This window comes from Nocardioides marmorisolisilvae (genome assembly GCF_003725775.1).
Lineage (GTDB): Bacteria > Actinomycetota > Actinomycetes > Propionibacteriales > Nocardioidaceae > Marmoricola > Marmoricola marmorisolisilvae.
This window is the reverse complement of sequence record NZ_RJSG01000002.1, coordinates 2,072,400-2,126,514: the sequence shown is the minus strand read 5'-3', so window position 1 is coordinate 2,126,514 and position 54,115 is coordinate 2,072,400. Positions and strand designations below refer to the sequence as shown.

Genomic DNA, 54,115 nt, shown 5'->3' with positions numbered 1-54,115 from the left:
TCCGCCTGCTCGGGATGACCAACCCGGCCTACTTCGCGCTCTACGCCCGCCGCCGGATGGACCTGTACGGCGCCACCAGCGAGGACTTCGCCCAGGTGAAGGTGAAGAACGCCAAGCACGGTCTGAGCAACCCGAACGCGCGCTACCGCAAGGAGGTCGCGGCCCACGAGGTGCTCGAGTCGGCGATCGTCGCCGACCCGCTGCACCTGCTCGACATCTGCGCCACCTCCGACGGCGCTGCCGCCGTGGTGCTGTGCTCGGTGGAGTACGCCCAGAAGCTGGCTCAGAAGCACGGTTCCGGAGACTTGGTGCGGATCAAGGCGATCTCGACGGTCACGCCGACCTTCCCGAACACGATCATCGACATGCCGCTGATGTCGACGGACTCCTCGGCAGTGGCCGGGGTTCCCGAGCGCACCTTCAAGGAGTCGATCGGCGACGCGGCGTACGAGGAGGCCGGGATCAGCCCCGAGGACGTCGACGTGGCCGAGGTCTACGACCTGTCCACGGCGCTCGAGCTCGACTGGATCGAGGACCTCTCGCTGTGCAAGCGCGGCGAGGCCGAGCAGCTGCTGCGGAGCGGCGACACCACGATCGGCGGCCGGATCCCGGTCAACCCGTCCGGCGGCCTGGCCTGCTTCGGCGAGGCCGTCCCGGCCCAGGCGCTGGCGCAGGTGTGCGAGCTGACCTGGCAGCTGCGCGGTCAGGCCGAGGGCCGTCAGGTCGAGGGGGCACGGGTCGGCATCACCGCCAACCAGGGCCTGTTCGGGCACGGCTCCTCGGTGATCGTCGCCCGCTGAGGCTGGTGCTCCGGCCCGGTTATCGTGGAACGGTGATCCGGCGCGCTGTGCTCGCAGCCGTGCTCGCGCTGCTCGTCCTGGGCGCGAGCACGACGTTCGCGACCGCTGACGACGCACCGCCGACGCCGCCCGCGTTCACGCCACCGCCGATCCCGACCCCGTCCGACGGAGCCTCCAGCGGGCCGACGTACGTGATCACCCCGGGGGTCGGGGGCTCGGAGCTGCCGACGCCGAGCGACCCCAAGGACGTCGCGAAGGCGAAGCAGGCCGACCAGGCCCAGCACCACGCCGGGACCGGCAAGCACGGCAGCGCCGATCCGGGGACCGAGGAGCCCGGGCGGGCGAGCGGCGAGACCGCCGGTCCGCAGACGCCGCTCGCGCACCCCACGTCGGCCGACAAGGTCACCCCGGTCCTGCGGGGATTCGCGGCATTGGTCGCGATGGTCGTGCTCTACGAGATCACCGCGGTGCGCCGCTCCGTCTTCCGGCGCCGCCGCGCGAGCGTGACCGCCGGCTGACCGGTTCGTTGACCCGGCATGCGCCGTACCGCTGCCGTGTCCCTGTTCGCCCTCTTCGCCGCGCTGCTCTTCAGCGATGTCGACCTGCACCGGAACAAGGCGGTCGCCGCGACGCCGCCGGACCTGCGCGACGTCATGCTGGTCGGCAACAACTGGGCCGGCACCGCGACGATCGTCGACTCGCACTCGCTGAAGCTGCTCAAGACCGGGATCAACTTCATCCCGGACAAGGCCCAGGAGATCGCCGACATCCGCAAGAACCCGGACCAGCTGGCGTACTACTACCTGATCCAGCAGGGGCCGGGCGAGGGTCACGACCAGTACGTCGACGACATGTTCACCACCAACGACGGCAAGTACGTCGCGGTGTCCCGGCCGAGCTTCGCCGACGTCGTCTGGATCGACCTGGCCAAGGCCGCCGCCGGTGACCCGAACAGCATCGTGCGCGAGCAGCAGATGGACGGCTACCGCACCGACCACATGGGCCTCTCGCCGGACGGCCGACGGCTGCTGGTCTCGGACTCCACCAAGAACCAGGTGATCGAGTACTCGATGGTCGACGAGACCGTCGGCCTGAAGCAGATCAAGATGGGCGACCGGCTGCGGACCTTCCCGTCGGGCGAGACCCCGCACGAGAACAACTACTCGCCGGACGGCTCGCTGATCTACCACGCCTCGATCGGCAAGGTGTACACGCCGGGCGACGAGACCAGCGTCGGGCCGGTCAAGATCGGCCCGCTGCACGACGCCCTCAAGGGCAACCGCTGGTACCAGATCGTCAACAACAGCGACTTCTCCATCAAGTACCGCTGGGACATGGGCAAGGAGCTCGCCGAGGCCGGCCACGACGGCATGAGCTCGGCGGTCCGGCCGATGGCGGTCGCGCCGGGCGGACGGTTCCTCTACTTCCAGGTGTCCTACTTCCACGGCATCGTCGAGTTCGACACCCAGGCGCCGGACCTCGACGGGAAGGTCACCTACACCGCAGGCGGGATCGCCGAGCCGCGCGTGGGCGCCGTGACCCGGTTGATCAACCTGCCGAACCGGGTCCCGGACATGCCGCTGGAGGACTACGTCAACGACTCGGCGCACCACGGGCTGTCGATCAACTCGGCCGGCACCACGCTCTGCGCCGCCGGCACGATGGACGACTACGCCGCACTGGTCGACCGGGCCACCGGGACCTACACGATCCTCGACAAGGCCACCACCGGGCACGACTACCTGAAGCCGTACTGGACGACCGAGGGTCTCGACGACACCTGCTGGATCTCGCTGAGCGACTCCGACGCGGTCGCGGTCATCGATTTCGCCACCGGCGCCGAACGAGCGTTCCTGCCGGTCGGTGACCACCCGCAGCGGGTGCGCCACGGGTACGTGCCGAACGCCGTGGTGAACAGCTGGGACCCGGTGGTCCCCGGACCGATCGGCGGCCCCAACGGCGGCAGCCACGGTCTGGTGAACACGGTGGCCTCGCTGGTCGGCGTGGTGCTCACGCTGCTCAGCCCCCTCGTTCCGATACGGTGATCCGGACGCGGATCCGCCCTGGTCCGCGTGAACGAGGAGACCGATGAGGCCAGCAGCGACCCGTGCAGCGACGGCGCTGCTGGCGACCACCCTCGCCCTCGGGCTGGGCGGGTGCCGGGACATCCCGAAGTCGGCCACGGTGAAGGACTTCTGCTCCGCGGGGGAGAAGTTCTCCGCGTCGACGACCTTCAAGCAGGGCGTCTCCGCGGCCAAGAAGCTGGCCGACACCGGGACGCCGAAGGGGATCCCGCAGGCCGCTCGCGACGGGTTCGTCCAGCTGATCGACCGGGTGCTCGACGCCAAGAACGGGCAGGACTTCATCAAGAAGTCCAAGAAGCTCAACACCAGCGAGCAGAAGAACCTGAAGGCGCTGGACGCCTACATCAAGAAGACCTGCACCGCCTGACGCAGGCTGCGCCTAGCCGAGGCGTGGCGAGGTGCCGTCGACGTACAGCCAGCGCCCGCCGCGCTGCTCGAACGTGCTGCGCTCGTGCAGCAGGCCGTGCTTGCCCTGCCACCGCCAGTGCGCCCGGAACTCCACCACGCCGGTGCCGTCGCCGGGCTCCTCGACGTCGAGGACCTCGAGGCCGGTCCACTCCAGGCCCGGCTCCGGCGCGACCTGCTCGGGCCGGGTGCGCGGGTGCCAGGTGCGGAACAGGTGGTCCTCGTCGCCCACCACGAAGGCGGAGTAGCGCGAGCGCATCAGCTGCTCGACCCCGGTCGCCTGGCTCTCGTTGCGGACCAGCGGTCCGCAGCAGGCGTCGTACGCCGAACCGGACCCGCACGGGCAGGCCTGGTTCGCCGACATGGTGGACATGCGGGTCACGCTATCCGGTTCGCTCCCGGGAACGACCGCGCCGTCACGGGCCACTGAGTAGCCTGCAGAGGTGACCCCTTCGCACCTCGTGCCCTCCGCCCCTGCCCCCTCGATCGCTACCGTCGGCGCCCTGCGTGCCTCCGGCCACGTCCAGCGCTCGCTGCGCGCCGAGCTGCGGGAGAACCTGCTGGCCGCCCTCGCCGAGGGTCGGGACCCGTGGCCGGGGCTGCACGGCTTCGAGTCCACCGTGATCCCGCAGGTCGAGCGGGCGCTGCTGGCCGGCCACGACATCGTGCTGCTCGGCGAGCGCGGCCAGGGCAAGACCCGGTTGCTGCGCAGCCTGGTCGGGCTGCTCGACGAGTGGACCCCGGTGATCTCCGGCTCCGAGCTGGGCGAGCACCCCTACGAGCCGGTCACCCACGCATCGCAGCGCGCGGTCGCCGAGTACGGCGACGACCTGCGGATCTCCTGGAAGCACCGCGACGAGCGCTACTCCGAGAAGCTGGCCACCCCGGACACGAGCGTGGCCGACCTGATCGGCGACGTCGACCCGATGAAGGTGGCCGAGGGCCGTTCCCTCGGAGACCCGGAGACGATCCACTTCGGCCTGATCCCGCGCAGCCACCGCGGCATCGTCGCCATCAACGAGCTGCCCGACCTCGCCGAGCGGATCCAGGTCGCGATGCTCAACGTGATGGAGGAGCGCGACATCCAGATCCGCGGCTACGTGCTGCGGCTGCCGCTGGACGTGCTCGTGGTCGCCAGCGCGAACCCGGAGGACTACACCAACCGCGGACGCATCATCACCCCGCTCAAGGACCGGTTCGGCGCCGAGATCCGGACGCACTACCCGCTGCGGATCGAGGACGAGATCGCGGTCATCCGGCAGGAGGCGCACCTGGTCGCCGACGTCCCGGACCACCTGGTCGAGATCCTGGCCCGGTTCACCCGCAACCTGCGCGGCAGCCAGTCGGTCGACCAGCGTTCCGGGGTCAGCGCCCGCTTCGCGATCGCCGGTGCCGAGACGATCGCCGCGGCGGCGCTGCACCGCGCGACCGCCCAGGGCGAGGACGAGGCCGTCGCCCGCGTCGTGGACCTGCAGACCGCAGTCGACGTGCTCGGGGGCAAGATCGAGTTCGAGACCGGTGAGGAGGGGCGCGAGGAGGAGATCCTCACGCACCTGCTGCGGACCGCGACCGCCGAGGTGGTGCGCGACCGCCTGGCCGGCATCGACCTCGGCCTGCTCGTCGAGGCGCTCGACATCGAGGGCCGCTCGGTGGTCACCGGGGAGCAGGTGACCGCACGGGACTTCCTGGCCGGGCTGCCGCCGCTCGGGGAGTCCGAGCTGTACGACGACGTCTGCGCCCGCCTGGACGCGACCACCGACGGCACCCGCGCCGGTGCCATCGAGCTCGCGCTGGAGGGCCTCTACCTGGCCCGCAAGGTCGGCAAGGACTCCGAGGACGGGGAGACCACCTATGGCGGGTGACCGGCACCGGTCGTCGTACCGCCGCTACGCGGGCGGTGACCCGCTCGCGCCCCCGGTCGACCTGTCCGAGGCGCTGGCGCACATCGGCGAGGACGTGATGGCCGGTTACTCGCCCGAGCGCGCGATGCAGGAGTTCCTGCGCCGCGGCGGCCAGGACCAGCGCGGGCTCGACGAGCTGGCCCGGGAGGTCGCCCGCAAGCGCCAGGAGCTGCTCCAGCGGCACAGCCTCGACGGCACCATGAACGAGGTCCGCCAGCTGCTCGACCAGGCCGTTCTGGAGGAGCGCAAGCAGCTCGCCCGGGACGCCATGATGGACGACTCCGACCGCGCCTTCCGCGAGCTCCAGCTCGAGAACCTTCCGTCGTCGACCGCTGCCGCGGTCTCCGAGCTCAACGACTACGACTGGCAGAGCCCCGAGGCGCGCGCGGACTTCGAGAAGATCAAGGACCTGCTCGGCCGGGAGATGCTCGACCAACGCTTCAAGGGCATGAAGCAGGCGCTGGAGGGTGCCACCGAGGAGGACCGCGCCGCGGTCAACGAGATGCTCGGCGACCTCAACGAGCTGCTCGAGAAGCGCCGCCAGGGCGTTGACGCGGAGCAGGACTTCGCCGACTTCATGGACAAGCATGGCGACTTCTTCCCGGAGAACCCGCAGAACCTCGACGAGCTGATGGACGCGCTGGCCCAGCGCGCCGCCGCTGCCCAGCGGATGCTCAACTCGATGACGCCCGAGCAACGCCAGGAGCTGATGGAGCTCTCCGCGCAGGCCTTCGGATCACCGGAGCTGATGGAGGGCCTGAACCGCCTCGACTCCAACCTCCAGGCGCTGCGCCCCGGGGAGGACTGGTCCGGCTCCGAGCAGTTCGGGGGCGAGGAGGGCCTCGGCCTCGGCGACGGCACGGGCGCCTTCCAGGACCTCGCTGAGCTCGACGCGCTCTCCGAGCAGCTCTCCCAGTCCTACGGCGGCGCCCGGATGGACGACGTCGACCTGGACATGCTGGCCCGCCAGCTCGGCGAGCAGGCGGCGGTCGACGCGAAGACGCTGGCCGAGCTGGAGAAGGCGCTGCGTGAGTCCGGCTACCTCAAGCGCACCTCGGACGGGACGCTGCGGCTCTCGCCGAAGGCGATGCGCCAGCTGGGCAAGGCGCTGCTGCGCGACGTGGCCACCCGGATGTCGAACCGCCAGGGGCAGCGCGAGCACCGCAACGCCGGTGCGGCGGGGGACCGGACCGGCGCCAGCCGGGAGTGGGCCTTCGGCGACACCGAGCCCTGGGACATCCCGCGCACGGTGCTGAACGCGGTGCAGCGGACCGCGGGTGACGGTGGCGAGCTGCGCCTGACGGTGCAGGACATCGAGGTGATCGAGACCGAGGCGCGCACCCAGGCGGCCGTGGCGCTGCTGGTCGACACCTCGTACTCGATGATCCTGGACGGTCGCTGGGTGCCGATGAAGCGCACCGCGCTGGCACTGCACCAGCTGATCAGCAGTCGGTTCCGCGGCGATGCGCTGGAGCTGATCGGCTTCGGCCGGCACGCCGAGGTGATGGAGATCGAGCAGTTGACCGCGCTGGACCGGATGCCCGCCAAGGGCACCAACCTGCACCACGCCCTGCTGCTCGCGAACCGGCACTTCCGAAAGCACCCGAACGCGCAGCCGGTGCTGCTGATCGTCACCGACGGCGAGCCGACCTCGCACCTCGAGCCGGACGGGCAGCTCTACTTCTCCTACCCGCCGCACCCGCTGACGATCGCCAACAGCGTCCGCGAGCTCGACAACTCCGGCCGGCTCGGCGCGCAGGTGACCTTCTTCCGGCTCGGTGACGACCCGGGCCTGGCCCGGTTCATCGACCAGATGGCCAAGCGCGTCGACGGCAAGGTCGTCGCCCCGGAGCTCGACGACCTCGGCGCGGCCGTCGTCGGCAGCTACCTGGGCTCGCGCGGACCCGGGCGGTCCACCGGCTACGAGGACCCCTGGGGCGGCTGGTACGGCGGCAGCCGCGGGTTCTGGGTGGGCTAGCCGCCGAAGAGCTGCTGAGCCATCGCCTCGATCACGGCCTCCAGGCCGCGGATCGGGCGCACCATCACCGTGAACGAGACGATCGTGCCGTCGTCGTCCCAGGTGATCATGTCGATCCCCTCGATCTCCTTGCCGCCGACGACGGCGGTGAAGCGCAGCACCGCGTCGTTCTCGCGGGTCCAGGTGTCGTGGTAGGTCAGCGTCGGACCGAGCACGACCAGCGCCGCGCTGAGGTACGCCACGACCGTGTCGCGACCCTCCTGCGGCGCGTGCACGGCCGGGGAGCTGAAGACCGCGTCCTCGGCGATCATCCCGGCCAGCACACCGGCGTCACGGCTCGCGACGACCTCGTGCCAGCGGGCCAGGCCGAGCTCGGCGCCGGTGCTCACGGAAGCGCGACCTTGGCCCGGAAGCTGAACTTCTGGTTGTCCGAGGTGACGGTCACGTTCGCCAGGGTCACCCGCACCGAGCTGATGGTCTTGCCGGAGAAGTAGAGCGTCCGGGACCCGGCACCGCCCGAGTTCAGCGAGAGCGTCTCGTAGATCGTGGTGCCGTTCGTCTTCCGCACCTGGATCCGGACCTGGCCCACGTAGCTGCTCGGCGCACTGGCGGTGATCGTCAGGCGCGCCTTGGACGGCAGCGCGGAGCTCGGGATCAGCGTCACGTTCGCGCTCGAGAGGTGGTCCAGGCTGATGCTCTGGCTGCCCGTGTCGCGCTTGGAGTTGCCGAGGCCGGCGCTGCCCCAGGCGACGGGCTTCGGGAACAGCCTGCGGTCGGCGTACGAGCCGGACGGCAGGGTGTTCCAGACCGAGAAGCGGGCGAACGCCTGGGCGAAGCTGATGTGCTCGAGCCGGAGCACCGCGATGGTCGCCTGGATGGCGTTCTTGGTGCCGCGGGAGACCGAGGCCGCGTCCCAGATCCGGCGGATGATGTCGACGGAGTGGTAGCCCTCGCTGAGGTACTTCCAGAAGATCACCGCGCCGTAGCGCTCGAAGTCACCGGTGGTGTCGATCGGCACCTCGGACTGGGTGATCTGGCTGTAGTTGAGGTACTGGAGGTAGTCGTTGATGTCCGGGTAGACCTGGTCCTCCATCCAGACCGCGGTGCCCTCCAGGAACCAGGTGCTGTCGTCCGCGTCGTAGGCGAACTGGATCGCGTGGAAGAACTCGTGGGCAGCCGTCACGCTGAGCGAGTTCGTCGGCCAGGCGTTGAACTGCGACTTGGCGAAGTCGTTGTCCAGCTCGCACCAGGCCGTGGAGGTCGCCGACGGGTCGTCGGTGGTGCAGAAGCCGTAGTAGCCGTTCTGGCCGATGTCGTCGAGGAAGACGTCGTACTTGCCGTCCTGGTCCTTCAACGGCTGGCGGTAGTTCAGGTGGCTGGTCTCGTAGTAGTAGACGTGCTCCAGGACGTTGATGGTCTTGGAGGCCCAGGCCGCGGTCGTGGCCGCGTCGCCGGTGGTCTGGTAGTGCAGGCAGAAGTGGGTGCTGGTCTTGACCTCCCACTCGATCGGGGTGCCGAGCAGGACCGGCTGCGAGGCCGCCTCGCAGGTCGGCGAGTCCGGGATCGGTCGGCTCGTCGCGATGTCGGCGCTCTGCTGGTCGGCCTTGGCCAGCGCGGGCCGGGCCTTCTGCAGCTGGTGGATCAGCAGGCCCAGGTCGCGGCGGGGCTGGGCGCCGGAGGCTCGGCGTGCGTTCGCCTTCCCCGGCGAGAGCGCCTGCTTGACCTGCGCGAGCAACTTCTCGGCCTGGGTGCGGGTGTACGGCGACTTCGGCTCCGCCGGGGAGGCCTGCGCCCCCGAGGTGGTGACCAGGATGCCGAGCAGGAGAAGGGCCGAGGCCAGGACCGCGATCAGGCGCGTCCGAGAGTTGATCTGCACCCCGGAAGCCTAGGTCACCGCTCCTGGGAACGCACACAATCCGGACGTTCCCCCGCGCGGCGCTTCCGGTAGCGTCCGGAGCGCGATGACCATCCCGATGATCCTCCCCGCCGGAGCCGCCGACGCCGAGCGTCGCCGGCGTCTGCGCCAGATGAAGTCCCTGGCGGTCGGGCTGCTCGTCTTCGCCGCCGCGGTCTACCTGCTGACCCTCAACCAGGACGGGTTCCTCGGCTACGTCAACGCCGGCGCCGAGGCCAGCATGGTCGGCGCGATGGCGGACTGGTTCGCGGTCACCGCGCTGTTCAAGCACCCGCTCGGACTGCCGATCCCGCACACCGCGCTGATCCCGCGGCGCAAGGACGACTTCGGCAAGAGCCTGGAGGACTTCGTCCAGGAGAACTTCCTCCAGGAGGAGATCATCCGCGACCGGCTCGGCGCCGCGCGGGTCTCAGCCCGGGTCGGGGAGTGGCTGAGCGATCCCGCCAACGCGGCCAAGGTCGTGGCCGAGGGTGCCTCGCTGGCCGCGGTCGGGCTGCGTCGGCTGCGCGACGAGGACGTCGAGGGCCTGGTCGCGGACGTGATCCTGCCGCGGCTGGTGACCGAGCCGATCTCGCCGATCGCCGGAAACCTGCTCGCCGAGGTGCTGCGCGACGACGCCCACCACGGCCTGGTCGACCTCGCGCTGGAGGAGGGCTACCACTGGCTGGTGCACAACCAGGAGACCTTCACCTCGGTCATCGGCGAGCGTGCGCCGCGCTGGGTGCCCGAACGGCTCAACGAGCTGGTCACCGACCGGGTGCACCTGGAGGCGGTCCACTGGGTCGCGGACATCCGCGCCGACCCGAACCACCGCGCCCGGGCCGCGCTGGACAGCCTGCTCGCCCAGCTGGCCCAGGACCTGCTGACCAACCCGCCGACCCAGGAGCGCGCCGAGCGTCTCAAGACCCGGCTGCTGGAGCACCCGCAGTTCCTGGCCGCCGGCATGTCGGTCTTCGACGCGCTCAAGCGAGCGCTGCTGGACGCCCTCGACGATTCCGCGGGCCCGCTGCGGGAGCGCGCGACGGCCGAGCTGGTGCGCTTCGGCGAGCGGATCGGGACCGACGAGGAGCTGCGCGACCGGCTGGACACGGTGGTCGCCGACGCGGCCGCCTTCGGCGTGCGCCGGTACGGCGGGGAGCTGACCGCCGTCATCACCCACACGGTCGCCCGGTGGGACGGCCGCGAGGCAGCAGCCCGGATCGAGCTCCAGGTCGGGCGCGACCTCCAGTTCATCCGGATCAACGGCACCATCGTCGGCGGTCTCGTCGGCGTCCTCATCCACGCGATCTCCCTGGCGGTGAACTGAATGGCTGAACCCGACCGGATCGTGGAGATCCGCGACGACGTGATCCGGCTCGGGCAGCTGCTCAAGCTGGCGGACTTCATCGACAACGGGAGCGAGGCGCGCGACGTGCTCGCCGAGGGCGTCGTGCTGGTCAACGGGGAGGTCGAGACCCGCCGCGGCCGCCAGCTGGTGCCGGGTGACTCGGTGACGGTCCGTGGCGAGACCGTTGGCATCTCCAGGCGCGGACACTAGCCTCGACGGCATGAGGATCAGCGAAGTTGTAGCCGGCAAGGCCAGCCAGGACATCGTCACGATCAAGCCGGAGGCGAGCGTCCGCGAGCTCGTCGCCCTGCTCGCGGAGCACAACATCGGCGCTGCGGTGGTCAGCGGCGACGGCTCCAGCGTGAGCGGGATCGTCTCCGAGCGCGACGTGGTCCGGCAGCTCAACGGCAACGATCAGGCACTGTCCGCAACCGTGGCCGACATCATGACCACCAACGTGCGCACCTGCGAGCCGAGCAGCTCGCTGGACGAGGTGCGCCGGGTCATGACCGAGGGCCGGTTCCGCCACCTCCCGGTGGTCGAGGACGGCCGCCTGGTCGGCGTGGTGAGCATCGGCGACATCGTCAAGAACCACATCGCCGAGGTCGAGTTCGAGCGCGATCAACTCGACAGCTACGTCCACCAGACGTAGGCGGTTCGGCCACGGCTAGGCTCGACCCATGAGTGAAAAGCCTGAGGTCGACTTCTACGACGGCCCGCCGCCCGCTGACCTGGAGATCACCGACCTGATCGTCGGGGACGGTGCCGAGGCGGTCGCCGGCCGGAACGTGTCCGTGCACTACGTCGGGGTCGCGCACTCCACCGGCGAGGAGTTCGACGCCTCCTACAACCGGGGCTCGGTGTTCCAGTTCCCGCTCGGCGGTGGCCGGGTCATCGCGGGCTGGGACCAGGGTGTGCAGGGCATGCGCGTCGGCGGTCGTCGCCAGCTCGTCATCCCGCCGCACCTGGGCTACGGGGACCGCGGCGCCGGCGGTGCGATCAAGCCGGGCGAGACCCTGATCTTCGTCGTCGACCTGCTCGGAGTGGGGTAACTCCTACTCGTCCGGGGAGGCCTCGGCCTGCCGGCGTCGCTCGGCCAGGTCGTGGACCGACCCGCCGCCGCGCTGGGCGTGCCGGGACTCGTCGTCGACGGTGCCCAGGAACGCCAGCGCCTGGTCGTGCAGCTTGCCGTTGCTGGCCAGCGCGTTGCCGCCGATCGGCCCGGGCTCGCCGTCGAGCGAGGTGAAGATCCCGCCGGCCTCGCGGACGATCACGTCCAGGGCGGCCATGTCGTAGAGCTCGAGCTCGGGCTCTGCGGCCAGGTCGACCGCACCTTCGGCGACGAGCATGTAGGACCAGAAGTCGCCGTAGGCGCGCGTGCGCCAGCAGCGCCGCGACAGGGCCAGGAAGTCGTCCAGCCGGTCGCGGTCCTCCCAGCCGCCGAGCGAGGCGTAGGACAGCGAGGCGTCCTCGATCCGGGAGACGTCGGAGACCTGGATCGCGGTGGCTCGCAGCAGCGAGGTCCCGGTCCAGGCGCCGCCGTCCTTCATCGCCCACCAGCGCCGGTTCAGGGCCGGGGCGGAGACGACGCCGACGACGACCTCGTCGTCGACCATCAGGGCGATCAGCGTCGCCCAGACCGGTACGCCGCGGACGAAGTTCTTGGTGCCGTCGATCGGGTCGATCACCCAGCGGCGCTGGCTGTGGCCGGCGCTGCCCTGCTCCTCACCGAGCACCGCGTCGCGCGAGCGGGCGCGCGACAGTGTCCTGCGGATGCCCTCCTCGACGGCCTGGTCGGCGTCGGTGACCGGGGTCAGGTCCGGCTTGGTCATCACGTGCAGGTCCAGCGCCTTGAACCGAGCCATGGTGAGCGCGTCCGCGTCGTCGGCGAGGACGTGGGCCAGCCGGAGGTCGTCGGTGTAGTCGAGGGCCATAGGTCGAACCCTAGTTGAGCGGTGTCCGGCCACCGGTCACCGATCAGTAGTCGGTGCTGTCCCGGCTCGCCAGCAGGCGGCGGAACGACTCCACCCGCTCGGCCTCATCGCCGGTCGCCTCGTTCAGCCCGCACTCCGGCTCGCCGTACCCGTGGGTGCATCCGCGCGGGCAGTCGGCGGTCAGCTCCTCGAGATCGCCGAACGCGTGGATCAGCCGGTCGGGGTCCACGTGGGCCAGGCCGAAGGACCGGATGCCCGGGGTGTCCACGATCCAGCCTGCGTTGCCGTCCGGTCCACCGGGCAGCGGCAGCATCAACGCGTTGGTCGAGGTGTGCCGACCGCGGCCGGTGACCGCGTTGACGTCGCCGGTCGAGCGCATGGCGTCCGGGACCAGCGCGTTGACGAGCGTCGACTTGCCGACGCCGCTGTGCCCGACCAGGACGCTGGTGCGCCCGGCCAGCCGCTCGCGGACCTCGCCCACGTCGGCCCCGCGGCGGGTGACGACGTACGGGACCCCGAGCGGGCGGTAGACCGCCAGCAGGTCGGCCGGGTCAGCCAGGTCGGACTTGGTCAGGCAGAGCAGCGGGTCCATGCCCGCGTCGTACGCCGCGACCAGGGCCCGGTCGATCAGGCGCGGGCGCGGTTCGGGGTCGGCCAGGGCGGCCACGATGACCAGCTGGTCGGCGTTCGCGACGATGACCCGCTCGACCGGGTCGGTGTCGTCCGCCGTACGGCGCAGCGTGGTGACGCGCTCGTCGACGACGACGATCCGCGCCAGCGTGCCGTCGTCGCCGGAGACGTCCCCGACCAGGCGCACGCGGTCCCCGACGACCACACCCTTGCGGCCCAGTGGCCGGGCTTTCATGGCGAGCACCTTGCTGCCGGCATCCGGTCCCTCGGAGAGCAGGCACGTCAACCGACCGCGGTCGACGGTGACCACGACGGCAGGTACGGCGTCGTCGTAGGTGGGGCGGTCCTTGGTGCGTGGGCGGGTACGACGGCGCGGCCGCTCGTAGGACTCGGGGTCGTGCTCGTCGTACCGGCCGGTCATCTGGGGAACAGCCCCGCCCAGACGTGCTCGAACCCGGGGAAGGTCTTCGAGGTCGTGGTGATGTCCTCGACCTGGACGTCGTCCACCGCGGAACCGACGATGACGCCGGCGTGCGCCATCCGGTGGTCGGCGTAGGTGCGGAAGACCCCGCCGTGCAGCGGTGCGGGCGCCAGCGACAGACCGTCGTCGTGCTCGGTGACCGCGGCGCCGAGTCCGGTCAGCTCGGTCGCGAGCGCGGCCAGCCGGTCGGTCTCGTGCCCGCGGATGTGCGCGATGCCGCGCAGGTGCGAGGGGGAGTCGGCCAGCGCGGCCAGGGCAGCGATCGCCGGGGCGAGCTCACCGACGTCGTGCAGGTCGGCGTCGATGCCGCTGATCGTTCCTGTCCCGGTGACGGTCAGGCCGTCCTCGTCCAGGATCACCTCGGCGCCCATCCGGGCCAGGATGTCGCGCAGCGCGTCACCGGCCTGGGTGGTGCTGCTCGGCCAGCCCGGCACGGTGACGCTGCCGCCGCTGGTCAGAGCCAGCATCAGGAACGGTGCGGCGTTCGAGAGGTCCGGCTCGATGGCGACGTCGCGGGCCGCGATCGGTCCCGGCGCGACCTGCCAGCGGTTCGCGTCGGAGTCGTCGACCTCGACGCCCCGGGCTCGCAGGCAGGCCACGGTCATCTCGATGTGGGGGAGCGAGGGCACCGGTTTGCCGTCGTGGCGCACGTCGATGCCCTCCTCGTACGCCGGGGCGGCGAGCAGCAGCGCGGAGACGAACTGGCTGGAGGCGGAGGCGTCGATCACCACGGTCCCGCCGCGGACCGCGCCGGTGCCGTGGACGGTGAAGGGGAGCCGGTCGCCGTCAGGACCGCCGACGTCCACGCCGAGGGAGCGCAGCGCGGTGAGCACCTCGCCCATCGGTCGGGTGCGGGCGTGCGGGTCGCCGTCGAAGGCGACGTCCGCCGCGCACAGGGCGGCGACCGGCGGGACGAACCGCATCACGGTGCCGGCCAACCCGCAGTCGACGGCGGCGGGGACCGCCTGGCCACCGATGATCCCGGGGCGCACCGCCCAGTCGGCCCCGGAGGTGTCGACCGGCGATCCCAGGGTGGTCAACGCCGCAGCCATCAGCTCGGTGTCGCGCGAGCGCAGCGCCCGGCGCACCTCGCCGGGGCCGTTGGCCAGGGCGGCGAGCACCAGCTCACGGTTGGTCAGCGACTTCGAGCCGGGGAGCTCGACGCGGGCTCGGACCGGTTCGAGGGCGCGCGGAGCCGACCAGAGCTCGGTCTCGGCAGCGCGGTCCACCCGCGAAGGCTATCCAGATTTCGCGGTGTGGTTGAACGCGAGCAGGCCGAGCAGGACGCTGGCGGTGTTGTTGCGCGGCGACGGGTCGGTGACGTTGGTCGGGCCGGAGACGGTGGCCGAGGTGGAGACCGGGACGCCCATCATCTTGAAGACGAGCGGCGGCATGTTCTTCCAGATCGGGCAGGTGGTGGTTGCCCCGTCGACGGTGCACCCGGTGCCGAGCTGCTCGAGCGTCGCGCCGAGCGTCTGGATGGTGAGCGTGCCCTTCATCCCGTCCGGAACACCGTCGGTGACCGCAGTCAGGTTGCCGATGGTGCCCGCGTCCTTGGCGCCGAGCAGCCCGAGCTTCGCCTGGAAGGAGAGGTCGACGCTGACGTCCGCGCTGGTCGGCGGCGGGGTGACCGGGGGCTGCGTCGGCGGCGGGGTGAACGGCGGCTGCGTCGGCGACTTCGTCGGCTCGCTGGTCGGCGTCGGCGTCGGCGGGTGGAACACGACCGGCGTGGTGCCGCCGCCGGTGTTGTTCTGCTGCGGCGTCGGCGTCGGGGTCCGGGTGGGCTTCGGCGGCTGGGTGACCGGCGGCGGGGTGATCGAGGTCGAGATGCCCGGGGACGGCTCCACCTGCGGCGGGCGCTGGGTTCCGGAGTTGTTCGCGACCAGCACGGCGACGGTGGCGATGCCGGCGACACCGGCTGCGGCGCCGATGCCGACGGCGACCTTCGCGTTCGCAGCGACGGCCTCCTTGGCGGTGCCGAAGGCGGCGATCAGGCCGCCCCAGACGCCGCCCCACAGGCCGGCCGGAGCAGCAGCGCCGAGGTAGCCCATCGTCGCGGTGCCGAGGACCACCGGGCCGATGACGCCGGCCATCGAGGAGTTGACCTCAGAGAGCTCGAGGAACAGGGCGGTGCACTTGCGGCAGGAGCGCAGGTGCTCCTCGACCTTGGCGGAGTCACGACGCGACAGGCCCTTGCGCACGTAGGCGCCGAGGCGGTCGTGCACCCACTGGCACTCGGAGTCGGCGATGTCTGCGGAGTGCATCTGCAGGTAGGCCTGGCGCAGGCCCTCGCGCGCCCGGTAGGCCAGCGCGGAGACGGAGTTGGGGGTCATGCCCAGCAGCGGCGCGACCTCGGCTGGCTTCTGGCCCTCGACCTCGAGGTGCCACAGCACCAGCTGCCAGCGCTCGGGCAGGCTCGCGTAGGCGCGCGCCGCGGCGCCGCCCTCGAAGCCGGAGAGCACCGTGTCGTTGAACGGCTCGCCCTGGTCGTACGGGGAGAGGTCGTCGGTCGGCATCGCGCGGTTGGTGGCGCGGATCTTGTCGACGTGGAGTCTGCGGACCGCGGTGAGCAGGTACGCGCGGAACGCGACGTCCGGGCCGCCGCCGGCGAGCAGGACGTTGAGCACCTTCGCGAACGCCTCGGAGACGAGGTCGTCGGCATCCGAGTTCGAGACCAGCTGGCGGGCCAGCCGGGTGGCCGCCTCGCGGTGCCGGGCGAAGAGATCGCCGTACGCGGACACGTCACCGCCGCGAACCGCCGAGATGAGTTCGGCGTCGCTCAGCTCGCCTTGCGGCGCGTGCTCAAGAACGGTCATTTGTCTCTAAAACGGACGAAGGGGCAATTGGTTACAGCCATCATCCTGTCACGACGCGCTCGATACGTCCTGTTTCGCATTAATCAGGGTCCCGACGAAATATTCTCGTTTCGCGTCATAGAACCCCCACCCGAGCGTTTCGCAGGTGTGCTCGGTCGTCGGGGAGGATCGAGGACATCTGTAGGGAACAACGTGAGCCCGGAGGAATGGTGATGGGACTCTTCGCGACGATCGCGAACAGGAGCTCCGGCACCACCGGCGGCAAGAGCCAGGAGATGTCCGACAGCCTGCGGCAGAAGTTGCCCGCACGCTTCGAGGCAGTGGGGGAGGCTCTGGCTGCCGGCTCCGAGGCACACGCGGCCTGTGCAGTGGTGGGCCGGGACCTGGCGAGGGACGGCGTCGACCTGAGTGAGGCGTTGCACAGTCTCCGGTCCACCTTTGCACTGGTCGTCGGGCGCGAGCCCGACTTCGAGTCCACGCGGTCTCTGGGGATCGCGTGGAGCGACGAGACGCTCGGCTACCTGCACGAGGTCTCCTGCGAGAACCCGCTGACCGGCATGGCGACGCTGGCGCACCTGCGCGGGCGGCTGGCCGAGATCCAGCGGGGAGCAGAGGCACGGGGTACGGCGGCCGAGCCGGCGCACGCGCTGGTCGTCGTCGACGTCCCGCTACTCGCCGGAGCCACCGACCAGCTGGCCAGCTCGCTGGTGATGGCCCAGGTGGCCAGCCAGGTGCGGCTGGTGTTCGAGGGCGAGGAGACGATCGGTGAGGCCAGCCCTACGCGGCTGCTGGTCATCGCCGAGCGTGCCGACCTGGGCAACCGCGTCGGCACCCTGCGCGACCTGCTCGACGAGGTGACCCCGCCCGACAGCGTGGTGCGCCTGTGGATCGAGGGGCTGCCCGCCACCGCCGCGGCCACCTCGACCCTGCTCGACGAGCTCGCCCGCACCTGACAGTCGGTGCTCGGCCCTAGGGTTGAGCCATGTGCGGTCGCTACTCCTCGAGCCTGGATCCCGAGGACATCGTCGAGGAGTTCGAGATCCGCACCGCCGACCTCCCGCGGCTCCAGGCCGACTACAACGTCGCGCCCACCAAGGAGATCTACGCCGTCGTCGAGCGACCGCCCAAGGGTGAGGAGGTCGCCGAGCGCCAGCTGCGCGCGATGACCTGGGGACTGGTCCCGTCGTGGGCCAAGGACCCGAAGATCGGCAGCCGGATGATCAACGCCCGGATGGAGACGGTGGCCGAGAAGCCGGCGTACCGGCGGGCGTTCGAGAAGCGGCGCGCGATCCTGCCGGCCGACGGCTACTACGAGTGGTACGTCACCGAAGAGCTGACCAAGGCCGGCAAGCCGAAGAAGCAGCCGTTCTTCATCCGGCCCAAGGACGGCGGGATGCTGGCGATGGCCGGCCTCTACGAGCTCTGGCGCGACCAGTCCAAGGCTGACGACGACCCGACCCGCTGGCTGTGGACCGCGACCGTGATCACCACGACCGCCGAGGACGAGCTCGGCCGGATCCACGACCGGATGCCGCTGATGCTGCCGCGCTCGGCGTACGACGCGTGGCTGGACCCCGGCCCGCGGCCGACCGACGAGCTGCTCGGCCTGCTCGTGCCGGCGGCCCCGGGGCAGCTGGAGGCCTACCCGGTCTCGACGCTGGTCTCGAACGTCGCCAACAACGGACCGGAGCTGGTGGAACCGCTGCCGCTCGAGGGCGCCTGATGGAGAAGCTCGTCGCCACCCCGCAGGGCGATGCTCGCCTGATCCGTCGGACCGCCCGCGGCGCGATCGCCGAGCTGGTCGTGACCCACGGGGCCGGCGGCGGCATCGACGCTCCCGACCTGGTGCGCCTGGCCGAGGACCTGCCCCGCAACGGGATCACCGTCTCCCGGGTGGAGATGCCCTGGCGGGTGCAGGGCAAGAAGCTCGCCCCGCGACCGGCGCTCATCGACGAGGCGTACCGGGCCGTGCTCCAGGGCGTCCGCCCGAAGGCGCCGTTCGTGCTCGGCGGGCGCAGTGCCGGTGCCCGCTCCGCGTGCCGGATCGGGGCGGAGATGGGCGCTCAAGGAGTGCTCGCGCTCTCGTTCCCGCTGCACCCGCCCGGACGACCCGAGAAGTCGCGGCTCGACGAGCTGCTCGGTGCTGCCGTGCCGGTGCTCGTGGTCCAGGGCGGGAACGACCCGTTCGGGCGTCCCGAGGAGTTCCCCGAGGGCACCGAGCTCGCTGTCGTCCCTGACGCCGACCACGGCATGAAGGTGCCGAAACGGGCAGCGCTGGACCAGGCCGGCTCCCTCGGGCTGATCGTCGAGGCCACGCTGGAGTGGATCGTCCGCGACGTCGCCGGGAATCGCTGACCGCTGCGGGGTGTTCCCCTTGCATGCTCGCCGTACTGGACCGACCGGCCCCTGACCCCACGAAGGTAGGCTGGAACGCGATGAGTGAATCAATTGACCTCGCGAACGAGACCGAGGCGGAGCGCCAGCTCCGCTTCGAGACCGACGCACTGCCCTACCTCGACCAGCTGTACTCGGCGGCGATGCGGATGACCCGCAACCCGCAGGATGCCGAGGACCTGGTCCAGGAGACGTTCGCCAAGGCCTTCGCGGCCTTCCACCAGTTCAAGCCCGGCACCAACCTCAAGGCCTGGCTGTACCGGATCCTGACGAACACCTTCATCAACACCTACCGGAAGAAGCAGCGCGAGCCGCAGCAGTCGATGGCCGAGGACGTCGAGGACTGGCAGCTGGCCCGCGCGGAGTCGCACACCTCCACCGGCCTGAAGTCGGCCGAGATGGAGGCTCTGGAACACCTGCCCGACTCCGACGTGAAGGACGCGCTTCAGCGTCTGCCCGAGGATTTCCGCCTCGCGGTCTATCTCGCGGACGTCGAAGGATTCCCGTACAAGGAGATCGCCGAGATCATGGAAACCCCCATTGGCACCGTGATGTCGCGGTTGCACCGCGGCCGGCGCCAGCTGCGCGAGATGCTCTCGGACTACGTGCGTGAGAACGACCTGAGCACGCGGGGTGCCGCGTCGTGAGCGGGATGCAGGGGCACGACCCCGACTGCTCCGAGGTCATCCACCAGATCTTCACGTTCATCGACAACGAGATGGACTCGGCCGACTGCGCGGTGATCCAGAAACACCTCGACGAGTGCGGGCCGTGCCTGGCCAAGTACGACCTCGAGCGCACCGTGAAGTCGCTGGTCGCCCGGTCGTGCTCGGAGACCGCGCCGCAGGAGCTGCGCGACAAGGTGCTGGTCCGGATCCGCGAGGTCCAGATCACGATCACCGAGACCGAGGGCTGACCGCCGCGTTCGTCGAGCCTGTCGAGACGCCCGATTGGTGCTCGGCGACTCTCGATGAGAAGATCCTCGCTGCAAGCTTTTCTAGGAGGCACTCATGGGTAAGACCGGACGGAAGCGTCGGGCGCGCAAGAAGAAGGGCGCGAACCACGGAAAGCGGCCGAACGCCTGAGGCGTTCACGCTTTACTGAAGACATGACAGAGCTCCTGGGTCGTACGTCGACCCGGGAGTTCGTCGTTTCCGAGGCCGACACCGCCCTGCGGGTCGGGTCGGGCTCGCTGCCCGTCCTCGGCACCCCGGTCCTGCTCGCCTGGTGCGAGGCAGTCACCTGCGAGGTACTGGGCCTGGACGATCCGCAGACCTCGGTCGGCACCCGGGTCTCCCTCGAGCACGTCGCCGCTTCGCCGCTGGGCGCCGCGGTCCAGGTGACGGCGACCGTGACCTACGTCGACGGCCGGCTGGTCCGCTTCGACGTCAGCGCGCGCGACGCCTCGTCGCAGAAGCTGCTCGGCTCCGGCGAGGTCACCCGGGTAGTCGTCGACGGCGAACGGTTCCTCGCGCGGCTCTGACCCGACGGCGGGGACGGGCCCCACTCATCGCGGCAGATCCGTGCACATGTCAGCGGACCGCGAGGATCGCGAAGGCCAAGCCAACGATCACGGCCAGTACGATCCACTCCGGGTGCTCGCCCCAAGCGCGATCGAAGCCCGAGACATACCTGCCCTTGCTGCGGCGGCGGGTGACCCTGGTCGCGAGGACCGACATCAGCAAGAAGCCGGGCAAGTAAATCAAGATGATGAACGCCCAGAACTTCACGTGACCAGTATGAGTGCCGCCAGCGACGATGCTGATCTCGGCAGATCCGGACGATCCCAACCGGTTCTGCTATTCGGAGATTGACGGGAGCACGACGCGGCCCCGGAGTTCTGCGCCTGATCCATCGAAGAGTTCAGAGCCAAGGTTTGCGTCGACTTCCAGATCTAGTGCGACTGGGTTACACGTTGCTCGTCGGACGCGGAGGGTTCCCGTCGATTCCTCCTCGTCAGTAGATGCCTCGACTCCTTCTCCGGTGGACGGGTCGCTCTTTCGAGCGCCGAAGAAGATGAGGGCATTCTTCGGTCCGGATTCGCTGTCGCCGGAGTTGATGGGCAGCTTGAAGGTCTTGCCTCCGACAACGTCACCGGGGATGACTTCGATCTGCAAGCGGTAGTCCTTGGTCGAATACCTGACCCGGACGACGTCCACCCCGTGTTCGTATTCGCCCGGGCCGCAGGTCACCTCGGTGGGAGTCACGTCGAAGGTCTTGCCTCCGGGGACGGTCACCTTGAGCGAGCTTCGAACAGGTCCCGAATTCGAATCACCTCGGGTACCCGAAACGCTGTTCCCGCAGCCGCTGATCGCCACGGCGACAGTTGCAGCCGCTAGGAGTCGGTTGGCGTTCATCTTTGGACCGTATCTGGCGACTTTCGTAGATCATTGGATCCCGGCAGATCCGTAACGCGCGGTGTCGGTACGAAGCAGATGAGGACGCGTTCACGTCGGTGATGCGGAGAGCTAACGAGCGATCCAGGGGCTGAGAGCGGGCTTGTAGTAGGTGAACGCTCCGGTGCGGAGCACGTCGTCGTGGCCACGGTGCTCCACTGCGTCGTCGCTGTAGACGGTGTGCGCCTGGACCCCGACCCTGACCTTCCACGGGTTGCCGAGGCATCGCGTCGGCACGTCGGCGATGACACCCTTGGAGGTTGCAGTCGGCGTCGTACGGCTCACGTGGAGCCCGTCGCACGTGGAGTGGTACCCGTTGTGGACCAGCGACACGTGGACGAGAGCCTGGGGCCCGGCTTCACTGCGGCCGTAGGTCACCTGGAAGCGCTCGCCCTGGGACGTCACGATCGTCGCGGTCCAGGTGCTGCCGTAGCCGTCGACCGAGCGCAGGACCGTGGCCACCCTGACGTTCCAGCGGCTGTGCTGCACCGTGAGCTTCTGGAAATCGGGTAGCGCCAGGTCGGGGTCGACGTGGGTGTCGCCCGGCGAGCCGGTCGTGGTGACGACCACGTCGCCGGTGGCGTCCTGGTGGCGGAAGGAGTCCGCCTGGGACATCGCGGCGGTGCCCACGGTGAAGGAGATGGCAGCGGCGAGCGCGACGGCTGCGCGCGAGATGGTCCGAGAGGTCATGGTGCGACTCTGCCACGACCCGCGGGAGGGCACTGGCGTTCGACGAACTCGTGCAGAGCGTTCAGATCCCGAGGGTGTTGCGCGGGTAGGCCGCGTTCACGTCGGTGATCACGTTGACCATGTACGGCACGCCCGAGGCGAACGCACGGTCCAGCGCGGCGCCGATCTGGTTCGGGTCGGTGACGGTCTCACCGGCGCCGCCGAGTGCCTTCACGACCTCGTCGTACCGGGTCTGAGGCGCCAGGTCCGCGGCCACGTCGTATCCGTAGAGGAACTGCATCGGGCCCTTCTCCAGGCCCCAGGCCGAGTTGTTGCCGCAGACCATGACGACCGGCAGGTTGTGTCGCACGAGAGTGTCGACGTCGATGAGGCTCATGCCCGCTGCGCCGTCGCCGTACAGGAGCACGACCTGGGCCGACGGCCGGTGCAGCCGGGCTGCGATCGCGCCGCCCATGCCGGCGCCGAGGCAGCCGTAGGGGCCGGGGTCGAGCCAGCCGCCGGGGCGCTTGGGCTCGACGAACTTGCCGGCGAAGGAGACGAAGTCGCCGCCGTCGCCGACCACGATCGCGTCGTCGGCCAGGCGGGGCAGCAGCTCGCCGTAGATGCGCGCGGGGTGGATCTGCTCCGCGGTGGCGCCGAGCAGCTCGTTGTCGCGTTCAGTCGCGGCGGCGACGGTCTGCTGGAGGCCGGAGACCCAGTCCGACCAGTCGGGCCGCGACTGGCGGCCGAAGGTCTCGGCGAGGCCGTCGAGCACCAGCGTCAGATCCCCGTACGCCGATCCGGCGAGCTCCGCGTGACCCGAGACCTGGCCCTTGGAGTCGGCCAGGTGCACGGTCTTCGCGACGGGCGAGCCGTCCTTGCCGCCGAAGATGCCGTAGGCGAGCCGGAAGTCCAGCGGCGTGCCGGCCACGATCGCCAGGTCGCAGGTGCCGAGCGCCTGGCCCCGGGCCTTGGTGACCAGCAGCGGGTGCCCGCCCGGGATCACGCCCCGGCCCATGCCGTTGGTGATGCACGGGATGCCGAGGTCCTCGGCCAGGCGGAGCGCGGCGACCTCGGCACCGTCGGCCCAGACGTCGGTGCCGAGCACCAGCACCGGGCGGCGGGACTCGGCCAGCAGGCCGGCGATCGCGGTGAGCGCGTCGCTGTCGGGCGCCTCGCGCACGACCGGGGGCACCTGCGGTCGGACGATCTCGGCGGTGTTGAAGAACTCGTCCATCGGGACGTCCACGAACACCGGCCCGCGGTGCGAGGAGCCGGCCAGGGTGAAGGCGTCGTTGAGACCGGGGGCGACGTCGGCGGCGGTGTGCAGGGTGCTCGCGGACTTCGAGACGGGGCTGAGGATCGGCGGCTGGTCGAGCTCCTGGAGCGAGCCTGAGCCCCAGCGGTTGGCCGGGGCGCGGCCACCGACCACGACCATCGGGGACCCGGCGAACTGGGCCTGGGCCACGGCGCTGACGCCGTTGGTCACGCCCGGTCCCGCGGTGAGTACCGCGAGGCCCGGCGTCCGGGTGAGCTTGCCGGTGGCCTCGGCCGCGAACGCCGCGGTCTGCTCGTGCCGGACGTCGATGATCCGCATCGGCGGGTCAGCGGTGACGGCGCCGTCGTACATCGGGAACACGTGCGCCCCCGAGAGCGTGTACATCGTCTCGACCCCGTGCGCCCGGGCCACGGCCACCGCGTGCTGACCGGCGTGGGCGTTCACGGGCTCGTTCGTCTGCGTCATGGCGCTGACGCTACAAGCACCTCAGTGCTGTCGGGGAGGAACGAAGTAGGCCGGATTCGTGGCGCGCAGGTGTGCCATCAGCACCAGCATCAGATCGGTGCGGACCGTCGGGTGGTCGCTGCCCAGCGCGAGCTGGAGGTGCAGGCTGCGCAGGTAGCCCTGGACGTTGCCGGTGACGTGGAACGGGTTGCGGCTGAACCCGCCACGGCTGTTCGCCCCGGCGGCCAGGCGCGCCACCCACGGCTCGAGCACGTCGAGCTCGAGGATGTTGCGGCGCAGCAGGTGCATGGTGGCGAACGCCAGCCGGTCGTCCTCGCCGCAGACCAGGAACGTCTCGGTGGGGCTCAGCAGGCGGTCGGCGATCACGTCGAGGATGACGGTGAGCTCGAGGCGGCCCAGGTAGGGGGAGCGGGCCAGCGCGCCCAGGGCGTCGGCACCGTGCGCCACCGCGTGCGCCCAGCCCTTGCCCGGCACGTAGCCGCGCAGGTCGCGCTCGCGGGAGATCCAGCTCATCAGTCGGTCGCCCCAGCGCATCACGGCGTCCGGGCCGACCAGGCCGGCGGCGGTGCTGCGGTCGATGCACTCGGTGAGGATCAGGGCGGAGAAGCTGCGCCGGAAGACGGTGTCGTCCTCGGACAGGCCGAGGCCGATGTCCAGGCCGTGGCACATACCGTCGCCGAGGCCGACCAGCAGGTCGTCGTAGACGCCCTCGTCGATCCAGGTCGCCATCGTCGGGAACGCGATGCCGTCGCGGACGTCGGGATCCGGGTCGCCGAGCATGCGGGTGAGGTCCTCGGTCATCTCCACCAAGGACCGCTCGGTCGGGACCTTGAGCCCGTCCGCCACCACCTGTTCCCAGAATCCCGAGGCCATGCGGGCATTCTTGCATCCGGTACCGACCGGTCCGAAGGTCGTCCCGGCGACCATCAGGTGACGGATCGGCACGCCCGTGAGCCAGCCCCTAGAGTTGCCGCGTGCCGTCGCTTCCCGAGCTCGCCCGAGCGCACACCGACCTCGTCGACGATGACGTCGCCTGGTTGGCGCTGCTCCAGGCGGACTGGCAGATCGTGGCCGACCTGTCCTTCGCCGATCTGGTGCTCTGGCTGCCCGACCGCGACGGCAGCGGCTACTGGGCCGCGGGTCAGATGCGCCCGACGACCGGCCCCACGGCGCTGGTCGACGACGTCGTGGGCACGTTCGTGCAACGGGGCCGCCGGCCGCTGCTGGACGCGGCGCTGGACGACGGCCGGGTGGCGCGCGAGGGCGACCCGGAGTGGCGTGACGACGTCCCGGTCCGGGTCGAGGCGATCCCGGTGCGCCGCGAGGACCGGGTCATCGCGGTGGTCGCCCGCAACACCAACCTGCACGGCGTCCGGACCCCGAGCCGGCTCGAGCTCGCCTACCTGGCGACCGCGAGCGAGCTGACCCAGATGATCGCGCGCGGGGGCTTCCCGTTCCCGGGCCAGCGCTCGGACCACGCGGACTCACCGCGGGTGGGGGACGGTTTCGTTCGGGTCGACGCCGCCGGCCGCGTCACCTACGCCAGCCCGAACGCGCTCTCGGTCTACCGCAAGCTCGGGCTGACCGGGGACCTCGCCGACCAGGTGCTGGCCGACGTCACCCGCGAGGTGGTGCCGCCGGACCTGCGGCCCGACGAGGAGACGATCAGCGCCGTCCTGGGCGCCAAGGTCCCGCGCGACGCCGAGATCGGGAACCGGGAGGCGACCGTCATCGTGCGGGCGATCCCGCTGCGCCCCGCCGGGGAGCTGACCGGGGGACTGATCCTGCTGCGCGACGTCACCGACCTGCGCAGCCGAGACCGCGAGCTGGTCACCAAGGACGCCACCATCCGGGAGATCCACCACCGGGTGAAGAACAACCTGCAGACCGTGGCAGCGCTGCTCCGCCTCCAGGCGCGTCGGATCGAGTCGGTCCGCGGCCGGGAGGCGCTGGAGGAAGCCGTACGCCGGGTCGGCGCGATCGCCGTGGTGCACGAGACGCTCAGCCAGAGCTACGAGGAGGAGGTCGCCTTCGACGCCGTCGCCGACCAGCTCACCGGCCTGGTCAGCGAGGTCGGCGGGCACGCCGGAGAGGTGCGGCTGCGCCGTACCGGGTCGTTCGGGACGCTGTCCTCGAACGCGGCCACGCCGCTGGCGATGGTCCTCACCGAGGTGCTCCAGAACGCGATGGAGCACGGCTACCCCGAGGGCAGCTCGGGAACGGTCGAGATCCAGGTGTCCTCGGCCGGGTCGCTGGTCACCGTGCGGGTCCTCGACGACGGTGTCGGCCTGCCGGACGACTTCGACGTCGCGTCCACGTCCAGCCTGGGTCTCTCGATCGTGCAGACGCTGGTCGGCGAGCTCGGCGGGACCCTGGCGATGGGTCGCCGCAAGGACGGTCCGGGGACCGTCGTGGAGTTCAGCTTCCCGCGCTGAGCCGGACCCGAGGGGTCAGGCCGTGCGGACCCGCGCCCGGGCGTTGCGGCGCTTCAGCGCGCGACGCTCGTCCTCGCTCAGGCCGCCCCAGACGCCGTGGTCCTGTCCCGCCTCCAGCGCCCACGCGAGGCACTGCTCGCGAACGTCGCACCGGCGGCACACCTGCTTGGCCTCCTCGATCTGGAGGATGGCCGGCCCGGTGTTGCCGATGGGGAAGAACAGCTCCGGGTCTTCGTCGAGACACGCAGAGCGGTGGCGCCAATCCATGGCGAGGAACTCCTGTTCGAGAGGGTGTGTGAACGCGTTCACTAGGTCGGTCCTGACTCCAGGCCGATCGGGCGAGGGGGCAGGGGGCGAACGACGCCCGAATCTGTGCTCGGGACGCAGTTACCCATAGATGCTTGCAACATCCGCCCGCCGACACAAGACCCGACGCGGGTCAGGTTGGTCACAGTAGTTCGGTTTTCCACCACCCCGGGAAGGGGCCGGAACCGCCCCTGATCGGCCCCCCACTAGGCTCCTGGCTCGTGGAAACCCCCTCGACGCGCCCCTGGCCGGACGCTCCCCGCCCGCTCCTGGTGGCGGCCGTCCTGGTCACCCTGGAGGGCCTCTTCGGGGTGGGTTTCGGGATCGCCGAGGCGTTCCACACCACCCCCGCCCGGGCGACCATGGGCGTGACCACCTCGCTGTTCTTCGCCGTCTTCGGGGCGGCCCTGGTCGGGTGCGCCTGGGGACTGAGCCGGTCCGCCGCCTGGGCGCGCGGCCCGGTGCTGATCGCCCAGCTGCTGGCGCTCGGCCTGGCCTGGAACTTCAAGGACGGCGACACCTGGCCGGCCTCGATCGCGCTGGCCGTCCCGGCCGTCGCAGTACTGATCGCCATGCTGCGACCGGAGTCCCTGGCCGCGCTCGACGGACCGGGCCACCCCGACGAGGACGCCGACGAGGACCGCTGAGCGCTACTCGATCGAGCCGCGGAGCCGTTCCAGGGTCCGGGTGAGCAACCGGGAGACGTGCATCTGGGAGATGCCGATCTGCTCGGCGATCTGCGACTGGGTCTGCTGCCGGAAGAACCGGAGCACCAGGATCTGCTGCTCCCGCGGGGGCAGGCCGGCGAGGAGCGGACGCAACGACTCCCGGATCTCCACGTGCTCGAGGCCCTCGTCCTCCTCGCCCAGGCTGTCCAGCCAGGACGGCCCGTCGTCGTCGGAGTTGCTCACGTCCAGGGACATCGTGGCGTAGGCGTTGGCGGACTCGATCCCCTCCAGGACGTCCTCGACGCTGACGTCGAGGTGCTCGGCGATCTCCCGGGGCGTGGGGGAGCGGCCCAGGGTCTGGGACAGGTCGCCGGTTGCGTTCGAGATCGACATCCGCAGCTCCTGGAGCCGGCGCGGGACCCGGATCGCCCAGCCCTTGTCGCGGAAGTAGCGCTTGATCTCGCCGATGATCGTGGGTGTCGCGTAGGTCGAGAACTCGACGCCGCGCTCGGTGTCGAAGCGGTCCACCGCCTTGATCAGCCCGATGGTGCCGACCTGGACCAGGTCGTCGAACGGCTCGCCGCGGTGCAGGAACCGGCGGGCGCAGTGCTCGACGAGCGGCAGGTGCAGCTCGATGAGGTCGTTGCGCGTCTCCTGCGAGCCGTCATCGGCCAGCTGCGCGAACAGCTGGTGGCTGCGTTCGCGCAGGGTTGTGGGCAGCTCTGGATCGTCCTGGGACATGGTCAGGCGTGAGCGTTCGTGGAGCTGGTGATGGTGAGGCTCACGGTGACGCGGTCGTGCGTCGCCTCCGCGGACACCTGGGCCGCCGTGGTGGCGAGCACCTGCCAGGCGAAGCTGCCCGGGTCCGGCGGGTCGGCGTTCACCGCGTCGGCCGAGACCCGGACCTCGATCCGGCCCTCGCCCAGGAAGAAGTTGGCGTACATGCTGCCGCCCGGGCTCGCGCCGGCCAGCACCATCGAGCAGGCCTCGCTGACCGCCATCTTCAGGTCGTCGACGTCGTCGAGGGTGAAGTCCAGGCGCGCTGCGATGCCGGAGGCGGCCATCCGGAGGACGGCGACGTACGCGGTTTCAGCCGGGAGGCGGACTTCGGCGTCGGGATGCATGCTCACGACACTAGGCGAGATTTCGCCCGAACACGCAGAACGGGGCCGGACCCGAAGGTCCGACCCCGCTCGCAGGTGCTCAAGCCTTCTTGGTCTCCCAGAAGATCTCGGCGATCTCGTCGATCTTGGCGAGGAGCTGGTCCGCGACCTCGGCGTCCAGGCTGCCCTTGGTACCGCCGGCGCCGGCCAGCTTGGTGGCCTCGTTCACCAGCGTGTGCAGCTGCGGGTACTTCTCGAAGTGCGGCGGCTTGAAGTAGTCGGTCCACAGCACCCAGAGGTGGTGCTTGACCAGCTCGGAGCGCTGCTCCTTGATGACCAGCGCACGGGTGCGGAAGTCGGGGTCGTCGTTGTCGGCGACCTTGGCGATCAGAGCCTTGATCGACTCAGCCTCGATGCGGGCCTGGGCGGGGTCGTACACGCCGCAGGGCAGGTCGCAGTGGGCGGAGACCTCGACGGTGGGGGCGAACAGTCGCGCGAACATCCTCGGTCCTCTCTGGGTCATTCGTGGGTGTTACCTGGGGGGAGCACTACCCCTGCGACACTACTCCGCGTGAGATGGAGCCGTCGGTGGGGTCTCGCCGTCGTGAAGGGCGACTCGATGCGACCTGCCCTGGAGCCGGGCGACCGGCTGCTGGTCCGGTACGGCGCGACGCCCCGCGCGGGCGCACTCGTGCTGGCCCGGTTCGCCGACGGGACGCTCGCGGTCAAGCGGGTCGCGTACGCCGCGACGACGGCGTCGGGGCGACCCGGCTGGTTCCTGCTCAGCGACAACGCCGAGGCGGGCGTGGACTCGCGGCACCGGGGTCCGGTGCCCGAGGACGGCGTGCTCGCCGTGGTGCGGTTGCGGGTCCTGCCCCGCTCCGGCCGGATCCCGCCCGGCTGAGCGGGCGGTGGGAGATGGGCCACATTCGGCGGAAGCCACTGTGACGCCTGCGCAGCACTGTGAGACGATGAGTGCGGGAGATCCCCCAGAACTTGGCACTACTCCGGCGACTCCACGGACCTACTCGGTCGGTGTCGAGCAGCCCCACCCATTCGATGTCGCATGTCACGAGAGAGCCCCGCTCATGGTTGCTTCAGACCAGATGCCTGATACCGAGAACCCCCGTACCCACGATCCCGTCTTCGAGCTGCACGCCGGCGGCAAGATGGAGATCGCCTCGACCGTCGCCCTGAACGGTCCGGCCGAGCTGTCGCTGGCCTACACGCCCGGGGTCGCCCGCGTCTGCGAGGCCATCGCCGAGGACGCCTCGATCTACCCGGACTACACCTGGACGGCCAACACCGTCGCGGTGGTCACCGACGGCACCGCCGTGCTCGGCCTGGGCGACATCGGCCCGAAGGCCGCGATGCCGGTGATGGAGGGCAAGGCCGTCCTGTTCAAGCAGTTCGGCGGCATCGACGCGATCCCGATCTGCCTGGACACCACCGACGTCGACGAGATCGTCGAGACCGTCGTGCGGATGGCGCCCAGCTTCGGGGGCATCAACCTCGAGGACATCTCCGCTCCCCGCTGCTTCGAGGTCGAGGAGAAGCTCAAGCAGCGCCTCGACATCCCGGTCTTCCACGACGACCAGCACGGCACCGCGGTGGTCACCCTCGCGGCGCTCGAGAACGCGATGAAGCTGACCGGCAAGTACCACGACACCGTGCGGATCGTGGTCTCCGGCGCTGGTGCGGCGGGTGTGGCGGTGACCCGGATCCTGCTGGCCGCCGGCTACCAGGACATCGCCGTGGTCGACCGCGCCGGCGTGCTGCACCGCGACCGCACCGACCTGAACCCGAGCAAGCGTGCACTGGCCGCCGACACCGCCGACACCACCGGCCGTTGGGGCACCCTGGCCGCGGTGATGGACGGCGCCGACGTGTTCATCGGTCTGTCCGGGGGAACGGTTCCCGAGGAGGTCGTCGCCTCGATGGCCGACGAGCCGATCATCTTCGGCCTCGCGAACCCGACGCCCGAGGTGCACCCTGACGTCGCCCACAAGTACGCCCGCGTGGTCGCGACCGGTCGCTCGGACTTCCCGAACCAGATCAACAACGTGCTGGCGTTCCCGGGCATCTTCCGCGGTGCCTTCGACGTCCGGGCCACCGCGATCACCGAGGGCATGAAGCTCGCCGCGGCCCAGGCCCTGGCCGCGATCGTCGGGGACGACCTCACCGAGGAGCTGATCATCCCCTCGCCGTTCGACCCGCGCGTCGGTCCGACCGTGGCCGCCGCGGTCGCCGAGGCCGCGCGACGGGACGGCGTCGCGCGTCGGTAGATTCGGCCCCATGTTCGCCGTCTACGCCGAGAAGTTCTCCTCCGAAGACCCGCTGTCCGGCCTGGTGGTCGGGGAGCGTCCTGACCCCGAGGTCCCCGACGGGTGGGCGAAGGTCACCGTCAAGGCGGCGTCGCTGAACCACCACGACCTGTGGTCGTTGCGCGGCGTGGGCCTGCGCGAGGAGGCGCTGCCGATGATCCTCGGCTGCGACGCGGCCGGGTACGACGAGGACGGCAACGAGGTGGTCGTGCACGCGATCATCAACGACCCGCACTGGACCGGGGACGAGACGCTCGACCCGAAGCGGTCGATCCTTTCCGAGCGCTACCAGGGCACCTTCGCCGAGACGGTCGTCGTGCCCCGGCGCAACCTGATCCCCAAGCCTGCCTCGCTGTCCTTCGCGGAGGCCGCAACGCTGCCGACCGCGTGGCTCACGGCGTACCGGATGCTGTTCACCCAGGGCGGCCTCAAGGCCGGCGACACCGTGCTGGTGCAGGGCGCCGGCGGGGGCGTGGCCACCGCGCTGATCATCCTGGCCCGGGCCGCCGGCCTGAAGGTGCTGGCCACCAGCCGCGACGAGGCCAAGCGGGCGCGCGCCCTGGAGATCGGCGCGCACGAGGTGTTCGAGTCCGGAGCCCGGCTGCCGGTCAAGGTCGACGCGGTGATGGAGACCATCGGCCGGGCGACCTGGTCGCACTCGATCCGGGCGCTGCGCCCCGGTGGGGCGATCGTGATCTCGGGGACGACCTCGGGTCCGAACCTCGACGACGCCGAGCTGACCCGGATCTTCTTCCTGCAGCTGAAGGTGATCGGCTCCACGATGGGCTCCTCCCAGGAGCTCGCCAGCCTGATCTCCATGCTGGACGCCACCGGCGCCCGTCCGCTGGTCGACCGCGAGCTGCCGATGGAGCAGGCTCGCGACGGCTTCGCCGCCATGGCCGAGGGCGAGCTGTTCGGCAAGGTCGTCTTCACCCGGTGAAGGTCCACCTGGTCACCGGCGCCGGCTCCGGGATCGGGGCCGACCTGGCCGCGCGCCTGGAGGCGCGTGGCGACCGGGTCGTGCGGGTGACCCGGGACGTCGTCGACCTCGCCGACGCCGACGCCGTACGCCGGTGGGCCGAGGCGCTCGACGAACCGCGCCTGGACTCGCTGGTGCACATGGCCGGCACCGTCGAGCTCGAGACCGTCGCCGACCTGGACGTGTCGAGCTGGCGGCGCCAGATCGAGGTCAACCTCACCGCGCCCGCAGTGATGACCGGGCCGCTGCTGCCGGCGCTGCGCGCGGCCGGTGGCACCGTGGTGTTCGTGAACTCCTCGGCCGGGCTGGTCGCCAACGCCGAGTGGTCGGCGTACGCCGCATCGAAGTTCGGCCTCCGCGCCCTGGCCGACGCGCTGCGGGCCGAGGAGGCCGGGAGCGGGGTGCGGGTCACCACGATCTTCCCGAGCCGCACGGCGACGCCGATGCAGGAGAAGGTCCACGAGCAGGAGGGCCGCACCTACGACGCCACGCGCTGGATCCAGCCGGGCACGGTCACCGACTCGATCCTGCACGTGCTGGACCTGCCGCCCGACGCCTCTGTTCCAGAGTTGACGATCAGGCCCCGCTGACGCAAATCGTTTACCGGACTGGTCCGGACCGTATTTTTAACCGTTCGTGGAATGTCGGTGCGAACTCGTAGGTTCTTTTCACGTCGCAGGTGTCGAAATCGCGGAATCCGGTTCGTCGTAGGTACGAGAACGGATCTCGGGCGGTTGCTCCGCGGCCGCCACCCACGAACGAAGGATTCAAAGATGCAGTCCTCCACCCCCGCCGCCCCGGCCGGCGCCGGAGCTCGCACCAGTCCCGGTGACATGGCCGTCCTCCGCTGGCTCGTCGGGGCCACGTTCATCGTGATCCTCAACGAGACGATCATGATCAACGCGATCCCCGACCTGAAGCACCACTTCGGTGTCGGCAACGGCGCAGCCCAGTGGCTGACCACCGCGTTCATGCTCACGATGGCCGTCGTCATCCCCGTCACGGGCTACTTCCTGCAGCGGGTGACCACCCGTCAGGCCTTCGGTCTCGCGATGGTGGTGTTCTGCTCCGGAACCCTGCTGGCGGCCGTGACTCCGCCCTCGATGTTCTGGCTGCTGATCGTGGCCCGCGTCATCCAGGCCTCTGGCACCGCGGTGATGATGCCGCTGCTGATGACCACGCTGATGAACGTGGTGCCCGAGAGTGACCGGGGCCGGGTCATGGGCAACGTCACCCTGGCCATGTCCGTGGCTCCCGCGATGGGTCCGGCCGTCTCCGGCCTGATCCTGTCCTCGCTGTCGTGGCGCTGGATGTTCCTGCTCGTGCTCCCGATCGCTGCCGGTATCGGCGTCGCCGGGCTGCGGCGGCTGAAGAACGTCGGGGAGCCGACCGCGGGCGAGATCGACGTGGTGAGCGTGCCGCTCTCCGCGCTCGGCTTCGGTGGTCTTGTCTACGGCCTGAGCCTGGTCGGTCGGGACAACCCGCCGGTCTCGCCGTACGCCCTGATCGGTGGGGGCCTGCTGGTCCTGGCCGTCTTCGTGTGGCGTCAGATCCAGCTGCAACGCACCGATTCCCCGCTGCTCGACCTGCGCACCCTCCAGCACCGCACGTACGTGACCGCGCTGCTGCTGATGGTGATCGCCTTCATGGGCTTCCTCGGGTCGATGCTGCTGATGCCGCTCTACCTGCAGGACGTCCGTGGCCTCTCGCCGCTGCAGACGGGGCTGATCATGATGCCGGGTGGCCTGGCGATGGGTCTGCTCGGCCCGCGCGTCGGCAAGGCGTTCGACACCTTCGGCGGACGCCCCCTGGTGATCCCCGGTGCGATCGGCATGACGATCGGGCTCGGTCTGTTCACGCAGATCGACCTGCACACGCCGTACGCGCTCATCCTGGGCATGCACATCCTCCTGATGGTCAGCCTGGCGCTGATCTTCACGCCGGTGTTCACCCTGGGCCTGGGAGCGGTCCCGCAGCACCTCTACTCGCATGCGAGCTCGTTGCTGGGTGCGTTGCAGCAGGTGGCAGGTGCCATGGGCGCAGCACTCTCGGTCGCGGTCCTGACGGCGCGTGGCGACTCGCTGGCCGCCGATGGTGCGTCCAAGCTCGGTGCGTACGTGGGCGGGATGCAGTGGGCCTTCGGGCTCAGCGCGATCCTGTCGATCGCCGTGGTCGCGCTCGCTGTGCTCCTGCCGGGCCGGCTGCCCGCGCAGGACGGTGGTCAGCCGGTGGCCGACCTGGACCTGGACGGGGATGCCGTTTCGGTCGCCTGATCTGCCTGGAAGAACGGTCCCGCGGGTGCGTCAGTCGCGCCCGCGGGATTTCCAATTCAGCGCGCCCACGATCACCATCATCAGCTGGGTGCGGGCGCGGTGCCGGATCTCCGTCAGGTCGCGCCGCTCGGCCAGCAGGATGTCTTCCGAGGTGTTCACCATCGAGCGGACGATCAGGTTGGACAGGATGCGCAGGTCGTCGCCGGACCAGTGGTCCATCGGCAGCCGGGCCAGGTCGGTGGCCAGCTCGCGCTCGAAGAGCTCGAACTCGCGCCGGATCGCCTCGCGCACCACGGCTGACCCGCCCGAGCGCTCGCGGGCGATGAAGGCGAAGTGGGTGCGCTGCTCGCCCACGTGCTCGATCAGCACTGCCACGGAGCGGTCGACGATCTGACCCAGGGACGGGGCGCCCTGACGCACGTCGCGGATCATCGCCCGCAGGGAGACGAACGACTCCTCGACCAGCGCCAGCCCGAGCTCGTCGATCGAGGCGAAGTGCCGGTAGAACGCGGTCGGCACGATGCCGACCTCCTTGGCCACCTGCCGCAGGGAGAGGCCGGCCAGACCGACCTCCTCGGTCAGCGCGAGCGCGGCGTCGAGGATGGCGCGACGGGTGCGCTCCTTCTTGTCGCTGCGGCTCTCCGTCACGGGGGACAGCGTAGCGAGGGCGTTCCCCGCGTCATTCAGTGCACGGATGTGCACCGTGTCGGGCATCACGTCCGTGGTGGCTTGACCGTGTTCCAGCGTGGCAGTCATAGTTTCAGTGTACAAACGTTCACCGAAAGGAGGCCAATCATGGGCACCATCACCACCAAGCTTCTCGGCTCCAAGGCCGTCGCAGCGCTGACCTCGCCGCACGGTGTGGACCGCTACCTCGAGATGTTCAACCCGATGTGGGCCGCCACCGAGGTGCGCGCCCGGGTCGTCTCGATCCACCGGGAGAACCCGGACGCGGTCGGCTCTGCTCCGGTCGCCACCCTGACCCTGCAGCCGACCAGCACCTGGCGCGGTCACCGCGCCGGTCAGTACGTCCAGGTCGGTGTCGAGCTGCCGGGCAGCGCCCGCCGGATGACACGCTGCTTCTCGATCTCCTCGGCCGCCTCGCTGCCGGGTGAGCGGATCACGCTCACCATCCGCGCGAACGACGAGGGCCAGGTCAGCAAGTTCCTGGTCAACGCCCAGCCCGGCCAGATGCTGCACCTGAGCCAGGCCGAGGGCGAGTTCACGCTCCACGAGAGCGCCGCGACCCCGACCAACAACCACCTCGTGATGATCTCCGGCGGATCGGGGATCACCCCGGTGATGGCCCAGATCCGGACGCTGCTCCGGGACGGGTACGACGGCCGGGCGAACCGCAAGGTCACCTTCATCCACTTCGCCCGCAGCGAGCAGGACCAGATCTTCGCCGAGGAGCTGGCCGCCGTCGCCGAGGGTGACAACCACATCGACGTCCACCTGCACTACGGCGACGCCACCTTCAGCGAGTTCGAGCTGCGCCGGCTGGTGCCGGACTTCAAGAACACCGACACCTGGGCCTGCGGTCCCGGTGGCCTCATCGAGCTGATCCGCGCGGCGTACGGCGAGGAGAACCCCCGCCTGCGGGTCGAGTTCTTCAAGCCCCCGGCGTTCAGCACCGGTGCGGCCGGCGGTGACGTCTCGTTCACCCGCTCGGGCGAGAGCGCCGAGAACACCGGCGCCACCCTCCTCGAGCAGGCCGAAGCCCTCGGGCTCAAGCCGGAGTTCGGCTGCCGGATGGGCATCTGCTTCTCCTGCGTCAAGACCAAGACCGACGGCACCGTCCGCAACGTCCTGACCGGCGAGGAGTCCTCGCTGCCCGACGAGGAGGTCCGCATCTGCGTGACCTCGCCCGTCGGCGACTGCTCCATCGACCTCTGACACCACAGACCTAGGGAGACACGACCATGAGCAACACCCTGACCACCAAGAACGGCAAGCCCCGCGCGACCGTCGCGGCCAGCGACCCGAAGATCCCCAACCTGACCCCGGAGCAGCTGGAGGAGTTCGGCGACGAGCTCGACGCGATCCGGCAGCGCATCCTCGCCGACCTGGGCGAGGAGGACGCGGCGTACATCCGCAAGATCGTCAAGCGCCAGCAGCAGTTCGAGATCGCCGGCCGGGCGCTGTTCTACCTGCCGCCGGCCTGGCCGCTCGCGGTCGCCGCCCTCAGCGTCTCCAAGATCCTGGAGAACATGGAGATCGGCCACAACGTGATGCACGGCCAGTACGACTGGATGGGCGACCCGAAGCTGAACTCGCGCATCTACGACTGGGACACCATGGCCCCGGGCGAGAACTGGAAGTACGGCCACAACTACATCCACCACACCTACACGAACATCCTCGGCAAGGACCGGGACATCGGGTACGGCATCCTGCGGATGGACGAGGACCAGAAGTGGCGCCCGTACTACCTGGGCAACCCGCTCTACGCGTTCCTGCTGATGATCTTCTTCGAGGAGGGCGTGGCCCTGCACGACCTCGAGGTGGACCGGATCAAGACCGGTGAGCGGACCTGGGAGGAGACCAAGAAGGTCGGCAAGCCGATCATCCGCAAGGTCCGCAAGCAGGTCCTCAAGGACTACGTGCTGTTCCCGGCGCTGACCGGCCCGTTCTTCCTGAGCACCCTGGCCGGCAACGCGGTGGCGAACATCGTCCGGAACATCTGGAGCTTCAACATCATCTTCTGCGGTCACTTCCCGGCGGGCGTTGCGACGTTCACCGAGGAGGAGTGCGAGAACGAGACCCGCGGCCACTGGTACTACCGCCAGCTGCTCGGCTCGGCGAACATCACCGGCGGCAAGCTGTTCCACATCATGTCGGGCAACCTGTCGCACCAGATCGAGCACCACCTGTTCCCGGACATCCCGGCCCGGCGCTACCCGGAGGCCGCGGTCGAGGTGCGGGCCCTGTGCGAGAAGTACGGCATCGAGTACAACACCGGCGGGCTGACCAAGCAGCTCTGGACGGTGGCGCGCAAGATCCTGCGGCTCTCGTTGCCGACCCGGACCCGGAACACCGACCCGGCCCCGGCCGCGCCGGCCGACGCCGACCTCGTGGCGGCCTGAGCCTGAGACGACTGACACGTTGCTCCTTCGTGCCGCCCGGCCCACACTGGTCGGCATGAAGGACAACCTCAGCAAGGCGGAGATCCGCAAGGACGCGGTCCAGGACGGTGTCGAGGCCGTGACCCACGCGGTCGGACAGGGCACCCAGATCGTGATCGGTGCGGTTCAGGACATCGCGAAGACCGTCGGTGGCCTGGCCACGGACCTCTTCGAGATCCGGGACGCCGCCAAGAAGGCAAGCGACGACTCGGGCACCGACGAGACCGTCTGACCCAGAACAAGCGAAACGCCCCCACCGCTCTTCAGCGGTGGGGGCGTTTCGACGTCGTCATCCGAACGACATCCGGAAGTCGGCCTGGCGGAACGAGGCGATCGACCGCTTGCCGGCCAGCCATCCCAGGGCGCCGTCGGGGTTGAAGTCCCAGCGTCCCCGGCACGGGGCCGCCTTCGACGAGCCGGTCAGCGAGGCGCGGACCTCCTCGCCGTCCGCGCGCTGCTGGTACGTGTCGCCCTTGAACGGCAGTCGCGGGGCCAGCTTCGAGACGTCGCTGAACGACGCCGTCACGATCGGGACGCCGTCGAGCTCGGCGGTCCACAGCGTCCGGCTCAGCGGCCCGCTGGTCGTCGAGGTGAAGCCGAAGTCGCAGAGGTCCTTCGGGATCGCCCACAGGTCACGGCCGCCGTGGACGGACTGGATCGAGTCCACCCAGATGTCGGTGATGTTGACGGCCTTGCCTGTATTCGGCGCTGTGACCATCCGGGCGACGAGCAGCTCGCCGTAGGTGAGCGGGCTGGGCTCCTGGTACTTCACCAGCGCGGCGCCGTAGACACCCGGCTCGCGGTCGGGGTGGTCGCCGGCGTTCACCTTGAACAGCGACAGCCACAGCTGGCCGGTCATGTGCCAGGGGGCGGCGGGGTAGGTCACGTCGGTCGCGTGCGGAGCGTTGATCCACTGAACGGCGGTCATGGCGAAATACTAGAACATGTTCTGACAGTCGAGTCTGTCAGATGGGTCACGCTCAGCCGCCGGGAGGCGGCACGCTCGCGGCCACGTCCAGCCCGAGGCTGCGGGCGAAGCGAGCGATGCCGGGTGAGGCCCGTTCGGCGAGCGCGGCGATGGTCAACGAGGGGTTCACCGTCAGCGAGGTCGGGACCGCGCTGCCGTCGGTGACGAACAGTCCGGCGTGCCCGCGCAGCTGGTGGTCCGGGCCGAGTGCGGAGGTCGCGGGGTCGTCGCCCAACCGGCAGGAGGCCAGCGGGTGCGCCGAGAGCACCGGCTGCCCGCCGACCCAGTCCAGGTGCTTGCCGATGCCGTCCTTCTCGATGATCGAGCGCAGTGCGGCGTCCGATGCGGCGAAACCCCGGCGGGTGTTCGCGTTCGGCTGGTAGGTCAGTGAGCTCACCACGGCCGAGGAGGCCACCCGGAGGAAGTTTCCGGTCGGCGGGAGCACGCCCCACTGGCCCTCGTTGTCGTCCTCGGTCATCGCCAGCAGGGTCAACCAGGAGCGCCAGCGCTGGGAGAGCAGCTTCTTGTCCACGCCGTACCAGTCCGGGGCAGCCGGGGTGCCGTCCTCGGGGAGCAGGTTGGTGATCGCGGGGAAGTAGATCTGCTGGAGCCCGAAGCGCTCGAACTCGGGCCGGGCCGGGTCGAGGTAGTCGTAGGACATCGAGCCGATCGGCTTGCCGATCGGGAAGGCCTCGTACGCCGTGCCCGGTGCGCGCTCGAGTCCGAGGACGTTCCCCACGGCGCCCTCGTCGAGCACCGCCATCGAGACCCGGTCGCCGTTGGGGGAGAAGTACTTCCCGACGGCCGAGGGCACCGAGCCGAGCCCGAGGCCGGAGCGCTTGAGGATCACCGGGGTGCCCATCGTGCCGGCAGCGACGATGACGACCTTGGCCTCGATCGAGCCGGCGCCGGCCGGGATCCGGTAGTCGCTCGCGTCCACGACCGTGTAGTCGACCCGGTACCGGTAGCCGGGCGTCAGCGACTTCGCGATGCTCTGCACCTCGTGCAGCGGCCGGACCTGGGCGCCGTGCGCCCGCGCTGCCGGCAGGTAGTTCAGCAGCATGGAGCGCTTGGCGTCGAACCGGCAGCCGTTGAGCATCCAGTTGCAGTTCGTGCAGTGCTCCAGGTCCACGGCGAGCGGGACCGGGTTGCAGGTGTGCCCGGCGTTGGCGCAGGCCGCTGCCCACACGCCACCGGCGTACGGGACGTCGTCCCAGGACTGCTGGGCGACCGGGATGGTCGCCTCGACGCGGTCGTACCAGGGGTCCAGGGCGCTTCGGGTGAGCCCGCTCGGCCAGAGCCGACGACCGGCCGAACCGCGGCGCTCGAAGACGAACGAAGGCGCGCGCAGCGAGGCGGCGAAGTACACGACGCTGGAACCGCCGACGCAGTTGCCGGCGACGACCTGGATCCCGTTGCCCTGGATCAGGTCGACGATCCGGGTGTAGCCGCCGATCTCCAGGCTCTGGGTGAAGTCCGCGGCGCCGAGCTCCGGACCGCGCTCGAGCATGATCACCTTGGCCCCGCCCGCGGCGAGGTTGTACGCCGGGATCGCCCCGCCGAAGCCGGTGCCGATGACCAGGACGTCGGTGCGCTCGCAGATCGCGCTCATGCCGGGTTCCCGGTGTTCGTGGTGAGCGGGTGCAGCGCCGCCAGCTCCTGGCGGTAGCTGAAGTCCGGGAAGCGCCAGATCCCGTCCGGGTCGGGGAGCGGGAAGCCGAGCCAGGCCAGGCCCGGGTGTCCGGCGCGGACCGCGGCTGCGGTGTCCAGGTGGCCGGCCGTGTGGAAGGCGAGCATCGCCATCGCGGCGACGGCGTACCAGAGCAGCTGCACCACGCCGCTACCGCGCAGGAGCTGCCCGACGACCGCGGTCCGGGCGTCGAAGTCGAGCGCGACGAAGGGCGGCACCCGGACGTCGAGGAGGGTCCGGTGGGTCAGCGCGTAGGCGGCTGCCTCGGCGTTGATCGCAGCGACCAGGCCCGGGATCGCCACCGCGAGGCCGACGTCCGGGTCGTTGTAGAGCAGCCAGGCGCCGGCGTCGACGGCACCCGGTCCGGCGGTGGCGCCGGCGACGATGCGGTCACCGGCGAAGCGCTTCGCACCCGGGACGACGGTGTCGGCGAAGGCTTCCAGGGTGTCGCGCTGGATGCTGGTGCCGGCGTACGCGGAGTCCGGGGTGACGAGGGGGAGCACCGCCACCGCAGCCGCAGCCGTCTGCAGCAGCCGCCGGCGGGAGAGTGTCGGGATCACGGGCGCCGCCTCAGCGGGGGCACAGCGGGTTCAGCGGCAGGCCGAGATTGAGGGCACCGCCGTCCCCGCCGGTGCCGTAGCGCAGGAAGTACGCCGCCAGCGCCGGGCTGTACGGCGCGATGTACGCGGCCGCGCGGGCGATGGTGGCCGGTTGACCAGCGATCGTGAGGCCGCTGAGTCGCGCCGCGATCTGGCCGGTGCCCAGGTCCCACCAGTAGGAGCCGTCCCAGCGGATGATCGGCGTCATCCCCGGGGCGAGCTGCACGCTCCAGTGGTCCTGCTGCCAGTACCGGCACTTGGTCCCGGCCAGTGCGAACCGGGCGGGCTCGGCGAGCAGGAACGCGATCGCGCCGCCGTTGGAGACGGTGATGTTCCGCTTGGCGTAGTCGACGCACAGCGGGTCGTCGGGCAGCGCGGTGAGGTTCGGGATCTCACCCTCGCCGAAGGCGTGCACGGTGCAGGAGTCCGCGAACGGGGGCGCGTAGTACGGGACCAGACCGGTGCCTTCCGCGTCCGCGGCCGACGGCGTGAGGCCAGCCGCCAGCAGCAGGGCGGCGACGATCAGGGCAGGACGACGCATGGCGGCTCCTCGGGAGGGTGAGAGCACTCTGTACCCGACGAGTATTCAACATACCCGGGAGGACTTCAAGAGTCCTGACGAGTACACTCAGCGCCGTGGAGACCGGAGCTGTGTCGATCGACCTGGCCACGCTGATCGCCAACGGCGAGGCGTTCGGCCTGTCCGCCGAGGACTTCCTGACCCGCTCGAGTGCCACCCAGCGGGGCCGGTTGCTCGTCGCCGCGGCGCTGGTCGTGGCCGGCCAGGGATACGCCGGCGCGAGCGTCCGGGACATTGTCGCGGCGGCCGGGGTCTCCCGCTCGACCTTCTACGAGAACTTCGACGGCAAGGACGAGTGCCTGGTCGCGGCTTACCAGGCGACCGTGACGGCAAGCCTGGCGCGGATGGCTGATGCCGCCCTGGCTGCTGCCGAGGAAGGCTGGCACGCCGGCCTGGTCTCCGGGGTCCGGTCGGTCTTCGACGACATCCGCCGACGTCCCGCGGTCGCCCGGGCCACCTACGTCGAGCTGGGCTCCGCCGGAGCCGCGGTGCTCCAGGCACGTCGCGCGGGCAACGACCGGTTCGCCGACCACGTGCGCGCGCTGGCCGACGCGGTGCGCCGCGTCGACCCGCGGATGCCGGACGTGAGCCTCGGGCGGATCGGCCTGCTGATCTCCGGGCTCGACCTGCGGATCGCCTACGTGCTCAACGAGGGCAACCTGACCGAGCTCGACGAGGTCGAGGCGCTCGCGATCGAGGCGATCGATGCGATGTACAGCCCGGCCCTGGCGCCGGCGAAGGTGGCGCGCCGTGCCTGACGCTGACCTCGCCGCCAGTCGCTGGCGCGGGCAGCGCGGTCGCCTGGAGGTCTGGTACTCGACGCTGACCGACCCGAGCACCGGGACCGGGATCTGGGTGCACCACGAGCTGGTGGTGCCGAGCGACGACCGCGCGCCGTACGGGCACGGCTGGATCGCGGTCTTCCGGCCCGACCGTGCACCCGTGCTCGAGCGGTTCGGACCGCACCCCTGGGCCACGCCCGCGAGCGGGTTCACTGCGGGCGCGGTCGAGCACGTCGCTGACCGGTTGAGCGGCACCGCCGGCGCGGTGCGGTGGGACCTGCGCACGGTGAGTGCCGGTCCGCCGATGTTCACGTTCCCGTCCTGGGCCTGGCACCAGGAGCTGCTGCCCGCCGCGCAGGTCGTGCCCGAGCCGCAGGCCCGGTTCAACGGCACGGTGCGGATCGGTGAGGACGAGCTGGTGCTCGACGGTGCGGTCGGTGCCAATGCCCGCATCTACGGCCACGGCAACGGGTTGCGCTGGGGGTGGCTGCACGCCGACCTCGGCGACGGCGAGGTGTGCGAGGTGGTCACCGCGATCTCCAAGCGCGCCGGCCTGCGCCGGTTGCCGGCGCTGGCCCAGGTGCAGCTGCGGCTCAACGGCGAACCGGACCGGCCGGGTGACCCGCTCGTCGCGGCGCTCGGCCAGCGCACGCGGCTGCACCGCGACGGCTGGACCGTGAAGGGCCGTCTGGGTGGTGGTCGTCGCCTCGAGATCGACGTCCGGTTGCCGGAGGACCAGACCCTGGACGTCAGCTACCTGGACCCGGACGGCCGGATGCTGGTCTGTCGCAACTCCGAGCGCGCACAGGCCTCGATCAAGCTGCTGCGCCGCGAGGGCGGCAGCTGGGTCGCCGAGCGCGACTGGTTCCTCGGCAGCACCGCGCACGCGGAGGCCGGAGGTTTCTAGTCGTCGTCCGGGTCATCGATCCGGGCCAGCCAGGTGGCGAAGCGCTCGATCGCGTTCTCGTCGTCCGGGTGCACGTCGACGTAGGTCCGCAGCTGGTCGGCGAGCCAGGCCAGGGTGACCTCGTCGTCACCCCGGCGCTTCTCGAGCTCCTCGATCCCGCGGTCGGTGAAGTACATCAGCGGGTCAGGCGAACGCCTGGTCCAGGAGCGACTTCTGCTCGTCAACGTGCCGCGAGTGCTGGCCGACCGACGGCGAGGACGACGCTGCCCGGGAGATCACCGCGACCTCCTGGTCGAGCCGGTCGAACAGGTTCAGGCGGAAGTGCGGAGCCGGGCCCATGTTGGCCGGCTCGTCCTGGACCCACCGCACGCTGCGCAGGTTCGGGAAGCGGCTCAGCTCGGCACGCAGCTCCTCGGCCGGCTCCGGGTAGAGCTGCTCGATCCGGACGATCGCGGTCGTCGGGTCCTCGCCCTGGCGCTTGGCGCGCTCGACCACCAGGTCCCAGGTGATCCGGCCGCTGCACAGCAGCACCGTGGTCACCTTGGACGGGTCCGCGACGTTGTCGCCGATCACCGGTGCGAACGAGCCCTGGGTGAACGCCTCGGGCTGCGAGGCCGCCTCCTTGCGCTTCAGCATCGACTTCGGGGTGAAGATGATCAGCGGCTTGTGCGCGGCGCCGAGCGCGTGCCGGCGCAGCAGGTGGAAGTGGCTGGCCGGGGTCGACGGCTGGGCGACCACGAACGCGTCGTCGGCGGCCATCTGCATGAACCGCTCGATCCGGGCCGAGGAGTGGTCCGGGCCCTGGCCCTCGTAGCCGTGCGGCAGCAGCAGCACGACGCCGGACTGCTGTCCCCACTTCGTCTCGCTGGCGGTGATGTACTCGTCGGTGACGATCTGGGCGCCGTTGACGAAGTCACCGAACTGCGCCTCCCACAGCACCAGCGCGTCGGGACGGGCCACCGAGTAGCCGTACTCGAAGCCGAGCGCGGCGTACTCGGAGAGCAGCGAGTCGTAGACGAAGAACGACGCCTGGTCCTCGGTCAGGTTCGACAGCGGGGTCCACTCGTCGGCGTTGCGCCGGTCGATGATCGTGGCGAAGCGCTGCACGAAGGTGCCTCGGCGCGAGTCCTGGCCGGCCAGCCGGACCGGGCGTCCCTCCATCAGCAGCGAGCCGAAGGCCAGGATCTCGCCGGTGCCCCAGTCGATCGGGCCCTCGTTGATCGCGGCCGCGCGACGCTGGAGCTGGGGGAGCACCTTCGGGTGCACCGTGAAGCCCTCCGGCGGACTGACGTAGGCGTCCGAGATCCGCTTCATCGTCTCGACGCTGATCGCGGTGGTCGCCTCGCCGGTGGCCAGCTTGTCCGGGTAGTCCGGCACGGTCGTCCAGGAGTCCGGACGGGCGTCGGCTTCGCGCACCTCGGTGAAGACCCGCTCGAGCTGCTGCTGGTAGTTCTGCAGCACTTGCTCGGCCTCCTCGACGGTGATGTCGCCGCGGCCGATCAGGGACTCGGTGTAGAGCTTGCGCACCGAGCGCTTCTGCTCGATCAGGTCGTACATCAGCGGCTGCGTGTACGACGGGTCGTCGCCCTCGTTGTGACCACGGCGGCGGTAGCAGACCAGGTCGATGACGACGTCCTTGTTGAACGCCTGGCGGTACTCGAAGGCGAGCCGGGCGACGCGGATGCACGCCTCCGGGTCGTCACCGTTCACGTGGAAGATCGGCGCCTGCACCATCCGGGCGACGTCGGTGCAGTACAACGACGAGCGCGAGCTGGCCGGCGAGGTGGTGAAGCCGACCTGGTTGTTCACGACGACGTGGATCGTGCCGCCGGTGCGGTAGCCGCGCAGCTGGGAGAGGTTCAGCGTCTCGGCGACCACGCCCTGGCCGGCGAATGCCGCGTCGCCGTGGATCAGCAGCGGCAGCACCGGGTAGGCGGCGCCACGGTTCAGCACGTCCTGCTTGGCGCGGGCGATGCCCTCCAGGATCGGGTCGACCGTCTCGAGGTGCGACGGGTTGGCGGCGATCGAGACCTTGATCTTGTCCCCGGAGCCGGCGACGAACTCGCCCTCGGCGCCCAGGTGGTACTTCACGTCGCCGGAGCCCTGGACCGTGCGCGGGTCGATGTTGCCCTCGAACTCGCGGAAGATCTGGTTGTACGACTTGCCGACGATGTTGGCCAGCATGTTCAGGCGGCCGCGGTGGGCCATGCCGATGGCGACCTCGTCGAGGGCGGCCTCGGCGGCGGCCTCGCAGATCTCGTCGATCACCGGGACGGTGGTCTCGCCGCCCTCGAGGCTGAACCGCTTCTGGCCGACGAACTTGGTCTGCAGGAAGGTCTCGAACGCCTCGGCCTGGTTCAGCTTCAGCAGGATCCGCAGCTGCTCCTCGCGCGGCGGCTTCTGGTGCGGCTGCTCCACCCGCTCCTGGATCCAGCGGCGCTGATCCGGGTCCTGGATGTGCATGTACTCGATGCCGACCGTGCGGCAGTACGAGTCGCGCAGGATGCCCAGCACGTTGCGCAGCTTCATGAACCGGCGCTCGCCGCCGAACTCGCCGGTGGCGAACTCGCGGTCGAGGTCCCACAGGGTCAGGCCGTGCGACTCCACCTCGAGGTCGGGGTGGCTGCGCTGCTTGTACTCCAGCGGGTCGGTGTCGGCCATCATGTGGCCGCGCACCCGGTAGGCGTGGATCAGCTCGAGGATCCGGGCCTGCTTGCTGACGTCCTCGTCGTGGTTGGTGGAGACGTCCACGGCCCAGTGGATCGGCTCGTAGGGGATCCGCAGGCTGCGGAAGATCTCGTCGTAGAACCCGTCCTCGCCGAGCAGCAGCTGGTGCACCTGGCGCAGGAACTCGCCGGACTGGGCGCCCTGGATGACCCGGTGGTCGTAGGTCGACGTCATCGTCATGATCCGGCTGATGGCGTTGCGGGTGATCGTCTCCTCGGACGCGCCCTGTGCCTCCGGCGGGTAGTCCATCGAGCCGACCCCGATGATCGCGGCCTGGCCTTGCATCAGCCGCGGCACCGAGTTGTTGGTTCCCAGGCCGCCGACGTTGGTCAGGCTGACCGTCGTCCCGGAGTAGTCCTCCATGGTCAGCTTGTTGTCCTTGGCCTTGCGCACGATCTCCTCGTACGCCGTCCAGAACTGGGCGAAGTCCATCGTCTCGCAGCCCTTGATCGAGGGGGCGACGAGCTGGCGGGTGCCGTCGGGCTTCTGCTGGTCGATGGCCAGACCGAGGTTGATGTGCGCCGGGGTGACCATGTTCGGCTTGCCGTCGACCTCGGCGAAGGTGTTGTTCATCTCCGGCAGCGACTTGATCGCCTTGACGATTGCGTAGCCGATCAGGTGGGTGAACGAGACCTTGCCACCGCGGGCGCGCTTGAGGTGGTTGTTGATGACGATGCGGTTGTCCCAGAGCAGCTTGACCGGGATGTTGCGGACGCTGGTCGCGGTCGGCACGGCCAGCGAGATGTCCATGTTCTTCGCGGTCGCGGCCGGGATGCCGCGCAGCACCGTGTAGGTCGGCTCGTCGCTCGCCGAGGCGGCGGCAGCGGCCGGGGCCTCCTTGGGCACCGGGGTCGTCGTCGGCGCCGGGGCCGAGGGGGGAGCGGTGGCAGCGGCCGGGGTCGGAGCCGGCGACGGGGTCGCGACCGGGGTCGGAGCCGGCGACGGAGTCGCGACCGGGGTCGGCGCGGCGGCCGGAGCCGCCGGGGCAGCCGGGGCAGCCGGGGCAGCCGGGGCGGCGGCGGGTGCGGCGGGCGCAGGAGCGGCGGCGGGCGCCGGTGCAGCAGCGGCGGGTGCGGCGGCGCCGTCACCGTTCTTGTAGCTGGCGAAGAAGTCCCACCAGGCAGGATCCACGCTGTTCGGGTCCTTCTGGTACTGCTCGTACATCTCGTCGACGAGCCACTCGTTGGCTCCGAAAGACGTCAGGGGGTTTCCTTCAGTGGACTCGTGCACGGCTGTTGTTCGCCTCTTCCGATGCTGTGCGCCAGGTGGTGTGGACGGGGTCAAGGCTAGTCCGGGCCGCTGCGCAATTCAGCCCGGTGGTTGAGAGTTTGGTCTCTTCCGAAGTTCCTGTCACGGACCGGCTCAGGGGGTGCAGCCTCCGACGCCCGCGATGTCGGGGCTGCGGACCTCGGTGCCATCGGCGTGCAGGTCGTACGCCGAGCAGTAGTAGATGCTCAGGTTGCTGTCCCGGTCCAGGGTGACCGGGGCCCAAACGCCCTTGCCGCGCGGCTCGAGGTAGTGCAGCTGCGTGCCGAGCAGCTGGGAGTCGACGTCCTCGTGCTTGAGGTACTTCGCGAGCCACAGCTGGACGTAGGCGCTGGTCAGGTCCTGGCCGTACCGGCTGGCGGGGAGCACGTACGGGATGTCGGTGTACTCCAGGTGCGTCGAGGCCCGCGGCACGATCAGCATGCTGTCCTTGCCGGCCGCGACCCAGCCGTCGAACCCGGTCCTCCGCTCGCGCATCGGGTCCGGTCCGTTCGGGCTCGCGCCCGGGAGCAGGCCGGTGCCCGGTCCGGACAGGAAGTAGGGGAACGGGGTGAGGAAGTACTCCGACTGGATCGCCAGCGCAGGAACCGCCGGGACGTTCGGGGTGCTCGCGGTTCCTCCGACCAGGTTGCCCGAGCTGCTCTGGGTGGCCAGCTTGTCGAGCGCCACGACGGTCTCGACCCGCGGATCGGTGCCCTGGACCTGCGAGACCGCTGCGGCGCCGAGCGAGTGCCCGATGATCGCGATCCGGCTGGTCCGGCCCGGCGTGACGGTCTGCGTGTCCGGCGTCCGGTCGAGCTTGCCGGCGTACGGGTTGGAGGCCGAGAGGAACCAGTCCAGCGCGTCCTCGGTGCCCGTGGTGAAGTTCGCCAGCTGCTGGAACGGCACGCCCGGGCAGCCGAGCATGTTGCCGTCGACCGGGGCGGCGAACGGGTTGCAGAACGGGTACGTGGTGTCACCGACGTGCGGGAACGTCTCGCTGGTGCCCTGGCCCTGGACGTCGTAGGTCATCGCGACGTACCCGCGCTCGGCCAGGTCCTGGGCGAGCCAGACGTACATGCCCTCAGATCCCTGGATCGACCCCGGCGTGATCACCACGCCCGGGAACGGGCCGGTCAGCGTCTCACCGGTGTACGGGTCCTTGGCGCCGGGCTTCGGTGCGTAGACCGTGCCGCGCAACAGGGCGCCGTACCGGTTCAGGAACGAGATGGGGGTGGACGTGCCGCGGGTGCCGTTCCAGCCGGCGCGCAGCGGGTTGCCGACGTTCCACCCGGGGACCAGCTCGCCGGCCGTGATCACCGGACGCAGCGGGTTCGCGGCCTGGTTCAGCAGCTGGGTCGCGTAGAGGAGGTTCGTCTGCTTGACCAGTGCCGGCAGGAACGCCGGGTTCGCGAGCTGGCCGCCGGGCCCGGTCACGCGGCCGTACGAGTCGGCGATGTTCTTCAGGTCCCGGGCGACGTACGCCGGGGAGCCGGGCGCGGGCGCCGGGTCGGCGTGCGCAGGCAGGGTCGCGGTCAGCAGGGCGGAGGTGAGGGCCGTGGCGAGGAACGCCGGCACCAGGACGCGTCGCATGACCCTCCAACGACCGAGCCCGGGCCGGGACACGTCACCGGACTGACACATCTTGGCTATTGCGAGACCGGAACCGCGGGCGTTGAGTCGGATCACCAACGAGACGGGGGTGCGTGATGGCCACGGAATTCAGCGGCACGGTCGTCGGACCGGGCGATGCCGGGTACGACGAGCTGCGGTCGGTGTTCAACGGGATGATCGACCGCAAGCCGGAGCGGATCCTGCGCTGCCGGAACGCGGCAGACGTGGCGGCAGCGATCACGACCGCGCGCGCTGACGGCAGGCCGATCTCCGTCTACGGCGGTGGCCACGGAGTCACCGGGTCGGCGGTCATCGACGGTGGGGTCTGCGTCGACCTCAGGGAGATCAACCACGTCGAGGTCGATGCCGGCAACCGGACCGTGACGGTCGGAGGCGGCGCGACCTGGGGAGCGGTCGATGCGGCGACCCAGGAGCACGGACTCGCTGTCACCGGCGGGCGGGTCAGCAGCACCGGCGTCGGCGGGCTCTCGCTGGGGAGCGGCAGCGGCTGGCTCGAGCGGACCTACGGGTTCACCTGCGACAGCCTGGTCGCGGCCGAGGTCGTGACGGCCGCGGGGGAGATCGTGACCGCCTCGGACGACTCGCACCCGGACCTGTTCTGGGCCCTGCGCGGCGGTGGCGGCAACTTCGGCGTCGTCACCGAGTTCACCTTCGCGCTGCACCCGGTGGGCCCGATCGTGCTCGGCGGGATGCTGCTCTACCCCGGCTTCATGGCCAAGGAGGTGCTGCGCAACTGGCGCGACTTCATGCTCGACGCGCCGCGGGAGGTCGGCGGCGGCGTCGCGCTGATCACGGCGCCGCCCGAGGAGTTCGTGCCCGAGCCGGCACGGGGCCAGCCGGCGTGCGGCGTGATCGTGCTCTACGTCGGCGACCCGGAGGAGGGGCAGCGGGTGCTGGAGCCCCTGACCTCGTTCGGCCCGCCGGCGGCGAACCTGGTCGGGCCGATGCCGTACGTCGCGGTCCAGCAGCTCCTCGACCCGCCGAACCCCAAGGGGATGCACAACTACTGGAGCGGCGACTTCCTGGAGTCGTTCCCCGACGAGGCGATCGAGACCTGGGTCGACAACGTCCAGCCGCCCACCTCGCCGCTGACCCAGATGATCGTGGTCGCGGGCGGGGGAGCGATCGGCGACCTCACCGATGACGACACGGCCTTCGGCAACCGGGGCGCGCCCTTCAACCTGCACTACCTGTCGATGTGGCCGCCGGACCCCTCCCAGGACGAGGTCAACATCGCCAAGACCCGGACGATCGCGGCGGCGATGAAGCCGTGGACGACGGGCGGCGTCTACCTGAACTTCATCGGCGACGAGGGGCTGATCCGGGTGGAGCAGGCCTACGGGCCCGAGAAGTACGCCCGGCTGCGCAAGATCAAGCGGGTCTGGGACCCCGACAACGTGTTCCGGCACAACCAGAACATCCCGCCGGCTGACTGATCAGGCTGCCGCGTTCTGGGCGCGAACGTGCGCGACGACGGCGTTCGCGTGGCCGTGGCCCATGCCGAACTCGGTCTTGAGCATGGTGACCAGCTCCATGTGCCGGGTCAGGTCGCAGGACTCGACGATGTCGAACCACTCGACCATCGCGCGGCCGTAGGTGCGCTCGATCGACGGGAAGTAGCTGGCGGGACCGCGGCCCTCGCCGGCGCGCTGCTCGGTCATCTCAGGTGTCCTTTCGAGGAGGCTTCACCCGTACGACGAACGCGCAGCGGCTATTTCGACATGCTGTGGTGGTTGAGCTTGTCGAAACCTCAGTCCCCGCGAACTGAGATCAGTGCGCGGTGGTCGCTGGGGGTGCTGAGCAGCTTCACCTCGGTCGCCGGCCCCGGACCGTGCACGTCGTCGAGCTTGCGGGTACGCGACCCGATCGTGCCCGGGGCGTCCTCGCGCCCGACCCAGCTCGAGGTCAGCCCGGCCAGACGCTGGCTGTCGAAGTTCGAGTCGCCGACCGCGTAGACCACGTGCCCGTCGCGCTGGTACCGGGCGATCAGCTGCTCCAGCCGCTTGACCTCCTGCCGGTGCCGCGCGATCAGCAGCGGCCGGTCGGCGATGTAGCGGCCGTGCTCCTCGACGCCGGGGCAGAGGTGGTAGCTCATGATCGCCACCGTCCGGTCGACCGCGCGGTCGGCGTACAGGCCGATGGTGACCAGGCGCGGCGGCTCGGTGGACAGGAACCGGTCCGGGCGGTCGGAGCGCCCGATCCCCGAGAGCAGCACGTCGTCGGCCCGGATCAGGTCGAAGCGGTCCGCGCGAGCCCCGACCACGTTGCCGCACGAGACCGAGGAGACCCAGTGGTAGCGGTCCGGGCCTGGCACGGACAGGCCGAGGAGCGCGGGCACCGTGCGGACGTCGCCGGTCCGGCGCAGCAGCGGCAGCCGCGAGATGTACCACTCCTGGAGGCCGACCAGGTCGGGCTCCTCGGCGAGCACCTGCTCGAGCGCGACCACCGCGTCCCGATTGCCCAGCTTGTACAGGATGTTCGCCGAGGCCACCTTGGTCTGCATGGGGGAAAGTCTGCCTGTTCGGCTCTTCCGGGGTCGCGCCGGGCGACCTACATTGAGGTCGCACCAGGTCCGAAACTCATCGCTCTCGAGGAGCGCCTCCCATGACCGGATCCCGCAGCAACCGCAGTGTGCTCGTGCTCGCCCTGCTCGCCCTCGCCTCCTCGCTCGTGCTCGGCCCGACGAGGGCCGACGCGAGCGCGACGGTCCCGACCGAGATGGCCAGCGGGGTCGCCGGCAACAAGCACGTCCTCGGGCTGAGCCCGACGAACTTCCAGGCCTTCCTCTCGTACTCCGGTCACGTCGGCCAGGAGCAGCGGTGGCTCCCGTTGCCCGGCAAGGTGATCACGTTCTGGGTCGGCGGCAAGCTGATGTGCTCGGCGACGACGGTCCTGCACGGTTCGCCGGGCGAGTCCGCGTACTACACCGAGGCGACCTGCTCGGCGAAGCTCGGCATCCAAGCGGCCCTGAAGTACCACTCCTTCGTCGCGAAGTTCGCCGGCGACGACACCTATCTCCCGAGCTCGGTGACCCAGGTCCTCAAGTGACGGCCCATCCGAAGGAGCGCCCACCCATGACCGGATCCACCCGGAGGCTGCTCGCGGCGGCCGTCCTCGCCCTCGCCCCGCTCGCGGTCGTCAGTCCTGCCGGCGCGGCCGGTCCGGCGTTGTCGACGATCTGCGCGAGCCTGCACGCCTCGGAGGCCAACACCCTCGCCAGCACCTCGGGCTCGATCACCATCACGGGCGACTTCGCTGCGGGCGAACAGGTGCGGTTCACCCCGACCGGCACCTCGCCGAAGGTCCAGACCCACTACCCGAACGGCGCGAACGGCACCGTGCTCGGAGTCTCCGGTCAGCCGACCCGGATCCCCATCGCCGACAGCGGGACCTACCAGTTCGCCATCACCACCACAGGCCCGCTTAGCCTGACCCTGGCCTGCGGGATCCCTCCCCAGGCGGTGATCACCACGCCGAGCGGCAATCCCACCTACACCGCGAACCAGGTCGTGACCCCGGCCTTCAGCTGCGTGGCCGGCACCAGCACGGCGACGTGCACCCCGGAGCACGTCGGCCCGGTGGACACCTCGACCGTGGGGGACCACTACTACGTCGTCACGGCCACCGACAGCGCGGACCTGCAGACGGTCGCGGCGGCGGCGTACACGGTGGTGAAGGCGCCGCAGACGCTGCACTTCACCACACCGGCTCCGGCCGATGCGATCGTCGGTTTCCGGTACGACTACGAGGTCGACGCTGCGTCGAGCTCGGGGTTGCCGGTGACGATCACCGCTGACCCGACGACCCCGGCCTGCCAGATCAACCCCTTCGGGGGCGGTCCGATCTACGGCAACGTGACCGCCGTGCACGCGGGCACCTGCCGGATCTTCGCCGACCAGGCCGGCGACGACCAGTACGAAGCCGCTCCCCGGATCACGATGACCTTCCAGATCGCCCGAGAGCTGACCACCCTCGACGCCGCCAAGGCGTCCAAGGGTGTGCTCGGCATCTCCGGGACCACGTTCTCCGCCGACCTGCACCGCCGCGGCTGGTTCGGCCCCGGGTACGGCGCGATGTTCGCGTTCCCGGGCCAGACGGTGAGGTTCTACGTCGGCGGGAAGCTGATCTGCTCGGCCGTGACCGTGCAGAAGGACGACGGCACCTTCTTCGGCGGAGGCATCGCGACCTGCAAGGCGCCGATCGGCGTCCAGGCGGCGCTGAAGTACAACTCCTACACGGCTGTCTACGGAGGGAGTCAGGACTACCTGCCGAGCACGGCAGTCGGAAAGCTCCAGTAAGAACCCTGATCTCGGAGGATCTCCATGAAGTTGGCACCAGTTCTGGCCGCAGCTCTCGCGGCTGTCATCGTCCCGGTTCTCGTCGCCATGCCGGCATCCGGCGACGACAAGCTCCCGCAGACGATCACGATCACCAGCGACGCGCCCACCGGCGAGTTCGCGATCTACGACCGGGTGGACGGGCTGGGCAGCTACGTCCCGACGGGCACCTCGACCTCCGGCCTGCCGGTGCTGTTCTCGGTGACCTCGGCCGACGACCTGGTCTGCTACTCGCTGCCCGGCGCGATCGGGCAGCCGCCCACAGCCGGGCTGATCACGATCTACTGGAACTCGCCCGGTGACTGCATCGTGCACGCGACCCAGCCGGGCAACGACCAGTACGCAGCGGCCACCGAGGTGACCCAGGTGATCCACGTCCTCGGCGAGGTGAGCGAGATCGACGGCGCCAAGGCCGCCAAGGGCGTCTTCGGCACCGCGCCGACCACGTTCAAGGCCACGCTCGGTCAGTACTTCCGCTTCGGGCCCGGCATCGGGTTCGGGCCGGTCCCGGGCCAGACCGTGACGTTCTCGGTCGGCGGAACTGCGATGTGCTCGGCGGTGACGAACGACGCAGGCTTCGCGACCTGCAAGAAGGCGATCGGGTTGCAGAAGTGGCTGACCGCGAAGACCTTCACGGTCTCCTACGCGGGTGGCCCGTTCCTGCAGCCGACCGCGACGACGACGAAGTTCGGGTGATCCCCGCTACCGCTTGACGGGGGCCGACGTCCGTCCCCAGACGGACGTCGTGCTCCCGACGGTCGCGCGGTAGTAGCGCGCCTGGCTCGAGGTCACGGTGGAGCTGAAGTGCCCGGTGCTGTCGGTGTGGTCCGTGCCGAGGAACCGCCACGCGCACCCGGCCGCGCAGTTCTTGTAGGAGATCGCCACCGGACGGTTCGCCCAGCCCCGGAACCCGTCGGCGGACGGAACGTAACGGGTCACGTCGCCGGAGATCCGGAAGTGGCCGCCGACTTTGGTGCCGGCGGTGAGCGAGATCCGGCTGACGAGCCTGACCACGGTGCTGGTGTTGTAGCCGTACATCTCGCGCGAGCGGATCGCGTAGACGCCGGTCGGCCAGGAGTCCTTGAAGCGCCACGGTCCGGCGCTCTTGCCGTTCACGACCTTGAACGTCCCGAAGGTCAGCGTCCCGTTGCCGACCCGGTGCCGGACGGCCCAGGTCTCGGTCTGCCCCTCGCAGCCGTGGAAGCGCGGGTAGACGGCGGTGGTCGGCCCGACCACGCGCACGGCCGCGACCTCGATCTGGCACTCCACCGGGGGCGGGCCGAGCTCGAAGGTGCCGAAGGACGACGTCACGGTGCCGCCGTCGCTGGTGATCGTGGCCGTGTAGCCGCCGAGTCCGAGGTCGGTGAGGTCCGCGAGGTCGTTCTGGTCCGGGTCGGCCGCGTCGTAGTCGAACGTCCCGCTGTGCAGGACCTGGTTCGAGTCCGCGTCGGTCACCGACCAGTCGTAGCTGCCGTAGGGAGCGTTCCCGAAGTCGACCACCAGGTCCGGGACCTCGTGGGAGTAGTAGCTCTCGCCGTCGGCCGGCGTCACGATCACCGGGCTTCCGGTGCCGACGGCGTTCGCGGCGGACACCGCCAGCGTCGGGACCAGTGCGACGGCGACGGTGAGGAGGACGGTCTGCAGCACGCGGCGTGGGGATGCCATGGGGGGACCTTAGGGGGTTCGACCCGAGAAACGGAGGCGACGAACGGTCTAACGCGGTCCCGGTCCCGGCGTTACCGCCTGGACTAGAGGGGACGCAGTTCGCGCCCGCCTCAGCCGCACAGGCGGCGTTCTGAACGGGTTGTCCACAGATCTCAGATCCGTCTTGAATCGAACATGTGTTCGATCGAGGATTGATCCATGACCTCGCTCCTGGCGCCGCCGTTCGCTGACCCGACCTTGGGTCTGCACGTGTGCCTGGACGAGATGGGCGGGTTGGACCTGGGCGGCTCGACA

General features: G+C 70.2%; 60 protein-coding genes (1 of these 60 running past the window's edge). 33 read left to right on the top strand and 27 right to left on the bottom strand.

Going from position 1 to position 54,115, the window contains the following annotated elements:
• The 4 genes in view from EFL95_RS14355 to EFL95_RS14340 are tightly spaced (at most 43 nt apart) and all read left to right on the top strand, a layout consistent with a single transcriptional unit that may run on beyond the window.
• On the top strand, positions 1-800 hold the 3' portion of the coding sequence (locus EFL95_RS14355; RefSeq protein ID WP_123234591.1) for a lipid-transfer protein. 403 nt of this gene lie to the left of the window's left edge; only the last 800 of its 1,203 coding nucleotides appear in the window; the start codon falls outside the window, past its left edge; its stop codon occupies positions 798-800.
• 32 nt (positions 801-832) lie between these two features.
• Complete coding sequence (locus EFL95_RS14350) at positions 833-1,318, top strand: hypothetical protein (protein ID WP_123234590.1); 486 nt, start codon at positions 833-835, stop codon at positions 1,316-1,318.
• 18 nt (positions 1,319-1,336) lie between these two features.
• Complete coding sequence (locus tag EFL95_RS14345; protein ID WP_183407164.1) at positions 1,337-2,845, top strand: YncE family protein; 1,509 nt, start codon at positions 1,337-1,339, stop codon at positions 2,843-2,845.
• A 43-nt stretch (positions 2,846-2,888) separates the two neighbouring features.
• Entirely contained in the window at positions 2,889-3,251 is a 363-nt protein-coding gene (locus EFL95_RS14340) for a hypothetical protein (protein WP_123234589.1), read from the top strand.
• Positions 3,252-3,263: 12 nt separating this feature from the next.
• On the opposite strand, the gene EFL95_RS14335 is transcribed toward EFL95_RS14340, so the two are convergent.
• The gene (locus EFL95_RS14335) at positions 3,264-3,662 is read right to left on the bottom strand and encodes a YchJ family protein (protein WP_246004954.1); all 399 of its coding nucleotides are present in this window, start codon (positions 3,660-3,662) and stop codon (positions 3,264-3,266) included.
• Positions 3,663-3,732: 70 nt separating this feature from the next.
• On the opposite strand from EFL95_RS14335, the gene EFL95_RS14330 reads away from it, so the two are divergent.
• Together EFL95_RS14330 and EFL95_RS14325 are read left to right on the top strand one after the other, a co-directional pair.
• Positions 3,733-5,151 (top strand): magnesium chelatase ATPase subunit I, encoded by a 1,419-nt coding sequence (locus tag EFL95_RS14330; RefSeq protein ID WP_425463961.1) that lies wholly within the window; start codon positions 3,733-3,735, stop codon positions 5,149-5,151.
• Positions 5,141-7,168, top strand: a complete 2,028-nt coding sequence (locus EFL95_RS14325) for a vWA domain-containing protein (RefSeq protein ID WP_123234588.1) — start codon at positions 5,141-5,143, stop codon at positions 7,166-7,168. The genes EFL95_RS14330 and EFL95_RS14325 overlap by 11 nt, the downstream gene beginning before the upstream one ends.
• Here the strand turns inward: EFL95_RS14325 and EFL95_RS14320 are convergent.
• On the bottom strand, positions 7,165-7,557 hold the full coding sequence (locus EFL95_RS14320; RefSeq protein ID WP_123234587.1) for a nuclear transport factor 2 family protein: 393 nt from the start codon (positions 7,555-7,557) through the stop codon (positions 7,165-7,167). The two genes, EFL95_RS14325 and EFL95_RS14320, sit on opposite strands and share 4 nt — an antisense overlap.
• Positions 7,554-9,044, bottom strand: coding sequence for an MXAN_6640 family putative metalloprotease (locus EFL95_RS14315; protein WP_123234586.1), 1,491 nt, complete (start codon positions 9,042-9,044; stop codon positions 7,554-7,556). The genes EFL95_RS14320 and EFL95_RS14315 overlap by 4 nt, the downstream gene beginning before the upstream one ends.
• A gap of 85 nt (positions 9,045-9,129) precedes the next feature.
• Here EFL95_RS14315 and EFL95_RS14310 point away from each other — a divergent pair, with 85 nt between their 5' ends.
• The 4 genes from EFL95_RS14310 to EFL95_RS14295 are packed head-to-tail and all read left to right on the top strand — an operon-like array spanning position 9,130 to position 11,462.
• Entirely contained in the window at positions 9,130-10,389 is a 1,260-nt protein-coding gene (locus tag EFL95_RS14310; protein WP_123234585.1) for a DUF445 domain-containing protein, read from the top strand.
• Positions 10,390-10,620 (top strand): RNA-binding S4 domain-containing protein, encoded by a 231-nt coding sequence (locus tag EFL95_RS14305; protein ID WP_123234584.1) that lies wholly within the window; start codon positions 10,390-10,392, stop codon positions 10,618-10,620.
• A gap of 10 nt (positions 10,621-10,630) precedes the next feature.
• Positions 10,631-11,062, top strand: coding sequence for a CBS domain-containing protein (locus EFL95_RS14300; RefSeq protein WP_123234583.1), 432 nt, complete (start codon positions 10,631-10,633; stop codon positions 11,060-11,062).
• A 28-nt stretch (positions 11,063-11,090) separates the two neighbouring features.
• Entirely contained in the window at positions 11,091-11,462 is a 372-nt protein-coding gene (locus EFL95_RS14295) for an FKBP-type peptidyl-prolyl cis-trans isomerase (RefSeq protein ID WP_123234582.1), read from the top strand.
• Between the two features lie 3 nt (positions 11,463-11,465).
• Here EFL95_RS14295 and hisN read toward each other — a convergent pair whose 3' ends face one another.
• Genes hisN through EFL95_RS14275 form a run of 4 tightly spaced genes read right to left on the bottom strand, consistent with a single transcriptional unit; the run spans position 11,466 to position 16,271 of the window.
• Positions 11,466-12,344 carry a histidinol-phosphatase gene (hisN, locus tag EFL95_RS14290; RefSeq protein WP_123234581.1) on the bottom strand — a complete coding sequence of 293 codons (879 nt, stop codon included), beginning with the start codon at positions 12,342-12,344 and terminating at the stop codon, positions 11,466-11,468.
• A 43-nt stretch (positions 12,345-12,387) separates the two neighbouring features.
• Positions 12,388-13,395: a ribosome small subunit-dependent GTPase A gene (gene rsgA, locus EFL95_RS14285; protein ID WP_123234580.1), complete on the bottom strand. Its 1,008-nt coding sequence runs from the start codon at positions 13,393-13,395 to the stop codon at positions 12,388-12,390.
• The gene (aroA, locus tag EFL95_RS14280; RefSeq protein WP_123234579.1) at positions 13,392-14,684 is read right to left on the bottom strand and encodes a 3-phosphoshikimate 1-carboxyvinyltransferase; all 1,293 of its coding nucleotides are present in this window, start codon (positions 14,682-14,684) and stop codon (positions 13,392-13,394) included. The genes rsgA and aroA overlap by 4 nt, the downstream gene beginning before the upstream one ends.
• Before the next feature lie 9 nt (positions 14,685-14,693).
• A complete protein-coding gene (locus EFL95_RS14275; protein WP_123234578.1) occupies positions 14,694-16,271 on the bottom strand; it encodes a sigma-70 family RNA polymerase sigma factor in 1,578 nt (525 codons plus the stop codon).
• Between the two features lie 212 nt (positions 16,272-16,483).
• On the opposite strand from EFL95_RS14275, the gene EFL95_RS14270 reads away from it, so the two are divergent.
• The 7 genes from EFL95_RS14270 to EFL95_RS14245 all read left to right on the top strand — a co-directional run bounded on the left by EFL95_RS14270 (position 16,484) and on the right by EFL95_RS14245 (position 20,148).
• A complete protein-coding gene (locus EFL95_RS14270; protein ID WP_148045060.1) occupies positions 16,484-17,224 on the top strand; it encodes a hypothetical protein in 741 nt (246 codons plus the stop codon).
• Positions 17,225-17,253: 29 nt separating this feature from the next.
• Positions 17,254-17,994, top strand: a complete 741-nt coding sequence (locus EFL95_RS14265) for an SOS response-associated peptidase (RefSeq protein ID WP_123234576.1) — start codon at positions 17,254-17,256, stop codon at positions 17,992-17,994.
• Positions 17,994-18,626 (top strand): alpha/beta hydrolase family protein, encoded by a 633-nt coding sequence (locus EFL95_RS14260; RefSeq protein WP_123234575.1) that lies wholly within the window; start codon positions 17,994-17,996, stop codon positions 18,624-18,626. The genes EFL95_RS14265 and EFL95_RS14260 overlap by 1 nt, the downstream gene beginning before the upstream one ends.
• Positions 18,627-18,706: 80 nt before the next feature.
• Positions 18,707-19,312: a sigma-70 family RNA polymerase sigma factor gene (locus EFL95_RS14255; protein WP_183407163.1), complete on the top strand. Its 606-nt coding sequence runs from the start codon at positions 18,707-18,709 to the stop codon at positions 19,310-19,312.
• Positions 19,313-19,317: 5 nt separating this feature from the next.
• Positions 19,318-19,581, top strand: coding sequence for a mycothiol system anti-sigma-R factor (gene rsrA, locus EFL95_RS14250; RefSeq protein ID WP_123234573.1), 264 nt, complete (start codon positions 19,318-19,320; stop codon positions 19,579-19,581).
• Positions 19,582-19,675: 94 nt separating this feature from the next.
• Positions 19,676-19,750 carry a 50S ribosomal protein bL37 gene (locus EFL95_RS20145; protein WP_369759046.1) on the top strand — a complete coding sequence of 25 codons (75 nt, stop codon included), beginning with the start codon at positions 19,676-19,678 and terminating at the stop codon, positions 19,748-19,750.
• 23 nt (positions 19,751-19,773) lie between these two features.
• On the top strand, positions 19,774-20,148 hold the full coding sequence (locus EFL95_RS14245; protein WP_123234572.1) for a thioesterase family protein: 375 nt from the start codon (positions 19,774-19,776) through the stop codon (positions 20,146-20,148).
• A 49-nt stretch (positions 20,149-20,197) separates the two neighbouring features.
• Here the strand turns inward: EFL95_RS14245 and EFL95_RS14240 are convergent, their stop codons facing one another.
• The 5 genes from EFL95_RS14240 to EFL95_RS14225 all read right to left on the bottom strand — a co-directional run bounded on the left by EFL95_RS14240 (position 20,198) and on the right by EFL95_RS14225 (position 24,347).
• A complete protein-coding gene (locus EFL95_RS14240; RefSeq protein WP_123234571.1) occupies positions 20,198-20,395 on the bottom strand; it encodes a hypothetical protein in 198 nt (65 codons plus the stop codon).
• Between the two features lie 69 nt (positions 20,396-20,464).
• The gene (locus EFL95_RS19265; RefSeq protein ID WP_148045059.1) at positions 20,465-21,022 is read right to left on the bottom strand and encodes a hypothetical protein; all 558 of its coding nucleotides are present in this window, start codon (positions 21,020-21,022) and stop codon (positions 20,465-20,467) included.
• Positions 21,023-21,133: 111 nt separating this feature from the next.
• Positions 21,134-21,751: a hypothetical protein gene (locus EFL95_RS14235; protein ID WP_123234570.1), complete on the bottom strand. Its 618-nt coding sequence runs from the start codon at positions 21,749-21,751 to the stop codon at positions 21,134-21,136.
• Between the two features lie 61 nt (positions 21,752-21,812).
• Entirely contained in the window at positions 21,813-23,474 is a 1,662-nt protein-coding gene (locus EFL95_RS14230) for an acetolactate synthase (protein ID WP_123234569.1), read from the bottom strand.
• A 21-nt stretch (positions 23,475-23,495) separates the two neighbouring features.
• On the bottom strand, positions 23,496-24,347 hold the full coding sequence (locus EFL95_RS14225) for a DUF2785 domain-containing protein (RefSeq protein ID WP_123234989.1): 852 nt from the start codon (positions 24,345-24,347) through the stop codon (positions 23,496-23,498).
• A gap of 101 nt (positions 24,348-24,448) precedes the next feature.
• On the opposite strand from EFL95_RS14225, the gene EFL95_RS14220 reads away from it, so the two are divergent.
• A complete protein-coding gene (locus tag EFL95_RS14220) occupies positions 24,449-25,909 on the top strand; it encodes a sensor histidine kinase (protein ID WP_123234568.1) in 1,461 nt (486 codons plus the stop codon).
• A gap of 15 nt (positions 25,910-25,924) precedes the next feature.
• Here EFL95_RS14220 and EFL95_RS14215 read toward each other — a convergent pair whose 3' ends face one another.
• Entirely contained in the window at positions 25,925-26,176 is a 252-nt protein-coding gene (locus EFL95_RS14215; RefSeq protein ID WP_027863177.1) for a WhiB family transcriptional regulator, read from the bottom strand.
• Positions 26,177-26,436: 260 nt separating this feature from the next.
• Between EFL95_RS14215 and EFL95_RS14210 the strand changes: the two genes are divergently transcribed.
• Positions 26,437-26,862 (top strand): hypothetical protein, encoded by a 426-nt coding sequence (locus EFL95_RS14210; protein WP_148045058.1) that lies wholly within the window; start codon positions 26,437-26,439, stop codon positions 26,860-26,862.
• A 3-nt stretch (positions 26,863-26,865) separates the two neighbouring features.
• On the opposite strand, the gene EFL95_RS14205 is transcribed toward EFL95_RS14210, so the two are convergent.
• The 3 genes from EFL95_RS14205 to sodN all read right to left on the bottom strand — a co-directional run bounded on the left by EFL95_RS14205 (position 26,866) and on the right by sodN (position 28,488).
• Positions 26,866-27,624, bottom strand: a complete 759-nt coding sequence (locus tag EFL95_RS14205) for an RNA polymerase sigma factor SigF (protein WP_123234566.1) — start codon at positions 27,622-27,624, stop codon at positions 26,866-26,868.
• A gap of 2 nt (positions 27,625-27,626) precedes the next feature.
• The gene (locus tag EFL95_RS14200) at positions 27,627-28,013 is read right to left on the bottom strand and encodes an ATP-binding protein (protein WP_148045057.1); all 387 of its coding nucleotides are present in this window, start codon (positions 28,011-28,013) and stop codon (positions 27,627-27,629) included.
• A gap of 73 nt (positions 28,014-28,086) precedes the next feature.
• Positions 28,087-28,488 (bottom strand): superoxide dismutase, Ni, encoded by a 402-nt coding sequence (gene sodN, locus EFL95_RS14195; RefSeq protein WP_123234564.1) that lies wholly within the window; start codon positions 28,486-28,488, stop codon positions 28,087-28,089.
• Positions 28,489-28,557: 69 nt separating this feature from the next.
• On the opposite strand from sodN, the gene EFL95_RS14190 reads away from it, so the two are divergent.
• The 5 genes from EFL95_RS14190 to EFL95_RS14170 all read left to right on the top strand — a co-directional run bounded on the left by EFL95_RS14190 (position 28,558) and on the right by EFL95_RS14170 (position 33,562).
• Positions 28,558-28,890, top strand: a complete 333-nt coding sequence (locus EFL95_RS14190; RefSeq protein ID WP_246004953.1) for a S24/S26 family peptidase — start codon at positions 28,558-28,560, stop codon at positions 28,888-28,890.
• Between the two features lie 202 nt (positions 28,891-29,092).
• A complete protein-coding gene (locus EFL95_RS14185) occupies positions 29,093-30,271 on the top strand; it encodes an NAD(P)-dependent malic enzyme (RefSeq protein WP_123234563.1) in 1,179 nt (392 codons plus the stop codon).
• Positions 30,272-30,281: 10 nt separating this feature from the next.
• Positions 30,282-31,250 (top strand): zinc-binding dehydrogenase, encoded by a 969-nt coding sequence (locus EFL95_RS14180; RefSeq protein WP_123234562.1) that lies wholly within the window; start codon positions 30,282-30,284, stop codon positions 31,248-31,250.
• Positions 31,247-31,879, top strand: coding sequence for an SDR family oxidoreductase (locus EFL95_RS14175; RefSeq protein ID WP_221176390.1), 633 nt, complete (start codon positions 31,247-31,249; stop codon positions 31,877-31,879). Before EFL95_RS14180 ends, EFL95_RS14175 begins: the two co-directional genes overlap by 4 nt.
• 183 nt (positions 31,880-32,062) lie before the next feature.
• Positions 32,063-33,562, top strand: coding sequence for an MDR family MFS transporter (locus tag EFL95_RS14170; protein WP_123234561.1), 1,500 nt, complete (start codon positions 32,063-32,065; stop codon positions 33,560-33,562).
• 30 nt (positions 33,563-33,592) lie between these two features.
• On the opposite strand, the gene EFL95_RS14165 is transcribed toward EFL95_RS14170, so the two are convergent.
• Positions 33,593-34,210 carry a TetR family transcriptional regulator gene (locus EFL95_RS14165; protein ID WP_246004952.1) on the bottom strand — a complete coding sequence of 206 codons (618 nt, stop codon included), beginning with the start codon at positions 34,208-34,210 and terminating at the stop codon, positions 33,593-33,595.
• Positions 34,211-34,357: 147 nt separating this feature from the next.
• Here EFL95_RS14165 and EFL95_RS14160 point away from each other — a divergent pair, with 147 nt between their 5' ends.
• The 3 genes from EFL95_RS14160 to EFL95_RS14150 are packed head-to-tail and all read left to right on the top strand — an operon-like array spanning position 34,358 to position 36,919.
• Positions 34,358-35,458, top strand: a complete 1,101-nt coding sequence (locus tag EFL95_RS14160) for a ferredoxin reductase (RefSeq protein WP_123234559.1) — start codon at positions 34,358-34,360, stop codon at positions 35,456-35,458.
• 26 nt (positions 35,459-35,484) lie between these two features.
• The gene (locus tag EFL95_RS14155) at positions 35,485-36,648 is read left to right on the top strand and encodes a fatty acid desaturase family protein (protein WP_123234558.1); all 1,164 of its coding nucleotides are present in this window, start codon (positions 35,485-35,487) and stop codon (positions 36,646-36,648) included.
• Positions 36,649-36,703: 55 nt separating this feature from the next.
• Complete coding sequence (locus EFL95_RS14150) at positions 36,704-36,919, top strand: hypothetical protein (RefSeq protein WP_123234557.1); 216 nt, start codon at positions 36,704-36,706, stop codon at positions 36,917-36,919.
• 57 nt (positions 36,920-36,976) lie between these two features.
• On the opposite strand, the gene EFL95_RS14145 is transcribed toward EFL95_RS14150, so the two are convergent.
• From EFL95_RS14145 to EFL95_RS14130, 4 genes are read right to left on the bottom strand one after another with little or no spacing between them, the layout of a single operon-like run.
• Positions 36,977-37,615 (bottom strand): acetoacetate decarboxylase family protein, encoded by a 639-nt coding sequence (locus tag EFL95_RS14145; protein ID WP_123234556.1) that lies wholly within the window; start codon positions 37,613-37,615, stop codon positions 36,977-36,979.
• A gap of 52 nt (positions 37,616-37,667) precedes the next feature.
• On the bottom strand, positions 37,668-39,266 hold the full coding sequence (locus EFL95_RS14140) for a GMC family oxidoreductase N-terminal domain-containing protein (RefSeq protein WP_123234555.1): 1,599 nt from the start codon (positions 39,264-39,266) through the stop codon (positions 37,668-37,670).
• Positions 39,263-39,904, bottom strand: coding sequence for a DUF5987 family protein (locus EFL95_RS14135; protein WP_123234554.1), 642 nt, complete (start codon positions 39,902-39,904; stop codon positions 39,263-39,265). Before EFL95_RS14135 ends, EFL95_RS14140 begins: the two co-directional genes overlap by 4 nt.
• A 10-nt stretch (positions 39,905-39,914) precedes the next feature.
• Positions 39,915-40,484: a hypothetical protein gene (locus EFL95_RS14130; protein ID WP_123234553.1), complete on the bottom strand. Its 570-nt coding sequence runs from the start codon at positions 40,482-40,484 to the stop codon at positions 39,915-39,917.
• 95 nt (positions 40,485-40,579) lie between these two features.
• Between EFL95_RS14130 and EFL95_RS14125 the strand changes: the two genes are divergently transcribed.
• Both EFL95_RS14125 and EFL95_RS14120 read left to right on the top strand, forming a co-directional pair.
• Positions 40,580-41,281, top strand: coding sequence for a TetR/AcrR family transcriptional regulator (locus tag EFL95_RS14125; protein ID WP_183407162.1), 702 nt, complete (start codon positions 40,580-40,582; stop codon positions 41,279-41,281).
• Positions 41,274-42,212, top strand: coding sequence for a hypothetical protein (locus EFL95_RS14120; RefSeq protein WP_123234551.1), 939 nt, complete (start codon positions 41,274-41,276; stop codon positions 42,210-42,212). Before EFL95_RS14125 ends, EFL95_RS14120 begins: the two co-directional genes overlap by 8 nt.
• Here the strand turns inward: EFL95_RS14120 and EFL95_RS14115 are convergent.
• The 3 genes from EFL95_RS14115 to EFL95_RS14105 form a co-directional block, all read right to left on the bottom strand.
• The gene (locus EFL95_RS14115; protein WP_123234550.1) at positions 42,209-42,388 is read right to left on the bottom strand and encodes a DUF6104 family protein; all 180 of its coding nucleotides are present in this window, start codon (positions 42,386-42,388) and stop codon (positions 42,209-42,211) included. The two genes, EFL95_RS14120 and EFL95_RS14115, sit on opposite strands and share 4 nt — an antisense overlap.
• A gap of 7 nt (positions 42,389-42,395) precedes the next feature.
• Positions 42,396-46,169, bottom strand: a complete 3,774-nt coding sequence (locus EFL95_RS14110; protein WP_123234549.1) for a multifunctional oxoglutarate decarboxylase/oxoglutarate dehydrogenase thiamine pyrophosphate-binding subunit/dihydrolipoyllysine-residue succinyltransferase subunit — start codon at positions 46,167-46,169, stop codon at positions 42,396-42,398.
• A 132-nt stretch (positions 46,170-46,301) separates the two neighbouring features.
• Positions 46,302-47,777: an alpha/beta hydrolase family protein gene (locus EFL95_RS14105; RefSeq protein ID WP_183407161.1), complete on the bottom strand. Its 1,476-nt coding sequence runs from the start codon at positions 47,775-47,777 to the stop codon at positions 46,302-46,304.
• A 116-nt stretch (positions 47,778-47,893) separates the two neighbouring features.
• Between EFL95_RS14105 and EFL95_RS14100 the strand changes: the two genes are divergently transcribed.
• Complete coding sequence (locus EFL95_RS14100; protein ID WP_123234548.1) at positions 47,894-49,255, top strand: FAD-binding oxidoreductase; 1,362 nt, start codon at positions 47,894-47,896, stop codon at positions 49,253-49,255.
• Here EFL95_RS14100 and EFL95_RS14095 read toward each other — a convergent pair whose 3' ends face one another.
• Both EFL95_RS14095 and EFL95_RS14090 read right to left on the bottom strand, forming a co-directional pair.
• Positions 49,256-49,480 (bottom strand): DUF4287 domain-containing protein, encoded by a 225-nt coding sequence (locus EFL95_RS14095; RefSeq protein WP_123234547.1) that lies wholly within the window; start codon positions 49,478-49,480, stop codon positions 49,256-49,258.
• Positions 49,481-49,569: 89 nt separating this feature from the next.
• On the bottom strand, positions 49,570-50,322 hold the full coding sequence (locus EFL95_RS14090) for an endonuclease/exonuclease/phosphatase family protein (protein ID WP_123234546.1): 753 nt from the start codon (positions 50,320-50,322) through the stop codon (positions 49,570-49,572).
• A 101-nt stretch (positions 50,323-50,423) separates the two neighbouring features.
• Here EFL95_RS14090 and EFL95_RS14085 point away from each other — a divergent pair, with 101 nt between their 5' ends.
• From EFL95_RS14085 to EFL95_RS14065, 3 genes are read left to right on the top strand one after another with little or no spacing between them, the layout of a single operon-like run.
• The gene (locus EFL95_RS14085; RefSeq protein WP_123234545.1) at positions 50,424-50,867 is read left to right on the top strand and encodes a hypothetical protein; all 444 of its coding nucleotides are present in this window, start codon (positions 50,424-50,426) and stop codon (positions 50,865-50,867) included.
• 26 nt (positions 50,868-50,893) lie between these two features.
• Entirely contained in the window at positions 50,894-52,117 is a 1,224-nt protein-coding gene (locus EFL95_RS19565) for a hypothetical protein (protein WP_183407160.1), read from the top strand.
• Positions 52,118-52,141: 24 nt separating this feature from the next.
• Positions 52,142-52,852, top strand: coding sequence for a hypothetical protein (locus EFL95_RS14065; RefSeq protein ID WP_123234541.1), 711 nt, complete (start codon positions 52,142-52,144; stop codon positions 52,850-52,852).
• A 6-nt stretch (positions 52,853-52,858) separates the two neighbouring features.
• Here EFL95_RS14065 and EFL95_RS14060 read toward each other — a convergent pair whose 3' ends face one another.
• Entirely contained in the window at positions 52,859-53,821 is a 963-nt protein-coding gene (locus EFL95_RS14060; RefSeq protein ID WP_148045056.1) for a hypothetical protein, read from the bottom strand.
• Between the last annotated feature and the right edge of the window lie 294 nt (positions 53,822-54,115).

Excerpts from the sequence above, each read along its gene's own strand:
- EFL95_RS14305 (WP_123234584.1), top strand. The coding sequence starts at position 10,390 with ATGGCTGAACCCGACCGGATCGTGGAGATCCGCGACGACGTGATCCGG.
- EFL95_RS14270 (WP_148045060.1), top strand. The coding sequence starts at position 16,484 with ATGGGACTCTTCGCGACGATCGCGAACAGGAGCTCCGGCACCACCGGC.
- EFL95_RS14115 (WP_123234550.1), bottom strand. The coding sequence starts at position 42,388 with ATGTACTTCACCGACCGCGGGATCGAGGAGCTCGAGAAGCGCCGGGGT.
- EFL95_RS14255 (WP_183407163.1), top strand. The coding sequence starts at position 18,707 with ATGAGTGAATCAATTGACCTCGCGAACGAGACCGAGGCGGAGCGCCAG.
- EFL95_RS14265 (WP_123234576.1), top strand. The coding sequence starts at position 17,254 with ATGTGCGGTCGCTACTCCTCGAGCCTGGATCCCGAGGACATCGTCGAG.
- EFL95_RS14310 (WP_123234585.1), top strand. The coding sequence starts at position 9,130 with ATGACCATCCCGATGATCCTCCCCGCCGGAGCCGCCGACGCCGAGCGT.
- EFL95_RS14145 (WP_123234556.1), bottom strand. The coding sequence starts at position 37,615 with ATGACCGCCGTTCAGTGGATCAACGCTCCGCACGCGACCGACGTGACC.
- EFL95_RS14245 (WP_123234572.1), top strand. The coding sequence starts at position 19,774 with ATGACAGAGCTCCTGGGTCGTACGTCGACCCGGGAGTTCGTCGTTTCC.
- EFL95_RS14335 (WP_246004954.1), bottom strand. The coding sequence starts at position 3,662 with ATGTCCACCATGTCGGCGAACCAGGCCTGCCCGTGCGGGTCCGGTTCG.
- EFL95_RS14160 (WP_123234559.1), top strand. The coding sequence starts at position 34,358 with ATGGGCACCATCACCACCAAGCTTCTCGGCTCCAAGGCCGTCGCAGCG.
- EFL95_RS14225 (WP_123234989.1), bottom strand. The coding sequence starts at position 24,347 with ATGGCCTCGGGATTCTGGGAACAGGTGGTGGCGGACGGGCTCAAGGTC.
- EFL95_RS14180 (WP_123234562.1), top strand. The coding sequence starts at position 30,282 with ATGTTCGCCGTCTACGCCGAGAAGTTCTCCTCCGAAGACCCGCTGTCC.
- rsgA (WP_123234580.1), bottom strand. The coding sequence starts at position 13,395 with ATGACCGGCCGGTACGACGAGCACGACCCCGAGTCCTACGAGCGGCCG.
- EFL95_RS14205 (WP_123234566.1), bottom strand. The coding sequence starts at position 27,624 with ATGTCCCAGGACGATCCAGAGCTGCCCACAACCCTGCGCGAACGCAGC.
- EFL95_RS14230 (WP_123234569.1), bottom strand. The coding sequence starts at position 23,474 with ATGACGCAGACGAACGAGCCCGTGAACGCCCACGCCGGTCAGCACGCG.
- EFL95_RS14235 (WP_123234570.1), bottom strand. The coding sequence starts at position 21,751 with ATGACCTCTCGGACCATCTCGCGCGCAGCCGTCGCGCTCGCCGCTGCC.
- EFL95_RS14215 (WP_027863177.1), bottom strand. The coding sequence starts at position 26,176 with ATGGATTGGCGCCACCGCTCTGCGTGTCTCGACGAAGACCCGGAGCTG.
- EFL95_RS14170 (WP_123234561.1), top strand. The coding sequence starts at position 32,063 with ATGCAGTCCTCCACCCCCGCCGCCCCGGCCGGCGCCGGAGCTCGCACC.
- EFL95_RS19265 (WP_148045059.1), bottom strand. The coding sequence starts at position 21,022 with ATGAACGCCAACCGACTCCTAGCGGCTGCAACTGTCGCCGTGGCGATC.
- rsrA (WP_123234573.1), top strand. The coding sequence starts at position 19,318 with ATGCAGGGGCACGACCCCGACTGCTCCGAGGTCATCCACCAGATCTTC.
- EFL95_RS14150 (WP_123234557.1), top strand. The coding sequence starts at position 36,704 with ATGAAGGACAACCTCAGCAAGGCGGAGATCCGCAAGGACGCGGTCCAG.
- EFL95_RS14185 (WP_123234563.1), top strand. The coding sequence starts at position 29,093 with ATGCCTGATACCGAGAACCCCCGTACCCACGATCCCGTCTTCGAGCTG.
- EFL95_RS14275 (WP_123234578.1), bottom strand. The coding sequence starts at position 16,271 with ATGACCGTTCTTGAGCACGCGCCGCAAGGCGAGCTGAGCGACGCCGAA.
- EFL95_RS14095 (WP_123234547.1), bottom strand. The coding sequence starts at position 49,480 with ATGACCGAGCAGCGCGCCGGCGAGGGCCGCGGTCCCGCCAGCTACTTC.
- sodN (WP_123234564.1), bottom strand. The coding sequence starts at position 28,488 with ATGTTCGCGCGACTGTTCGCCCCCACCGTCGAGGTCTCCGCCCACTGC.
- EFL95_RS14260 (WP_123234575.1), top strand. The coding sequence starts at position 17,994 with ATGGAGAAGCTCGTCGCCACCCCGCAGGGCGATGCTCGCCTGATCCGT.
- EFL95_RS14090 (WP_123234546.1), bottom strand. The coding sequence starts at position 50,322 with ATGCAGACCAAGGTGGCCTCGGCGAACATCCTGTACAAGCTGGGCAAT.
- EFL95_RS14340 (WP_123234589.1), top strand. The coding sequence starts at position 2,889 with ATGAGGCCAGCAGCGACCCGTGCAGCGACGGCGCTGCTGGCGACCACC.
- EFL95_RS14345 (WP_183407164.1), top strand. The coding sequence starts at position 1,337 with ATGCGCCGTACCGCTGCCGTGTCCCTGTTCGCCCTCTTCGCCGCGCTG.
- EFL95_RS14130 (WP_123234553.1), bottom strand. The coding sequence starts at position 40,484 with ATGCGTCGTCCTGCCCTGATCGTCGCCGCCCTGCTGCTGGCGGCTGGC.
- EFL95_RS14155 (WP_123234558.1), top strand. The coding sequence starts at position 35,485 with ATGAGCAACACCCTGACCACCAAGAACGGCAAGCCCCGCGCGACCGTC.
- EFL95_RS14300 (WP_123234583.1), top strand. The coding sequence starts at position 10,631 with ATGAGGATCAGCGAAGTTGTAGCCGGCAAGGCCAGCCAGGACATCGTC.
- EFL95_RS14140 (WP_123234555.1), bottom strand. The coding sequence starts at position 39,266 with ATGAGCGCGATCTGCGAGCGCACCGACGTCCTGGTCATCGGCACCGGC.
- EFL95_RS14295 (WP_123234582.1), top strand. The coding sequence starts at position 11,091 with ATGAGTGAAAAGCCTGAGGTCGACTTCTACGACGGCCCGCCGCCCGCT.
- EFL95_RS19565 (WP_183407160.1), top strand. The coding sequence starts at position 50,894 with ATGACCGGATCCACCCGGAGGCTGCTCGCGGCGGCCGTCCTCGCCCTC.
- EFL95_RS14085 (WP_123234545.1), top strand. The coding sequence starts at position 50,424 with ATGACCGGATCCCGCAGCAACCGCAGTGTGCTCGTGCTCGCCCTGCTC.
- EFL95_RS14060 (WP_148045056.1), bottom strand. The coding sequence starts at position 53,821 with ATGGCATCCCCACGCCGCGTGCTGCAGACCGTCCTCCTCACCGTCGCC.
- EFL95_RS14065 (WP_123234541.1), top strand. The coding sequence starts at position 52,142 with ATGAAGTTGGCACCAGTTCTGGCCGCAGCTCTCGCGGCTGTCATCGTC.
- EFL95_RS14325 (WP_123234588.1), top strand. The coding sequence starts at position 5,141 with ATGGCGGGTGACCGGCACCGGTCGTCGTACCGCCGCTACGCGGGCGGT.
- EFL95_RS14100 (WP_123234548.1), top strand. The coding sequence starts at position 47,894 with ATGGCCACGGAATTCAGCGGCACGGTCGTCGGACCGGGCGATGCCGGG.
- hisN (WP_123234581.1), bottom strand. The coding sequence starts at position 12,344 with ATGGCCCTCGACTACACCGACGACCTCCGGCTGGCCCACGTCCTCGCC.
- EFL95_RS14105 (WP_183407161.1), bottom strand. The coding sequence starts at position 47,777 with ATGCGACGCGTCCTGGTGCCGGCGTTCCTCGCCACGGCCCTCACCTCC.